This is a genomic window from Paenibacillus sp. NPDC058898, from assembly GCF_049316025.1.
GTDB lineage: Bacteria > Bacillota > Bacilli > Paenibacillales > Paenibacillaceae > Paenibacillus_AQ.
Window position 1 is genome coordinate 1 of sequence record NZ_JBMOSM010000015.1, and the last position, 57671, is coordinate 57671.

General features: G+C 49.3%; 55 protein-coding genes and 3 riboswitches. Of the genes, 39 read left to right on the top strand and 16 right to left on the bottom strand.

The genetic code is table 11. From position 1 onward, the window contains the following. The first annotated feature begins 392 nt into the window (after positions 1-392). From ACOZB4_RS28355 to ACOZB4_RS28395, 9 genes are all read left to right on the top strand, one after another. On the top strand, positions 393-767 hold the full coding sequence (locus ACOZB4_RS28355) for a hypothetical protein (protein ID WP_379405657.1): 375 nt from the start codon (positions 393-395) through the stop codon (positions 765-767). Then, positions 737-1153 carry a hypothetical protein gene (locus ACOZB4_RS28360; protein WP_379405659.1) on the top strand — a complete coding sequence of 139 codons (417 nt, stop codon included), beginning with the start codon at positions 737-739 and terminating at the stop codon, positions 1151-1153. The genes ACOZB4_RS28355 and ACOZB4_RS28360 overlap by 31 nt, the downstream gene beginning before the upstream one ends. A gap of 135 nt (positions 1154-1288) precedes the next feature. Beyond that, positions 1289-3154: a 3D-(3,5/4)-trihydroxycyclohexane-1,2-dione acylhydrolase (decyclizing) gene (iolD, locus tag ACOZB4_RS28365; RefSeq protein WP_379405661.1), complete on the top strand. Its 1866-nt coding sequence runs from the start codon at positions 1289-1291 to the stop codon at positions 3152-3154. A 137-nt stretch (positions 3155-3291) separates the two neighbouring features. After that, complete coding sequence (gene iolE, locus ACOZB4_RS28370) at positions 3292-4188, top strand: myo-inosose-2 dehydratase (protein WP_379405663.1); 897 nt, start codon at positions 3292-3294, stop codon at positions 4186-4188. A gap of 269 nt (positions 4189-4457) precedes the next feature. After that, a complete protein-coding gene (iolC, locus tag ACOZB4_RS28375) occupies positions 4458-5471 on the top strand; it encodes a 5-dehydro-2-deoxygluconokinase (RefSeq protein WP_379405665.1) in 1014 nt (337 codons plus the stop codon). A gap of 253 nt (positions 5472-5724) precedes the next feature. Continuing rightward, complete coding sequence (locus tag ACOZB4_RS28380; protein WP_379406145.1) at positions 5725-7170, top strand: CoA-acylating methylmalonate-semialdehyde dehydrogenase; 1446 nt, start codon at positions 5725-5727, stop codon at positions 7168-7170. 24 nt (positions 7171-7194) lie between these two features. Next, the gene (gene iolG / locus ACOZB4_RS28385; RefSeq protein WP_379405667.1) at positions 7195-8226 is read left to right on the top strand and encodes an inositol 2-dehydrogenase; all 1032 of its coding nucleotides are present in this window, start codon (positions 7195-7197) and stop codon (positions 8224-8226) included. Positions 8227-8439: 213 nt separating this feature from the next. Continuing rightward, on the top strand, positions 8440-9240 hold the full coding sequence (iolB, locus tag ACOZB4_RS28390; protein ID WP_379405669.1) for a 5-deoxy-glucuronate isomerase: 801 nt from the start codon (positions 8440-8442) through the stop codon (positions 9238-9240). Between the two features lie 150 nt (positions 9241-9390). After that, positions 9391-10401 (top strand): LacI family DNA-binding transcriptional regulator, encoded by a 1011-nt coding sequence (locus tag ACOZB4_RS28395; protein ID WP_339265559.1) that lies wholly within the window; start codon positions 9391-9393, stop codon positions 10399-10401. Between the two features lie 208 nt (positions 10402-10609). Here ACOZB4_RS28395 and ACOZB4_RS28400 read toward each other — a convergent pair whose 3' ends face one another. Continuing rightward, the gene (locus ACOZB4_RS28400; protein ID WP_379406146.1) at positions 10610-10759 is read right to left on the bottom strand and encodes a helix-turn-helix domain-containing protein; all 150 of its coding nucleotides are present in this window, start codon (positions 10757-10759) and stop codon (positions 10610-10612) included. A 98-nt stretch (positions 10760-10857) separates the two neighbouring features. Here ACOZB4_RS28400 and ACOZB4_RS28405 point away from each other — a divergent pair, with 98 nt between their 5' ends. The 3 genes from ACOZB4_RS28405 (at position 10858) to ACOZB4_RS28415 (ending at position 12493) form a co-directional block, all read left to right on the top strand. After that, on the top strand, positions 10858-11019 hold the full coding sequence (locus ACOZB4_RS28405) for a hypothetical protein (protein WP_422759709.1): 162 nt from the start codon (positions 10858-10860) through the stop codon (positions 11017-11019). Positions 11020-11090: 71 nt separating this feature from the next. Next, positions 11091-11681 (top strand): TetR/AcrR family transcriptional regulator, encoded by a 591-nt coding sequence (locus tag ACOZB4_RS28410; RefSeq protein WP_215162977.1) that lies wholly within the window; start codon positions 11091-11093, stop codon positions 11679-11681. A gap of 398 nt (positions 11682-12079) precedes the next feature. Further along, complete coding sequence (locus ACOZB4_RS28415) at positions 12080-12493, top strand: Lrp/AsnC family transcriptional regulator (RefSeq protein ID WP_379405672.1); 414 nt, start codon at positions 12080-12082, stop codon at positions 12491-12493. Positions 12494-12651: 158 nt separating this feature from the next. Here the strand turns inward: ACOZB4_RS28415 and ACOZB4_RS28420 are convergent, their stop codons facing one another. Further along, complete coding sequence (locus tag ACOZB4_RS28420) at positions 12652-13242, bottom strand: TetR/AcrR family transcriptional regulator (RefSeq protein WP_422759710.1); 591 nt, start codon at positions 13240-13242, stop codon at positions 12652-12654. A gap of 242 nt (positions 13243-13484) precedes the next feature. Here ACOZB4_RS28420 and ACOZB4_RS28425 point away from each other — a divergent pair, with 242 nt between their 5' ends. From ACOZB4_RS28425 to ACOZB4_RS28460, 8 genes are all read left to right on the top strand, one after another. Continuing rightward, entirely contained in the window at positions 13485-14243 is a 759-nt protein-coding gene (locus ACOZB4_RS28425; RefSeq protein ID WP_076321741.1) for an SDR family oxidoreductase, read from the top strand. A gap of 195 nt (positions 14244-14438) precedes the next feature. Continuing rightward, the gene (locus tag ACOZB4_RS28430) at positions 14439-16442 is read left to right on the top strand and encodes a Na+/H+ antiporter (RefSeq protein ID WP_379405677.1); all 2004 of its coding nucleotides are present in this window, start codon (positions 14439-14441) and stop codon (positions 16440-16442) included. A 132-nt stretch (positions 16443-16574) separates the two neighbouring features. After that, entirely contained in the window at positions 16575-17024 is a 450-nt protein-coding gene (locus ACOZB4_RS28435) for an RrF2 family transcriptional regulator (RefSeq protein WP_379405679.1), read from the top strand. Positions 17025-17147: 123 nt separating this feature from the next. Beyond that, positions 17148-17783: a nitroreductase family protein gene (locus tag ACOZB4_RS28440; RefSeq protein ID WP_379405681.1), complete on the top strand. Its 636-nt coding sequence runs from the start codon at positions 17148-17150 to the stop codon at positions 17781-17783. A gap of 444 nt (positions 17784-18227) precedes the next feature. Continuing rightward, positions 18228-18473: a hypothetical protein gene (locus tag ACOZB4_RS28445; protein ID WP_076321737.1), complete on the top strand. Its 246-nt coding sequence runs from the start codon at positions 18228-18230 to the stop codon at positions 18471-18473. Positions 18474-18710: 237 nt separating this feature from the next. Further along, positions 18711-20498, top strand: coding sequence for an ABC transporter ATP-binding protein (locus ACOZB4_RS28450; RefSeq protein ID WP_422759711.1), 1788 nt, complete (start codon positions 18711-18713; stop codon positions 20496-20498). Further along, on the top strand, positions 20495-22357 hold the full coding sequence (locus tag ACOZB4_RS28455; RefSeq protein ID WP_379405686.1) for an ABC transporter ATP-binding protein: 1863 nt from the start codon (positions 20495-20497) through the stop codon (positions 22355-22357). Before ACOZB4_RS28450 ends, ACOZB4_RS28455 begins: the two co-directional genes overlap by 4 nt. 75 nt (positions 22358-22432) lie before the next feature. Beyond that, on the top strand, positions 22433-22909 hold the full coding sequence (locus tag ACOZB4_RS28460) for a GNAT family N-acetyltransferase (protein WP_379405688.1): 477 nt from the start codon (positions 22433-22435) through the stop codon (positions 22907-22909). Between the two features lie 42 nt (positions 22910-22951). Here the strand turns inward: ACOZB4_RS28460 and ACOZB4_RS28465 are convergent, their stop codons facing one another. Continuing rightward, positions 22952-23797 (bottom strand): chemotaxis protein, encoded by an 846-nt coding sequence (locus ACOZB4_RS28465; protein ID WP_379405690.1) that lies wholly within the window; start codon positions 23795-23797, stop codon positions 22952-22954. A gap of 240 nt (positions 23798-24037) precedes the next feature. On the opposite strand from ACOZB4_RS28465, the gene ACOZB4_RS28470 reads away from it, so the two are divergent. Together ACOZB4_RS28470 and ACOZB4_RS28475 are read left to right on the top strand one after the other, a co-directional pair. Next, a complete protein-coding gene (locus ACOZB4_RS28470) occupies positions 24038-24865 on the top strand; it encodes a sensor histidine kinase (protein WP_379405692.1) in 828 nt (275 codons plus the stop codon). Then, positions 24862-25515 carry a response regulator gene (locus ACOZB4_RS28475; protein ID WP_379405694.1) on the top strand — a complete coding sequence of 218 codons (654 nt, stop codon included), beginning with the start codon at positions 24862-24864 and terminating at the stop codon, positions 25513-25515. Before ACOZB4_RS28470 ends, ACOZB4_RS28475 begins: the two co-directional genes overlap by 4 nt. A gap of 93 nt (positions 25516-25608) precedes the next feature. Here ACOZB4_RS28475 and ACOZB4_RS28480 read toward each other — a convergent pair whose 3' ends face one another. From ACOZB4_RS28480 to ACOZB4_RS28490, 3 genes are all read right to left on the bottom strand, one after another. Continuing rightward, on the bottom strand, positions 25609-25956 hold the full coding sequence (locus ACOZB4_RS28480; protein WP_071218526.1) for a hypothetical protein: 348 nt from the start codon (positions 25954-25956) through the stop codon (positions 25609-25611). Between the two features lie 260 nt (positions 25957-26216). Further along, complete coding sequence (locus tag ACOZB4_RS28485; RefSeq protein ID WP_379405697.1) at positions 26217-27923, bottom strand: ABC transporter ATP-binding protein; 1707 nt, start codon at positions 27921-27923, stop codon at positions 26217-26219. A gap of 63 nt (positions 27924-27986) precedes the next feature. Beyond that, positions 27987-28328: a hypothetical protein gene (locus ACOZB4_RS28490; protein WP_379405699.1), complete on the bottom strand. Its 342-nt coding sequence runs from the start codon at positions 28326-28328 to the stop codon at positions 27987-27989. A 206-nt stretch (positions 28329-28534) separates the two neighbouring features. On the opposite strand from ACOZB4_RS28490, the gene ACOZB4_RS28495 reads away from it, so the two are divergent. Further along, positions 28535-29035, top strand: coding sequence for a nucleoside deaminase (locus tag ACOZB4_RS28495; protein ID WP_076322171.1), 501 nt, complete (start codon positions 28535-28537; stop codon positions 29033-29035). 42 nt (positions 29036-29077) lie between these two features. On the opposite strand, the gene ACOZB4_RS28500 is transcribed toward ACOZB4_RS28495, so the two are convergent. The 4 genes from ACOZB4_RS28500 to gcvT all read right to left on the bottom strand — a co-directional run bounded on the left by ACOZB4_RS28500 (position 29078) and on the right by gcvT (position 34139). Next, positions 29078-29860: an arylamine N-acetyltransferase family protein gene (locus tag ACOZB4_RS28500; protein WP_379405701.1), complete on the bottom strand. Its 783-nt coding sequence runs from the start codon at positions 29858-29860 to the stop codon at positions 29078-29080. 366 nt (positions 29861-30226) lie between these two features. Beyond that, on the bottom strand, positions 30227-31684 hold the full coding sequence (gene gcvPB / locus ACOZB4_RS28505; RefSeq protein WP_379405703.1) for an aminomethyl-transferring glycine dehydrogenase subunit GcvPB: 1458 nt from the start codon (positions 31682-31684) through the stop codon (positions 30227-30229). Further along, on the bottom strand, positions 31681-33030 hold the full coding sequence (gene gcvPA / locus ACOZB4_RS28510; protein WP_379405705.1) for an aminomethyl-transferring glycine dehydrogenase subunit GcvPA: 1350 nt from the start codon (positions 33028-33030) through the stop codon (positions 31681-31683). The genes gcvPB and gcvPA overlap by 4 nt, the downstream gene beginning before the upstream one ends. Continuing rightward, complete coding sequence (gene gcvT / locus ACOZB4_RS28515; protein ID WP_379405707.1) at positions 33027-34139, bottom strand: glycine cleavage system aminomethyltransferase GcvT; 1113 nt, start codon at positions 34137-34139, stop codon at positions 33027-33029. Before gcvT ends, gcvPA begins: the two co-directional genes overlap by 4 nt. A gap of 110 nt (positions 34140-34249) precedes the next feature. Further along, positions 34250-34355: riboswitch (glycine riboswitch) on the bottom strand. 3 nt (positions 34356-34358) lie between these two features. Next, positions 34359-34460, bottom strand: a riboswitch (glycine riboswitch). A 186-nt stretch (positions 34461-34646) separates the two neighbouring features. Next, positions 34647-34768, top strand: a riboswitch (glycine riboswitch). A 176-nt stretch (positions 34769-34944) separates the two neighbouring features. On the opposite strand from gcvT, the gene gcvH reads away from it, so the two are divergent. Further along, complete coding sequence (gcvH, locus tag ACOZB4_RS28520; RefSeq protein ID WP_076321723.1) at positions 34945-35334, top strand: glycine cleavage system protein GcvH; 390 nt, start codon at positions 34945-34947, stop codon at positions 35332-35334. Between the two features lie 115 nt (positions 35335-35449). Here gcvH and ACOZB4_RS28525 read toward each other — a convergent pair whose 3' ends face one another. Further along, positions 35450-36364 carry a DMT family transporter gene (locus ACOZB4_RS28525; protein ID WP_076321722.1) on the bottom strand — a complete coding sequence of 305 codons (915 nt, stop codon included), beginning with the start codon at positions 36362-36364 and terminating at the stop codon, positions 35450-35452. A gap of 97 nt (positions 36365-36461) precedes the next feature. Between ACOZB4_RS28525 and ACOZB4_RS28530 the strand changes: the two genes are divergently transcribed. The 4 genes from ACOZB4_RS28530 (at position 36462) to ACOZB4_RS28545 (ending at position 43696) form a co-directional block, all read left to right on the top strand. Continuing rightward, entirely contained in the window at positions 36462-37943 is a 1482-nt protein-coding gene (locus tag ACOZB4_RS28530) for a PLP-dependent aminotransferase family protein (protein WP_379405710.1), read from the top strand. 236 nt (positions 37944-38179) lie between these two features. Next, positions 38180-40249 carry a catalase gene (locus tag ACOZB4_RS28535; protein WP_379405712.1) on the top strand — a complete coding sequence of 690 codons (2070 nt, stop codon included), beginning with the start codon at positions 38180-38182 and terminating at the stop codon, positions 40247-40249. Between the two features lie 258 nt (positions 40250-40507). Beyond that, complete coding sequence (locus ACOZB4_RS28540; RefSeq protein WP_379405714.1) at positions 40508-41794, top strand: histidine--tRNA ligase; 1287 nt, start codon at positions 40508-40510, stop codon at positions 41792-41794. A 114-nt stretch (positions 41795-41908) separates the two neighbouring features. Then, complete coding sequence (locus ACOZB4_RS28545) at positions 41909-43696, top strand: ABC transporter substrate-binding protein (protein WP_379405717.1); 1788 nt, start codon at positions 41909-41911, stop codon at positions 43694-43696. A gap of 51 nt (positions 43697-43747) precedes the next feature. Here ACOZB4_RS28545 and ACOZB4_RS28550 read toward each other — a convergent pair whose 3' ends face one another. Next, a complete protein-coding gene (locus ACOZB4_RS28550; RefSeq protein ID WP_076321717.1) occupies positions 43748-43954 on the bottom strand; it encodes a hypothetical protein in 207 nt (68 codons plus the stop codon). A gap of 155 nt (positions 43955-44109) precedes the next feature. After that, positions 44110-45033 (bottom strand): cation diffusion facilitator family transporter, encoded by a 924-nt coding sequence (locus ACOZB4_RS28555; RefSeq protein ID WP_379405720.1) that lies wholly within the window; start codon positions 45031-45033, stop codon positions 44110-44112. A 262-nt stretch (positions 45034-45295) separates the two neighbouring features. Here ACOZB4_RS28555 and ACOZB4_RS28560 point away from each other — a divergent pair, with 262 nt between their 5' ends. Next, a complete protein-coding gene (locus tag ACOZB4_RS28560) occupies positions 45296-46399 on the top strand; it encodes a threonine aldolase family protein (RefSeq protein ID WP_379405722.1) in 1104 nt (367 codons plus the stop codon). A 40-nt stretch (positions 46400-46439) separates the two neighbouring features. On the opposite strand, the gene ACOZB4_RS28565 is transcribed toward ACOZB4_RS28560, so the two are convergent. Both ACOZB4_RS28565 and ACOZB4_RS28570 read right to left on the bottom strand, forming a co-directional pair. Continuing rightward, positions 46440-46853 (bottom strand): hypothetical protein, encoded by a 414-nt coding sequence (locus ACOZB4_RS28565; RefSeq protein ID WP_379405724.1) that lies wholly within the window; start codon positions 46851-46853, stop codon positions 46440-46442. Between the two features lie 249 nt (positions 46854-47102). After that, the gene (locus ACOZB4_RS28570; protein WP_379405726.1) at positions 47103-48383 is read right to left on the bottom strand and encodes an XRE family transcriptional regulator; all 1281 of its coding nucleotides are present in this window, start codon (positions 48381-48383) and stop codon (positions 47103-47105) included. A 241-nt stretch (positions 48384-48624) separates the two neighbouring features. Between ACOZB4_RS28570 and ACOZB4_RS28575 the strand changes: the two genes are divergently transcribed. From ACOZB4_RS28575 to ACOZB4_RS28585, 3 genes are all read left to right on the top strand, one after another. Beyond that, complete coding sequence (locus ACOZB4_RS28575) at positions 48625-48945, top strand: serine hydrolase domain-containing protein (RefSeq protein WP_379405728.1); 321 nt, start codon at positions 48625-48627, stop codon at positions 48943-48945. 23 nt (positions 48946-48968) lie between these two features. Further along, complete coding sequence (locus ACOZB4_RS28580; RefSeq protein ID WP_379405730.1) at positions 48969-49334, top strand: hypothetical protein; 366 nt, start codon at positions 48969-48971, stop codon at positions 49332-49334. Between the two features lie 407 nt (positions 49335-49741). Then, the gene (locus tag ACOZB4_RS28585; RefSeq protein ID WP_379405732.1) at positions 49742-50014 is read left to right on the top strand and encodes a CD3324 family protein; all 273 of its coding nucleotides are present in this window, start codon (positions 49742-49744) and stop codon (positions 50012-50014) included. 77 nt (positions 50015-50091) lie between these two features. Here ACOZB4_RS28585 and ACOZB4_RS28590 read toward each other — a convergent pair whose 3' ends face one another. Continuing rightward, entirely contained in the window at positions 50092-51060 is a 969-nt protein-coding gene (locus tag ACOZB4_RS28590; RefSeq protein ID WP_379405734.1) for an S-layer homology domain-containing protein, read from the bottom strand. 178 nt (positions 51061-51238) lie between these two features. Between ACOZB4_RS28590 and ACOZB4_RS28595 the strand changes: the two genes are divergently transcribed. From ACOZB4_RS28595 to catA, 7 genes are all read left to right on the top strand, one after another. Continuing rightward, entirely contained in the window at positions 51239-52111 is an 873-nt protein-coding gene (locus ACOZB4_RS28595; RefSeq protein ID WP_379405736.1) for a phosphotransferase family protein, read from the top strand. Positions 52112-52165: 54 nt separating this feature from the next. Next, positions 52166-52678: a GNAT family N-acetyltransferase gene (locus tag ACOZB4_RS28600; RefSeq protein WP_339265483.1), complete on the top strand. Its 513-nt coding sequence runs from the start codon at positions 52166-52168 to the stop codon at positions 52676-52678. A gap of 247 nt (positions 52679-52925) precedes the next feature. Next, positions 52926-53075 carry a hypothetical protein gene (locus tag ACOZB4_RS28605; RefSeq protein ID WP_215163912.1) on the top strand — a complete coding sequence of 50 codons (150 nt, stop codon included), beginning with the start codon at positions 52926-52928 and terminating at the stop codon, positions 53073-53075. A gap of 144 nt (positions 53076-53219) precedes the next feature. Beyond that, complete coding sequence (locus ACOZB4_RS28610) at positions 53220-53594, top strand: VOC family protein (protein ID WP_379405739.1); 375 nt, start codon at positions 53220-53222, stop codon at positions 53592-53594. Between the two features lie 32 nt (positions 53595-53626). Next, positions 53627-54241, top strand: coding sequence for a histidine phosphatase family protein (locus tag ACOZB4_RS28615; protein ID WP_379405741.1), 615 nt, complete (start codon positions 53627-53629; stop codon positions 54239-54241). A 180-nt stretch (positions 54242-54421) separates the two neighbouring features. Then, positions 54422-56638: a stalk domain-containing protein gene (locus tag ACOZB4_RS28620; RefSeq protein ID WP_379405743.1), complete on the top strand. Its 2217-nt coding sequence runs from the start codon at positions 54422-54424 to the stop codon at positions 56636-56638. 229 nt (positions 56639-56867) lie between these two features. After that, the gene (gene catA, locus ACOZB4_RS28625; RefSeq protein ID WP_379405745.1) at positions 56868-57518 is read left to right on the top strand and encodes a type A chloramphenicol O-acetyltransferase; all 651 of its coding nucleotides are present in this window, start codon (positions 56868-56870) and stop codon (positions 57516-57518) included. Positions 57519-57671 lie beyond the last annotated feature (153 nt).

Sequence of the window (57671 nt, forward strand, 5' to 3'; positions counted from 1 at the left end):
AGATTTGTGGTCAGGCTAGCGTCTTTAGGCGCAGTTTGGCAACAGGGGGTTATACCCCAAGTGCAAACCACCCGTTGGACGGGTGGTCATGATTTTAAGTACCGTGTTGAGAAGATGATAGACTGTACCTGTTTTTTCGGTGCGAATGAGGCGTGAAGCAGGAAGAAACTGATTGCATTCAAGTGTTAGAGATGAAGAGGACAGTATTCGTAAAATCTTGCACTAATAACATCGTCTGAGTTGGTTTCCCGAATCAGAATGACCATGGTGTAAGGTAAAAGAAGATTTTCAGGAGTACTTCCATTGGAGTCATCGCTCTTCCATTGAGGGACAAAGCCGTGCTACAATATAGCACAAGCATAAGTAAAACGCTTAACCTGGAAGAGAAAGTAATGACCTCTTTGCAGCAAAACTGGTATCGCAAGCTGCTTCTTGCCTATTTCCCCATTTTCCTTATCACCATTACGCTTATCGTGTTTTTTTCTTTTATTATGTTTAACGAGGCCTCACGCGAAGAGGCGGCCAAGGCAAACGGTATATCCACCAGATTTATTATGGAAGACCTTGACCGCTCCATCCATGTGATTGAGATGAACGTGCTGAACGAAGTGGAGGCAAGTTCCCTATACTCAAGCTATCTGTTCAGTACCCCGTCATCCGACCAGAATCTGATGTACTCGCTGGTGAAACGACTTCGTGTGCTGCAGACGGACAGCGACTTGATTGATCAGTCTATTTGTACTGTCATTCGGATCAATCAGTTCTGACCACCAGCGGACAGAGTTCCCTCTCATCGTTTCCGGACCGTTCTTTTATCGAGCACGCCGCGAAGGAGCACGATTATCGGGGTTCGTCGGCCGTACGCTCCATGACGGGTCTGGGGGAGAACGAACCGAAGCAGGTCATCTCCATGTACAAAAATTTGCCGCTCCCCTTTGGAAGCCAGGGTCTGCTGGTGATAAACGTCAGTTTGTATCAGTTGGAGCAGATGATTAATCTGATAATAAATGACAGCGTTTCCTTTTTGGAAATTCCGGATTCCAGCGTTCGCCGATATCGCCATTCGGGCATGGTAGGGGCTGACCGGACCGGCATCATGATGCTGGCGGGCGTGGAAATCATAAAATTGAAAGGCATGCTGGGCGGCCAGTAAAGCATACACTTTCTGTAAAGCGCTTAACCCTTAGTTGATTAGGCGCCTCGATCCAACAGGTTAAGCGCTTAATTCGCATTAAGTTTTATCCATAGGATGCAACGACGATGAAAAGTTGAAAAGGAGATGAACCGGTTGACGACGACACGATTAACGATGGCGCAAGCACTGCTGAAGTTTTTGGATGCACAGTATATTTCTGTTGATGGAGTGGAGACGAAATTCGTGCACGGGGTGATGGGGATATTCGGACACGGGAATGTAACCGGTCTTGGCGAGGCCTTGGAACGAAGCTCGGGAGACCTGGTTTATGTTCAGGGCAAAAACGAACAGGGTATGGTGCATACCGCCGCGGCATACGCAAAGCAAAAAAACCGGCGGCAGATTTGGGCCTGCACCTCGTCCATCGGACCCGGTGCGCTCAATATGGTCACCGCCGCAGCTACGGCAACGGTGAACCGCATCCCGGTACTGCTGCTGCCTGGCGACAACTTTGCCTGCCGCCAGCCTGACCCGGTGCTGCAGCAGATTGAGGCCCCGTCGGATTACACCGTGTCCGCCGCAGATGCATTCAAGCCGGTGAGCCGGTATTGGGACCGGATTTCCCGGCCGGAGCAGCTTATCGCGGCCGCCCGGCAGGCGATCCGCGTGCTGACCGATCCGGCGGAGACAGGGGCGGTTACGCTGGCGCTGCCTCAGGACGTGCAGGCCGAGGCGTACGAATATCCGGATTCGCTGTTTGAGAAAACGGTACACGTCATCGACCGCCGCCCGCCGTCGGCGGAAGGACTGAAGCGTGCGGCGTTACGGATTGCAGCCAGCAAGCGTCCGCTCATCATTGCAGGAGGAGGCGTGCACTACAGCGATGCTGCCAAGGACCTGGCTGCATTTGCGGAAGCTTTCGGCATCCCGGTCGCTGAAACGCAGGCCGGCAAAAGTGCGCTTTCCTGGAAACACCCCCTGAACCTCGGCGCCATGGGCGTAACGGGCTCGCTGGCGGCGAATCGCATCGCGGCGTCTGCTGATCTGATTATCGGCGTCGGCACCCGGTATTCGGACTTTACAACGTCCTCCAAATGGGCGTTTCAAAGGGAGGACGTATCGTTCCTGAACCTGAATGTCAACAGCGCGGACGGCGCCAAGCTCGGCGGTGAAGCACTGATTGCCGATGCGAAGGAAGGGTTGAAAGCGCTGTATCAGAAGCTGTCTAGGGACGGCTATCAAGCGGGTTACGAAGAAAACGAGCTTGCCAGTTTGAAAGCAGAGTGGGACAGCGAGGTGGACCGCCTGTACGCTGCCGAGCATCCGGACGGCTTGTCGCAGACGAGAGCCCTTGGCGTCATCAATGAGGTCATCTCCCCATCTTCCGTCATCGTCTGTGCGGCAGGCAGTCTGCCGGGAGACCTGCACCGGTTATGGAGACCTTCCGAACCGAAGACGTACCACATGGAGTATGGCTTCTCCTGCATGGGGTACGAGGTGAGCGGCGCCTTAGGTACGGCCCTCGCGGAGCCGGACCGTGAAGTCTATGCGCTGGTCGGCGATGGCAGTTACCTGATGATGCATTCGGAGCTGGTCACCAGCTTGCAGGAAGGGCGGAAGATAACGATTGTGCTGTTCGACAACCACGGTTTCCAATGCATTCATAATCTGCAGCGGAGCAACGGCAGCGACGGGTTCGGCAATGAGTTCCGACGCCGAGAAGAGGGGACTGGCCGCTTGACCGGAGAGTACATCCCGATTGATTTTGCCGCGCACGCGCGTGCGCTCGGCGCTAAAGCCTACAAGGCCAACACGCCGGAGGCACTGCATGAAGCGCTGCTCCTGGCGCTGAAGGAAAACGTGACGACACTGATCGAGATTCCGGTCGTTCCGGGAACGAACACCGACGGTTATGAGTCCTGGTGGCGCGTAGAGGTGCCGGAGGTGTCGGCCTCAAGCAAGGTGGCCGAAGCGCAGCGCCAGATGGCGGCCCGAAGCAAGGAAGCAAGACCATACTAGCAGCTGGAGCAGGTGCCATACTATTTGGCTCGGAGCAAAGAAGGATAAACAAGTGCCTCTGGAAAGGAAGCCGGTCGAACTTAAGGGCCAGGAGGAAAGAAGCAAACCCCTGCTAAACAAGCAAAGGAGCGATGGTAATGAGTGACAGGCTGTTCAAGCTAGGGATTCATCCCATTAACTGGGTTGGCGAGGACGTTAGGGAGCATGGAGACGACACGACGTTTGAGATGATTGTGGATGATATTGCGGCTTTGGGTCTGACAGGCACGGAGATGGGAAGGAAATTCCCCAAGGATCGGGCAGTGCTGAAACGGGAGCTGGATGCGCGCGGCATTCAGTTGGTCTCCCAGTGGAAGTCGGTGCTGTTCTCCGATCCCGACTATCGCAGGCAGGAGCTGGAGGCTTACCGACGGCACGCAGAGTTTCTGGCCGGGTTCGGCAGCACGGTGATCAGCACGGCGGAGATAGGGGGATCACTTCACTTCGATCCCCGCCGGACGCCGAATGAGAGCATCGTTCTCCGTCTGGATGACGCCGGATGGGAGAGCCTGGCGGAAGGACTGAACCAGGCTGGAGAGATTGCGGCAAGCTACGGCATGAAGCTGGCTTATCATCATCATGGCGGCACGGTTGTGGAGCAGCCGTACGAGATCGACCGGCTGATGTCCATGACTGACCCTTCGCTGGTGTCTCTCCTGTACGACACCGGTCATGCCTATTACGGGGGAAACGACCCGCTGGAGCTGCTCCGCAAGCATTATGACCGGATCGCGTATATCCATCTGAAGGATATTCGGCTTGATGTGCTGGAACAGGCGCGCCTGGACAACTGCGATTTCGTAAGCTGCATCCGCAGGGGCGTGTTTACGGTTCCTGGCGACGGATGCATCGATTTTGCGCCGATTATCAAAGAGCTTGTTGAACGCGGCTATGACGGCTGGGCGATGCTGGAGGGTGAGCAGGATCCTGCGCTTCATCCGGCCAAGGAGTATGCTCAACGGGCGATTGAATACCTGGACGGCCTGGAGACCTGACGAAGATGCAGGGCTGAAGCCACGGCTCGAGGGTCGAGCCAGGCTCAAGGCGATGCGACTGAGTTCGAGGGTGGAATCGTAACATACTTATCGGACAAAAGTAAACTCATTCAAGTGCGGGCGGAGCGATCTGGGAGTGTCTACCGGTTGGAAGTATTTTTGAACTGTAAGTATTACGAGAGTTGCAAATGATTACGGCCATTAGCGAACGGAGTCATGCAGTCATATGAATGCTCAGCCGCGGCCGATCTGATCAAGGAGGTTTATCCATGAGTGAAATCACGTTCAATAACGCAAAACCGATGGATTTTGTGGCTGTAGGGAGGCTGTGCATCGACCTGAATGCCAATGAGATTAACCGGCCGATGGAGGAAACGACCACGTTTACCAAATATGTCGGAGGATCACCCGCCAATATCTGTATCGGGATGGCCCGCCTTGGCCTGAATACAGGCTTCATCGGCAAGGTGGCGGACGATCAGATGGGGCGTTTTATTACAAAGTACCTCGAAGATAACCGGATTACGACGAAGGGCGTGACAATCGATCGTACGGGAGCCGTAACGGGTCTGGCCTTTACCGAGATCAAGAGCCCGACCGACTGCAGCATTCTAATGTATCGCGACAACGCTGCGGATTTGCTGCTGGAAACAGGGGACGTGAGCGAGGAGCTGATCGCCTCCGCCAAAATGGTACTGATCTCCGGAACCGCGCTCGCGGCTAGTCCTTCCCGGGAAGCCGTGTTTCTGGCTCTGGGCTATGCCAAGCGCCACGGCGCCGTGATCGCGTTTGACCTCGATTACCGTCCGTACACATGGAAATCCCCGCAGGAGACGGCAACCTATTACAATTTAGCGGCGGAATCATGCGACATTATCCTCGGCACGCGCGAAGAGTTTGACATGATGGAGCAGTTCGGGGGTAATCCGGAGCGCAGCGATCGCATCACGGCGGCCAAATGGTTTGATTATAACGCCAAGATCGTGATTATCAAGCACGGCAAGGAAGGCTCCATCGCATATACCCCAGGCGGTGCCAGCCATACGGCTCGGAGCTTTCCGGCGAAAGTCATCAAGACGTTCGGGGCGGGGGATTCATACGCTGCCGGCTTTCTGTACGGCCTGATGCAGGGCTGGACCATCGAGCGCTGCATGGAATTCGGCAGCGCGGCGGCTAGCATCGTCATATCCAGCCACAGCTGCTCCGATGCGATGCCGACGAGCACGGCGGTTCACGATTATATCGAGCGCTGCAAGCGAGGCGAGATTACTGCCAATACCTGAGTTTAGTCCATGCTCAGGATCTTTATTGAGATCTATCAATACTGAGATTTTGCCCGTTCATAAGATTTCGTGTTTTTGAGATAAGGCCTGTTTTGTGATTACCCTTGTTCGTGAGATTACTCCTGTTCTTGAGAGTGTATTCTTTCTAGAAATTTCACCCCTACTTGTGATTTTGCTAATCTTCATTTCTTGTAGAGCAGAGCATTCATTTTTTTTTATCTTTACTGATCCAAACGAAAGGGGCATACCAGCCATGACGCAAACCCTGAGCAATTATATCGGCGGACAATTCGTTCCATCCCGATCCGAAACAACTGATCCCGTATACAATCCGGCAACGGAAGAGATTCTTGCTTACGTCCCGTTATCCACGAAAGGGGAAGTGGATCAGGCCGTACAGGCGGCCGCCAAAGCGGGACGTACCTGGGCCAAGACGGCCGTGCCTCGCCGCGCGCGCATTCTGTTTAAGTATCAACAGCTGCTCGTGGAGCACTGGGAGGAGCTGGCACGCCTGATTACGTCGGAGAACGGCAAAAGCTATGCCGAAGCCTACGGCGAGGTACAGCGCGGCATCGAGTGCGTGGAGTTTGCCGCCGGTGCGCCTACGCTGATGATGGGCAAGCAGCTTCCCGACATCGCCACCAACCTGGAGTCCGGCATGTACCGGTATCCGATCGGCGTAGTGGCGGGCATCACGCCGTTCAACTTCCCGATGATGGTGCCGTGCTGGATGTTCCCGCTCGCCATCGCTTGCGGCAATGCGTTCGTGCTGAAGCCGTCGGAGCGCACGCCGCTCTTGGCTCAGCGTCTGGCGGAGCTGTTCACAGAAGCCGGTCTGCCGGAGGGCGTTCTGAATATCGTTCACGGCGCTCATGATGTGGTCAACGGCATTCTGGAACATCCCGGCATCGCCGCCGTGTCCTTCGTGGGCTCCCAGCCGGTGGCGGAGTATGTGTACAAAACCGCTTCTTCCCACGGCAAGCGCGTGCAGGCTTTGGCTGGAGCGAAGAATCACAGCATCGTGACGCCGTCTGCCGACTTGGATGCTGCCGTGAGCCAGATCGTCAGCGCGGCCTTCGGTTCTGCCGGTGAGCGCTGTATGGCCTGCTCCGTCGTCGTGGCCGTGGGTGACGTGGCGGAACCGCTGCTGGAGAAGCTGAAGCAGGCGGCCGATGAGATTACCATCGGCAACGGAGCGGACGAAGGTGTCTTCCTCGGACCGGTCATCAGGCAAGCTCACAAGGAGCGCACGATCCGTTATATCGAGGCGGGCGAGCAAGAAGGCGCTAAGCTGGTGCGTGATGGTCGAAGCGACAAGGCCGTGAGCGGTGACGGATATTTTGTCGGACCGACGATTTTTGATGAGGTGACCAGCGAGATGAAGATTTGGAAGGACGAAATTTTCGCCCCGGTGCTGTCCGTCATGCGGGCGGAATCGCTGGAGGAAGCGATTGAAATCTCCAACCGCTCGGACTTCGCGAACGGGGCCTGCCTGTTCACGCAGGATGGCAGCGACGTGCGCCAGTTCCGTGAGCATATCGATGCCGGCATGCTTGGAGTCAACCTCGGCGTTCCAGCGCCGATGGCGTTCTTTCCGTTCTCCGGTTGGAAAAATTCTTTCTATGGGGATCTGCATGCGAATGGAACGGACGGCGTGGAGTTCTATACCCGCAAGAAAATGGTAACAGCGCGCTGGTAGCCCTTAAGCAGAGGAGACGTTCATATGAAAACTATTAATATCGGCATTATCGGTGTTGGACGAATCGGCAAAATCCATGCGGATCATCTGCTGCGCACGCCTGGTGCGAAAATTGCGGCCATCAGCGATTTGTTCGCCGACGACGAGCTGAGGGCCTGGGCCGCGGAACGCGGCATTCCTATGGTTACGACTAATAGTAACGATATCATGGAACATCCGGATATCGATGCCGTGTTGATCTGCTCCTCGACGGATACGCATGTCCCGCTGATCAAGCAGGCTGCGGCGAACGGCAAGCATATTTTCTGCGAGAAACCGGTCAGCATGAGCGTGGATCAGACCCGCGAGGCGCTGGCGGCCGTGGAAGCGGCCGGCGTAAGTCTGCAGATCGGCTTCAACCGCCGGTTTGACCATAACTTCAGCAGGGTTCAGGAGATTGTGTCAGAGGGAAGAATCGGGGAAACGCATCTGATTAAGATTACTTCGCGCGATCCTAGCCCGCCCCATCCGGATTACATTAAAGTGTCCGGCGGGCTGTTTATGGATATGGCCATTCATGATTTCGACATCGCCCGTTTTCTATCGGGCAGCGAGGTGATCGAAGTGTACGCCCAGGGAGCGGTACTGGTGGACCCTGCCATCGGAGAGCTGGGCGACATCGACACCGCCCTCACAACGCTGCGGTTTGAAAGCGGAGCGCTTGGCGTCATCGACAACAGCCGCAAGGCCGTCTACGGTTATGATCAGCGGATCGAGGTGTTTGGCTCCGGAGGCAGCGTATCCGCCGATAACGACTATCCAAGCACCGCTGTTATCAGCGGTCCGGACGGCGTCACCCGCGACAAACCGCTGTATTTCTTTCTGGAGCGGTACAAGGAAGCGTACATGAACGAGACGCGGCAATTTATCGAAAGCTTGCAGAACGGCACCCCGGTGCCGGTCAGCGGCCATGACGCCCTTCAAGCAGAGCTGATCGCCCTGGCGGCCAAGCGTTCGCTGCAGCAGGGCCGCCCGGTAAAGCTGGCCGAGCTCACCACCGGCATTTCGGCAGGCTAAATCTGGAGAGGCTGTAATTGGCAGCATGATGTAGGGAGATGCCTAAGCTGGCTGAACAAGAAGAAATAACCGTTTGTATTCGCTAAGTATCTGCTTGAAATCGGTATATGATAAGCTGTTGCCAAAGCGCCGGAATATCTTGCTCAAACGGGAGAGCGTATCTATTGAAACTACATCATTAACAGACCAAATCCATAAAAGAGGAGGAACACCATGCCGAACTTAATTGTACCCATAACGACGCCGGACCTGGACGGGCGCGTGCTGTCCATTACGCCGGAAAGCGCAGGCTGGGCATATGTGGGCTTTGAAGTATTTCGTTTAAGGGAAGGACAGACGCTGAGCCGAGCCACGGGAGATCAAGAAGCGGCTCTTGTTCTGTTAACCGGGCGAGCCGACGTGAAGGCAGGGGGAGAGAGCTGGGACAACATTGGCAAGCGCATGAGCGTGTTTGAAAAGACGCCTCCCTATACGGTTTATGTGCCATCACAGAAACAGTTCGAGGTCACGGCATTAACCGAAATGGAGCTGGCCGTGTGTCTTGCCCCGGGGAAAGGCACTCACCCGGCCCGTCTCATCGCGCCGGAAGATGTCGGCGTGGAGAACCGCGGGAGCGGGAGCATGTCGCGTCTGGTGCATAATATTTTGCCGGAGCAAAAGCCGGCGGATAGCCTATTGGTGGTCGAGGTGTTTACGGATGGGGGCAACTGGTCCAGCTACCCACCGCACAAGCATGATCGCGATGAGCTGCCGGAGGAATCGCTGCTGGAGGAAACCTACTACTACCGGGTTCAGCCGGAGTGCGGTTTTGCCGTTCAGCGGGTCTATACCGATGACCGTTCGCTGGACGAAACGATGGCGGTCAAAGACGGCGAGGCCGTAATGGTGCCCGAGGGCTACCATCCGGTATCCGCGCCTCCCGGGTATGATGTGTACTACCTGAACGTCATGGCGGGGCCGAAGCGAATATGGAAATTCCGGAATGATCCGGATCATGATTGGCTTATGAGATAAAGCAAGCTAAGTCAGGGAACGTGCTATGGACCAGGATCCTAGGTGTGCATGTCTGCAGGCAGTATTTACGACAAAACGGCCTTGCGTTAAACGAGATGAAAGCCCATAATAAATTGAAATAGCCAAAATTAAACAAATGGAGCACAAGGGATGATAAGAGCGACTATTTATGACGTTGCGCGCGAAGCCGGCGTTTCCATTGCTACCGTCTCTCATGTCATGAACGGCAAGGGCAAGATCAGTCGCGAACGTCGTGAGGAGATTCTGGATATCATGCAGCGCCTGAATTATCGGCCGAACGCGATTGCCTCAGCCCTCGCCGGCAAAAAAACCTATACCCTGGGATTGCTCGTCCCCGACATCTCCAACCCCTTTTTTGCCGAGATTGCACGCTCGGTCGAGGATCACGGGCATCAGCTTGGATACAGCGTGATCATCTGCAGCACGGACAACCAGGAAGAGAAGGTAAAACGCTATGTCAGCCTGCTGAGGCAAAAGCAGGTGGATGGCGTTATTATCGGTACGGGCGTATCCCATGGTGAGCTGCTCAAGCCGTTTCAGGAGCATTCGCTGGCTATAGCGCTTATCGCCCGGGACAATCCGGCACTTGGAGCCAGCAGCGTCCGGGTTCATGACTTGGAAGGGGGCCGTCTCGCTGCTGAGCATCTGCTTCGTCTCGGTCACCGCAGGCTGGCCGTACTTGCCGAGCATGAACGGGTGACGAGCAGCAATGAGCGGGTAAGGGGTTTTGTCGAAGCTGCCGCCTCGTTCGGTTTAGGGCTTTCCCCCGACTATATTGCGGCCTGTGACCATAAGATCGAGGACGGATTCAGACGAGCCAAAGTTATGTTGGAGCTGGAGGAACCGCCTACTGCGCTGTTTTGTTGCAACGACATGCTGGCGATCGGCGCCCTGCAGGCGATTCGCGAGCTCGGGCTGCGCGTTCCTGAGGACTGTTCGGTCGTCAGCTTTGACGATACGATTCTGGCCCGAGTAACAGATCCGCCGCTCACTGTTATTGCCCAGCCGATGGAACAGATGGGTCGCCTGGCGGTGGACCTTGTGGTCAGGAATCTGGCCAGCCAGGGAGAACCTGTACAGCGTATTGTGCTCCCCCCGGAGTTGATCATCCGCCGATCCACGGCCCCGCCACCGGGATGAAAAATCTTCTGGAGACAATAGGTTACAAAAAAGAATCATTTTCTAGTTAAAACGGACAACAGAGTCGTTATCATGGGCATTGGCAGTCGATTTACTGCTATCTGCTAAATAACGTCTCTAAAGTCCGTTTTTGGTTTAGAATTTTATTTCGATTACAAAAGGTTTTCTTAGATTCGAAAGTACACGCCGAGACACCAATTAGCAACCGTTACAGGGCTGAATGATCCGCATCTTTTGAGGTTTTGCGGAACTCCGCGGGTGCTATACCTTTGTACTTGTGAAATGCTTTATTGAAATGAAATTCATCATGAAATCCGCATGCGTTAGCGATAAACCTCAGGGGACGGGTTTTACGGATTCCGCAGTCCGAATCGGGAGAAAGGCTCTGAGGAACGGCAGGCCGATATTATCGCGAGCAATCTGAAGGCATACATGGAGCGCGAATACATATCCGGGATGTTTATATGGCAATTTAGCGATTGCCGAGTGACGGAAGGGCTTGGATGGCTGCTGAATCGTTCATGCACGCGGAACAACAAAGGTATTGTAGATGAATATCGTCGTCCGAAGTTGGCATATGAAACCGTTCGACGAATCTTTTCGGGGGAACCCGGGTAATATTTGACTGAGTGGTACATAAACCCTATACTTTTAGGTAACAAAGATCATGTTCAAAAAGGATGAGGGGAATGACCACGAACGGAAGACCGCGTGAGTTCAAGAAGGAAGCTGTCATAGATGCTGCCACGGACGTATTCTGGTCCAAGGGTTATGAAGCGAGTTCTACGCAAGAGCTCTGCGAGAAGACAGGGCTGGGTAAAGGGAGCCTGTACAATGCGTTCGGCAGCAAGAATGAGTTATTCGAGCAGGTGCTTCAACGTTACAATGATGAAGGCCTGGAGATATCCAGAGAGATTCTGGGCCGGTCCATCCCGGTTAAGGATAGGCTGCGCGCCTTGTTTGAATGGGCAATCGGCATGGATTTTTCGGACCCGAACCACCGCGGCTGCATGGCGGTTAATATCAGTATGGAACGGGCTGGGCGGGACCCGATGGTTGAACGGATATTCGGGCAATATATTTATGATCTTGAGGAAGACTTGATCAGCGTGATGGAAGAGGCGATACAATCGGGGGAAATTCCGGCTGAACGCTCTGCGAAGCAGCTGGCTAGCTTATTCTTAAGCAGCTACTATGGACTGCGGGTGATGAACTCCGCTACGATGAATCGCGAGCTGGCCGATCGAATCGTCGAAAGTACACTCGACGTTATTTTCTAGATTATAGATGGAATTGATCGATATTAAAGAAAAGGCCGTATCCAAGGGTGGTTCAAACCTACCTACCTTTGTGGATGCGGCCTTTGGCTTTCTTATTGAAGTGCGCAAATAAACGAATATATGTCACTTGAGATGGAGTATTAGGCTAAGGACAGCATTTTTTCACCGAAATTGGCATCCTCCAGCAATGGGCGGCCGATGGCTATCATATCTGCTATCTCATCTGCTAGAATATTCCTCCTTGAATGAATGCTTGTTAACCTAGCTCTATTGTATAAATCATAGCCCTATAGTTACAGATGAAACCCAAGGAATCCTTACCGTATTACTTTGAATTTATAAGCGTTTCGCACATCCAACTTTGAAATTGAATTTGGGTAAGACAGAGGAGTGTAATCATGGATCAGCTTGATCTTCAAATCTTGGAGCTGTTAAAAAATAATGCAAGAATCTCCTTCTCCGAATTGGGGAGAAAGGTCAATATGACGCAGCCTGCGGTATCCGAACGTGTGAAGCGTCTGGAGGAGAAGGGCGTAATTACGGGGTATCGTGCGGTTCTATCTCCTGACAAAATGGGGAAAGGCGTAACGGCCTTCATCCTGATTCAAGCCAGTCATTGTGACCGGCTGACGGCATTCGCCAAACAGTCGCAGGAGGTCACCCAGATTTATCAAGTCAGCGGACAATACAATTTTCTTATGAAAATCGAAACTGCTTCCATGAAGTCTCTCGAAGCCTTCATCTATGATTGCAGCGAGTATGGACATACAACGACCATGACGGTTCTCTCCACTCCTCTGGAACAAGAATAAGAATATCCGCGGGAGATAAGGCTGGTTCACGATCTGGACCGGATCGGCGGCAGGGGCTTTGTAAGAAAAACCGTTAATTCAGCAACCAAAACCATCAACCCGTTCAATTTGCGTTTTGAAAGGGTTGATGGTTCTTCTACGTTATCCGCTCATTGATTTCAAGTAAGGTCCGTGCGCTTAATCTGTGTTCTTACGCTTCTCGGCCTCCAGTTGATCATGAGAACCAGTTGATCTCTCATATAAGGGACGGGGTATTGGAAATTGTTCTCGATCCAGTGGAATACCAGGCCGAGTAAGGCGTGCATGTTGTAGATGATGAGTAGTTCATGGTTGAGTTCTCCCCTGGGGTAGTCCAAGTCCTCCATGGCGATTTGTTTTAATGCCGAGAACATTTTATCCCGGACAAGGGGTAGAACATCGCTTTTGAATAAGGCCGTATATACGTCTGCATTTTGGTGAATATAATCAAATATTTTTACCGCATTGGCAGGCAGCTCATCGATATGAAACACGTCGACTTCCCCGTAAGGAGCCCTGAAGGATGCGATCAGCTCCTCCATTAAAGGAGTCAGGATATCATCGAGAAGAGACTCTTTGTTGTCGTAGTGGGTATAGAAGGTTCCTCGATTGTAATTGGCTAACTCTACGATTTCCGTAATGGAAATGCTGGAAAAGCTCTTCTGCGAGAGGAGTGATAGAAGCGCTTGCTTTAAAGCTTCTTTGCTGCGGACGATGCGACGATCGGTCATTTTATTGCTTGTTTGCATAGATTCGATTCCTTTCGGTTAAAAATATAACGAATTTAATAGTTAAAATATAAACAATTTTATGATTTTTGTTCGGTATCGTACATTTCCACGTTTTTTAATGATTGTGACCTAAATCATACTACGATTATACTAGAATTGACATATGTCGTGTATTGTACAGTTGTTGATTGTTGTCCCTAATTTCCAAAATGATATTCCAACCAATAATGGGGGTATGGAACATGAGATTATCTGGTAAAGTTGCGATTGTTACAGGTGCTGCTTCCGGTATGGGAAAAGCGACAGCAGAACTGTTTGCTGCCGAAGGCGCAAAAGTTGTCGTGTCTGACCTGCGTCTTGAGGCGGCGCAAGCCGTTGTTGACGAAATTACAGCAAAAGGCGGCACGGCCCTGGCACTGGTAGCGAATGTGGCCAAGGAAGAAGATGTGCAGCAGTTGGTTGATGCTACTGTTAATGCATATGGAACGCTTGATATTTTGATCAACAATGCCGGCATTATGGACAACTTCGTACCGGCTGCGGATCTAACGGATGAGTTGTGGGATCGCGTATTTGCCATCAATACAACAGGACCAATGAGAACTATTCGTAAATCATTGCCAATCTTCCTGGAGAAAAAGAGCGGGGTCATTGTCAACATTGCTTCTGCCGGAGGGCTTATGGGGTCCAGAGCAGGTGCAGCGTATACGGCCGCTAAGCATGCTGTTGTCGGATTAACCAAAAATGTCGGTTTTCAATATGCAACGCAGGGAATCCGGTGTAATGCGGTTGCTCCAGGCGGCGTCAGCACGAATATCGGCACCACTCTAAACGCGCCGAATTCGTTTGGTATGGAAAGAGCTATGGCTGGTATCAACCTGAACCCACGGGCAGGGGAACCGGAAGAGATCGCAAAAGTGGTATTGTTCCTGGCTTCAGATGAAGCCAGCTTTGTAAACGGTACTGTTGTTACAGCCGATGCAGGCTGGACTGCCTATTAATAAGCATTTGCAAGCACTAGGGTTTTCTAAAGGACATCTCCTTTAGAAAGCCTTGTTTTTTTGTGGCGGCATGAAGGTTGAAACTTTTCCAGCTCATAAATAAACCTTTACTATTCTACACAACCTAAATCAGTCTATTGAGAGACATGCCCATGTTACATAAGTTATTCTTCTCGAGGAAGGAGCAGATGCTCTGTGGAAATATTTCTTATGGTACTTATTTTTCTGGTTCTTATCGGTATTTCCAACATCATCAATCGATTTCTGCCATTCATTCCTGTCCCGTTGATTCAAATTGCGCTTGGGATCGGGGCCGCCTATATCCGCGGGTTCCATCACGTGCCACTGAATCCGGAATTGTTCATGGTCCTGTTTATCGCACCGCTCTTGTTTAATGATGGGAAGCTGACCCCACGGAGCGAGTTGTGGAAGCTCAGGTCCAATATTCTGCTGTTGGCGCTAGGTCTCGTATTTGCAACCGTTCTGATCGCGGGACCTTTCATTCATTGGCTTATTCCGACCATACCGTTATCAGCTGCCTTTGCGTTGGCTGCGATACTCTCGCCTACCGATGCGGTTGCGGTGGGCTCCCTGTCAGGCAGAGTGAAGCTGCCGGGGAAAATCATGCATTTACTTGAAGGCGAAGCGCTTATGAATGATGCGTCCGGTCTCGTTGCGTTTAATTTTGCGATTGCAGCTACAGTGACGGGTTATTTTTCTTTAACGAAAGCCATCGGCAGTTTTTTTGTCATTGCAATTGGAGGCATCGTTGTCGGGGCGCTTCTAGGGTTTCTTGTGATTTGGTTCAGAATGCTGCTGCGCCGGCTCGGTATGGAGGACGTCACGCTTCATATGCTGATCATCATTCTGACGCCATTCATCATCTACCTTATAGCCGAGGAATTTCATCTGTCCGGGATTCTGGCTGTCGTTGCGGCGGGTGTCACCCACGCCGTGGAGAGGGATCGTATGCGATCAGCATCCATTAAACTTAGAGTTGTATCGGACAGCACCTGGTCTGTAATCCTGTTCACGTTAAACGGGCTGGTGTTCATTCTGCTCGGGCATGAAATCCCGGGGGTCGTCAATCAAATATGGAGTGATCCTGCCTATAATAATGGACAAGTCCTCGGTTATATATTACTAATAACGGCTGTTCTGATATTGCTGCGTTTCATATGGGTATGGGCTTCAACGAACCGCCAGTTCAAGTCTTCCCTGCTGACTGCACTGTCGGGCGTACGGGGGGCATTAACGCTGGCTGCGGCTTTCTCCATCCCGCTCACCCTTGCGGACCATCGTTCATTTCCAGAGCGAAGCTTAATGTTATTCATCTGCGCGGGTGTCATCCTGTTAACTCTGGTCATTGCGAGCGTGCTGCTTCCCCTGCTGACACGTGAGAAACCTGTGAATACGGCCGCGGTGATTGATCGTGAGAAAGAAGCACGGCTTCATATGCTGCAAGCGGGAATACGTACCGTGCGGGAAGAAATGACGGATGAAAACAGGGAGGAGGCGGTTCAGCTTATTTATGCGTATACCAAACGGCTTCAGCAATCTCAAATAACGGATAAGAGCGACATGCGAGAGTTCTGGGAAGCCACGATCACCGTTAGAAAAATCGGACTTACTGCGGAACGGACCGTTACAGAAACATGGCTTAAGGAACATAAAGCTTCTGCAAGGGTCGCGGAGCAATTCCTGTCCTCGCTGAACAAAGTTGAGATGCTGCTGACCAGCCGATATAAGTTCAGGCTGCTCACGAAGAATTTATGGCGGAATTTAAAGCGCTTGTTGAAAAAAAATGAGTCCAAAGAAATGCCCATGTCTCCGGATCACCCGGATTGGGAGATGTATAAGGCATTGAAGCTGGAGGCCATTCGTGCAGCAATCCATGAGATCCAAACGGTGAAGCCGGCGCAGAGGCAGGAAGTCCTGCAAGCGGTTATTGCAGACTATCGTGCAATGGAGCATTTTCTTCAGAATGATCGTGTATGGAGCCGAAGAAAGCAGAAGCTTAGCAGTGAACGCAGGGAACTGGAACTTAAAGCCATTCAGTCAGAGCGTAACGAGATTCAAAGCATGTTCGAACATGGCGATATTGACCGGGCACTTGCGAGCCATCTGAGAATGGATGTGAATTACCGAGAGGCGAATTTGTATGAGTCCCAAGCACTGGTTGAAGACGAGGGCCATTAGATGATGGTCCTTGTAGTGCTTGATGGAGTGTCAGGTTTACGTTACAATAATGAAAAGCTAAGATGGGAACATCTGCTTCTGCTGTAGAACACCTATTAAAGGCAATCTCATTCTTAAAAAGGGGGTAGGAACATGAGCGTAAATAAAGAAGTGGCCTCCAAGAAATCAGCAATGGCCTGCCCGTCCACCTATAAAACCTTCAGTCTCGCCGTGCAGGCGCTTGTGACGCTTGAACGTCATTCCGGCAAATGCTCAAGCGGCGATATCGCCTCGTATCTGCATTCGGAATCGACGTTGATTCGACGCATACTGAAAACACTCGCGCAAGCCGATATGATTGAATCGCGTGAAGGAAGAGATGGTGGTTACCGGCTGAAGAAGAACGCCTGCGATATTACTTTGGCTGAAGTGTACTCGATTCTCCAGGTCCACAGCTCAATCAGCGACAGTATGCTGGACGCAGCTTCCGGTCATTGTTTTGCTGAGGAAATCAAGGAATCCTTTGTTGGCATTTTATCCGAGATTGAGGACAGTACCTTAAAAATACTGGAATCGCGCACGATTGCGGACATCGCTCAGTGAACCTTTCAAAATGTTGTTGACAAAGAATTTCAGTCTGCTATATACTGTGCATTAAATAACACAGTTAACGCGCGATCTAAACTGTGCAAAAAAATGCACAATATAATTTTGGAGGGATAAACCATGTCTACCATAACAAAACCCGATTTTCAAACCGTGATTCAGGAGCGCCACTCGGTTCGTCAATACGACCCGTCGGTAAAGATTCCAAGAGAAGAGATGGAAGCGATCCTGATGGACGCTACACTGGCACCTTCTTCAAGCAACCTGCAGCCATGGCGCTTTCTTGTGATCGATGATGCTGAGCTCTTGAAAAAGCTGCATCCCATTGCCAATAATCAGGAGCAGGTACTTCAAGCCTCAGCCGTCATTGCTGTGCTGGGAGATATGAAGTGGTATGAGAAGGGCGAGAAGATATATTCCATGTCTGAAGAAGCCGGTTATATGACCGAAGAGATCAAGCAGCGCTTTATCTATACGGCCGAAAATCTTTATGCGAATATGGATCAATCTTTAAAAGAAAGCATCGTGGATGTGGATGCCGGATTGATCTCCATGCAGCTGATGCTGAGTGCACGTGCCAGAGGGTATGATACCGTACCGATGGGCGGATATAACAAAGTTCAGTTCGTGGAAGAGTTCAATATTCCTTCCCATTACCGCAGCGTCATGTTGATTGCCATCGGCAAAGCAGCCGCTCCAGGTCGGCCAACGGTAAGATTGCCGCTTGAAGACGTTGCTTTCTGGAATGAATTCTAAAACCTAAATAGTAACGAAATAAGGAATTCTTGTGACAACCGCCTCATCTTGAGGTTATGTAAGAGATGAGGGCGGTTGTTGCCGATTTTGACGAGCATGAACAGAGTCTGGTAATATAAGGGAGAGGGATCACTTCCGGACTGAAGGATCCCGAGCGATGCGCCGCATTGCTTGGACGTGGAAGTACGATTCCTTTCTATTCGGATAAGCTCGATCAAATTTGGAAGTATTCCACATTGAATATCACATAATTTATATTATGTAAACCGAGGATTGGCGTCTGTCAATAAAAAAATATAGTTCGTTTTACAAAGGTGTTGGAATTTCATGGATATGATCATATCCTCACTTTACTTAACTGGATTTTAGGTTGCCTTCATCTCTCGTTAAGGTTTGGACCTTATACTAAGTATGTCACTACAAGTGATGGAAGGAGCAACGCAGATGAACAAGAAAAACAAAATGAGTATGTGGTCGTTAGGACTTGGAAGTGCTTTTCTGATGATGATGTTAGCTAACCATGACAATGTGCATGATGGACAAGCCCGATCCGGTATCGCTTCAAGTGCAGCTAGATCCAATGTGGCCATCCAATCCGTTAATAAGAGCTCGGCAGTCAAAATGCCCGAGAACCAGGAAATCACCCCCGAAATGATTAATCAATTCTTAAAATTAGTGGCAGAGACATAAGATGTTGATTCTCTATACGTAAACGGTTTTGAAGACCAGTCCCATGCTCAGGGGGCTGGTCTTTTTGGCGCGGGGCTCAAAAGAGTTCTTAATCAGAGTGATTTTGCGGCAGCAGATGGTTTCTGGTCAATCGACTGTAAATTTTTTTGAAAACAGGAACCCATGTTCTTGTCATATCTTCCCAGGAAGCTTATTATTATCAAGAGGGTTAACCTGAAGCGGGGGGATTATAGACGAATGCAAAGCGATCACACGTTAAACAGCAAGCGAAGGACCACGGGGATTGGCATGTACCGGGAGATGCTATTCCGATACGTATTCCCGCATAAGAAACTGCTGGCAGCCCTAACGGTGCTGCTATTATTTTCAATCGGGCTGCAACTGATTAATCCGCAGATCATCCGGTATTTTATCGATACGGCTCAAGGAGAGGGAAATCTGACATCCCTTTATTATGCGGCAGGTTTTTTTATCGTATTTTCATTGCTCCAACAAGGCGTATCCATTGCGGCTGCTTACTATAGCGAGAATCTGGGCTGGACGACAACCAACAAGCTTCGCGCTGAATTGGCGGAGCACTGCCTGTCGCTGGATATGAGCTTCCACAAAACGCAAACGTCCGGCTCTTTAATCGAACGGGTCGATGGCGATGTGAATGCGCTTGCTAATTTCTTCTCCAGCTTTATTATCCATCTGTTCGGCAATCTGCTCCTTATGATCGGGATCCTGGCTCTTCTGTATCGGGAGAACTTCTGGATTGGTTTTGTCATGACAGTGTTTGTTATCGGCAGCATCTACGTCATTCAGCATATTCGGCGGTTTGCGATACCGATATGGAAGCGATGGCGCGAGCTGAATGCGGATTTCTACGGATTCATTGGCGAGCACCTCGAAGGCACTGAAGATACGCGTGCCAACGGGGCGGCTGGATATGTCATGAATCGATTCTACGAGATGGCCAGACGCATGCTGCCGGTTCGAGTTCGTGCATTCATCGGATTTTTCCTTATGTGGAGCACAACAATATTGGTGTTTGCGCTGGGCAATGCGGCCGCATTTATCGTCTGCGCCATACTGTGGAAGAATGGACATGGCGGTTTGACGATCGGCTCTATCTATTTAGTATTTTATTATACCGAGCTGTTAGCCAAGCCGATTGAGAAGATCCGTACCCAATTAGAGGACTTACAAAAGGCAGATGCCAGCTTGATGCGGGTCCGGGAATTGCTGGCAACCGAGCCCCAGATCAAAGACGGACCTGGAGCTCCGCTTCCATCAGGTCCGTTGTCGGTGGAATTCCGCAACCTAAACTTCTCATATGAAGAGGGCGGGCAGGTTACGCTCGAAAATTTGCAGCTGCGGCTCGAACCAGGCCAGACTCTAGGGCTGCTCGGGCGTACAGGAAGCGGCAAAACGACGATCGCCCGCCTGCTGCTGCGTTTCTATGATCCCCAAGAGGGAAGGATCGAGCTGGCAGGAACGGATATCCGGGCCTTCAAGCTTCATGAACTGAGGCGCAAAGTCGCCATGGTTACGCAGAATATTGAGATTTTGGAAGGGACTGTTCGTGATAATCTGACCTTGTTTGATGAAGGTATCGCGGATAGCCGAATCATATCCGTGCTCGAGGAGCTTGGGCTTGGGGACTGGTATGCTTCGCTTCAGGAAGGGCTCGATACGAACCTGGCCTCAGGCGGGGGGAGCCTGTCGGCTGGTGAGGCCCAGCTGTTGGCATTTGCCCGTGTCTTTCTGACGGATCCGGGTCTCGTCATCCTTGATGAAGCATCATCCCGCCTCGACCCGTTAACGGAATACCGGATTGAAGCAGCCATTACGCGTCTGCTGCAGGAGAAGACGTGTATTATCATTGCCCACCGCTTGGCTACGGTTCAACGTGCAGACCGGATTCTTATTCTGGAGAATGGTCGCATGCTCGAAAGTGGTCACCGGGAAGAGCTTGCCTCAGACCCGCAATCACGGTTTAGCCGCATGCTGGCCGTTGGAATGGAGGAGGTGCTGGCATGAAAACAAGACATTTTTTCTGGCGGTTGATTCTGTACCGGCCTGGCTTGTATCTGATCAACCTGCTGGCATGGTCCCTTATCCATATGGCACCACTGATTCCCGGACTGTTAACCAAGGCTTTCTTTGACCATCTGGAAGGTACATATGCTTTTCCCTACGGCGTTTGGGCGATTGCCGTGCTGCTCATTGGCGCTGCTTTAGCCCGGATTGCGCTGATCTTCGGCGGTTTCATGACAGACGTGCATTTTCGCTTCCGGATCAGCACCTTGCTTCGCCGCAATATGCTGTCCCATGTCATGAAGGAGCCTGGAGCTCGGGCGATACCTTGCTCCCCAGGTGAAGCCATCAGCAATTTTCGGGATGACGTCGATCAGGCCGAAGAAGCGACAAGCTGGTCGGTGGATACTTTAGGACTGGTCGGATTCGTTATCGTTGCCAGCTGGATTCTTATATCCATTGATCTGCAGCTGACGATTCTCGTGTTCGTTCCTTTGATCCTAGTGGTCACTGCGGCCCAGATTGCGACAGCTCGCATCCAGAAATACAGGGCGGCAAGCCGGGAATCGACGGCCAAGGTAACCGGGGCGATCAGTGAAATGTTTGCCAACGTACAGGCCATCCAAGTCGCAGGGGCTGAGAAACGTGTAGTGGAACGGTTTGTAAGCCTTAGTGAGAAACGGCGCCAATCCATGGTGAAGGATAAGCTGTTAACGGAGACCTTATCTTCCGTATTCACCAACTCCGTCAACCTCGGCACAGGATTGATCCTCGTGCTTGCGAGTCTTAAGATGCGAAGTGGCGATTTTACGGTTGGGGACTTGTCGCTCTTTGTATATTATTTAACTTTTGTCACACAGCTTATATCGAACGTAGGCAACTTCATGACCTATTACAAGCAGATGGGCGTCAGCTTTCAGCGGATCCAATCCATGCTGCAAGGGGCACCGGCTTCGCTGCTTACAGCAGCCAATTATATCGGTATCGGTAAGGTTAAGAACAAACAGAATAAAGAGAAGGAAGCTAATCCTAGTCGTAGGAGACAGAAAGATTTGTTGACCAATGAAAGATTCCATCCTTCCACCATTTCTGCAGCCGAAGACGGCGTGGAAACGGCTTATATCGAGGCGCCACCTCTTTCACTGCTTGAAGCGCAAGGGCTGTCGTATCAATATCCCGAAACCGGACGCGGTATATCGAATATCAATCTGACCCTGAAGCGTGGTACCTTTACTGTCGTTACAGGGATGATCGGCAGCGGTAAAACGACGCTGGTTCGCACCCTGCTGGGCTTACTGCCAGCTGAAAAGGGTGAGATCCGGTGGAACGGTGAGAGGATAACAGAACCCGCTGATTTCTTTATACCTCCACAAAGTGCGTATACTGCGCAGATCCCCAGACTGTACAGTGATAAACTGCGTAACAACATACTGTTAGGTATAATCGAGGAGCCGGGCAGTCTGGACCGCGCACTACATGCGGCTGTAATGGAAGAAGATATCAAGCATCTGCAGCATGGCCTGGAGACGATGGTAGGACCACGAGGAGTCAAGCTGTCCGGCGGTCAAGCTCAGCGGACAGCGGCCGCAAGGATGCTGGTACGGGACGCGGAGCTGTATGTATTTGACGATTTATCCAGCGCATTGGATGTTGAGACCGAGCGTAAGTTATGGGAGCGGCTGTTCAGCGAGCGCGGCGGGGCGACTTGCCTTGTCGTATCACATCGAAAAGCAGCACTTCACCATGCGGACCATATCATCGTGTTGAATGGCGGAGAGATTGAGGCTGAAGGCACGGCAGAACAGCTGCTGGCTTCAAGCGAAAGTTTCCGGCAGCTGTGGTATGGCGAAGAAACAGGATAATAAGTAAGATCAAGATTGCAATCGATAGAGTAAAAGATGTATCCATTTCACCATAGACAGAGGAGATATCCCCCCATGCAAAAAGCGGAACAAATTCAGCTGGAATTCCGTTCGGCAGAACACCTGCCTGTCTTGAATGAATTCGAGCTTCCGGATGATCAAGTCCAATTTACCGCTCATCCGAAAGAAGCATTAAACCTAGTGGAAGGTCAGTTTCCCATCGTCATTTTAGCTGATGATCATCCTGTCGGCTTCTTTATCCTGCACGCCACGGAGCGCGTCAAGGAGTATACAAGCAATTCTCATGCCATGCTGCTTACTACCTTATCCATTGACCATCGTCAGCAGCGTAAGGGGTATGCCAGCAGAGGGATGCTTGCGCTGCCATCGTTCATTCGAAGTCAGTTTCCTTCCTGCGATGAAGTGGTGTTGGTCGTGAACCATAAGAATGTTCCGGCTCAGCAGCTGTATGAACGGGTTGGTTTCGAAGATACGGGCAGAAGAAGGATCGGGCCTACGGGAGAACAATGGGTTATGAATATAGCCATCTGATATAAAAATGCCGCAAAGACACCTGGTCTTTGCGGCATTGCTTTATTTTACTTGGTTGACGCTCCGCCAGGTAGCTTCCAAATTTGAAGCAATATACTCCAGAATCGGTTTGCTGTAGAAATAACCGCTGTGGGACAGGGGATTCCAGCAGGTCAACCAGTTTCCCACGTTAACGGATACATCGTTTCGTACCGTGCGGTCATATGCTTCATTTATACTCTTAAGGGGATAAGCAAGGATATCGTCTTTATCATAGAAATTGACCCATTCCCCCAGCAGTTGATCATGATAGTGCTTCAGATGCCCGGAAGGGACGTTGATCGGCTTGTCAAAATCGCGGTACCGCATGCTCCACAATGGCAAGGTGGTTCCCAGCGTATAGAATAAGGTCAGGAGTTCTCCGCGCTCCAGCGGAGCTTTCGGGTCGACGACTAGACGATGCCCGCGGGAGGAGAATTGCAGATCATAGAAGAAATTGCTGGCGATTACAGATCCCAGGCTATGTGAGATCACGCATAATGGAGCCTCGGGGCCGGCAGAGAGGGCAAGTCGGTGGAGCGCCTCACTGATCGTCCGATGAACGGCCTCATAGTTCTGATCTTCGGATTCTACGGGCTGATAAGCCACGGCATCCGCCAGATTGTGGATCACGTACTGCCGAAGGTGCTGATAACGTAAACGGTAAGGTTTAATGCTGCTGTTGATTAACTCAGACTCGCGTGCCGCGAATACATCGGCCCAATGCACAGCCTCCATGGCCAGTTGCTCATGCGGAATACCGGAGGTTTGAGAGAAGGTTTCTCTCAATTTTTTCATAAATTTATCCGCATAGTCTTTCTTTTGTGTTCCCAATCCGTGTACAATGATCACTGCAATTTTTTGCTTCATCTAACTGCAGCTCCCTTCATCGGAAATGGAATGAATGGATATCTTTTACTCTTTATACGCGATTTATACTTGAATTGTAAATAGGTTATTACAGTACGGGTGAAACTTGGTAAGGTTAGTAGCTCTTTAGAGTCATTCCGTTCATGGCCAAATTTGATTACAATGAAGGGATATCTAGTGGTAACATGATAGGTAAAGAGGCGGTACATTCAAGTTTTAGATTGAAATAGGAGGAAAGGTATGTCCTATAAACAAATGAAATGGTTGATTCTGATCATTCCTACGTTGACGATTGGCATTTGGGAGTATGTTCGGCATGAGTTCCTGCTGCCTTATATATCGATGGATCTTGGCAACCTGCTGGCACCTGTTATCGTGTTCTTGGTTTCCATACTGTTTCTTACTCAATTGTTCGCATTGATTGAACGCAATCAGGAGGAACTGAACCAATCTAGGGCATTGCAAGCGGCCATGCATGAACGGGAGAAGATTGGCCGGGAGCTTCATGACGGAATCGCCCAATCCTTATTCTTGCTGAACGCACAAATTGATCGAATTGAGAAATCGGGAGTAACCGGAGACATTCCATACCAGGAAATTAAGGAAAGTGTCCACCGAACCAATACCTACGTTAGAGAAGCCATTGCTAATCTCCGATATCCGGCAGATCCGCAAGCCATTCCGTGGATGCATAGCATGAACAGTTTAATTGAGGAAATCAAGCAGGAGACCAATCTGCATTTCGACGTTCAATGGGAAATCCCGGATGCCTTGCTGTCCGCCAAAGAAAAGGTGGAACTGCTGGCTTCGATCAGGGAATCCTTGTTGAATATTCATAAACATGCCGAAGCGAACCATGTGAAGATAACTGCGACAGCGGCCGATTCAAGCTGGCACTGCTCCATCAGCGATGATGGCAAAGGTTTTGAGTTGGACAAGCCGCTCGGCAGCAACCGGTATGGAATCAAAATCATGAAGGACCGGGCCGAGGCCATGGGCTGGAAGTTCATGGTAGAAAGACATAACAACAAGACGATAATCAGCATTCGGAAGGAGAATACCGCATGAACGAGCAGCCTTTTCGCGTGTTAATCATCGATGACAGCGATCTTGCGAGAGAAGGAATTCGCACCATTCTAAGCAGCGACCCGACCTTTGAGGTTGTGGCTGAAGGAAAAGGCGGAGAGGAAGCGCTGGAACTGACCGAAATATGGATGCCTGATATTATCCTGATGGATATTCAGATGCCTGGGATGGACGGATTGGAAGCGACCAAGCGAGTGAAGGACAAATTCCCTTATGTTAAAATTGTCATGGTTACAGTATCCGACGATATCGCTCATTTGTTTGACGCCCTGAAACGTGGAGCGCAAGGCTATCTGCTGAAGAATCTGAATCCCGAATCATGGCACGAGTACCTCAAAGCCATTGCCGTGGACGAAGCACCGATGAGCAGGGAACTTGCTTTTCGTATCCTGAAGGAGTTTTCGCAGCATGACAAGCCGAATCTAAGCAATAGTCCATTAACGGCGCGGGAAAAAGAAATTTTGGGACTCGTAGCCGAGGGGTTGTCCAACCGCGATATTTCGGTTGCCTTGTGTATATCCGAGAATACGGTCAAGAACCATCTGAAGAACATTTTGCAAAAGCTCCATTTGGAGAATCGGGTACAGCTGACCCGTTATGCCTTTGAACAAGGGTGGATGGGGAAGAGGTAACGGTCACGCCCGCGTCCGCGTCTATTTTTCCGCTAAGATAACTCAAAGGATGACTTTAAGCGAGCGAGAGAGACGTCCAAGGAGTGTACGCGTTCATTTCTGTTTAACAAGGAATATGCCCAGCGCAATGATCCCGATGCCGGCCCAATTTTTCCATGTTGGAACTTCCTTCAGGAACAAGTAAGCCACTCCTAACGAAATCAGGATTTCCAGGCATTTGGAGAAGATCAACGTATAGCCTAACTGGTCGGTGGCTTTATATCCATAACGGATTCCGTATCCGATGCACATGTTAGCAATGAGAAACAGAGGAAGCATGAATAACTGAAACTGCAGCGTTGGCCAGAACAAATGCTGGATATGCTTGGTTTGGTACGAGAAGACAAGGTTGATGATCGACAGCCCGCCAAAAAGTAGACCGACACTGTAGATATAAAACATAAAGCGCCTCCTGAAACGATGTCATTGTAGTACGCCATTAATGTTTCCGCGTGGCAACTTTTTTATCCAAGGACAATGCGACAGAAGTTCTCTTGCGTGATATCATGACAGCTTGTCAGAAGGATTAGATTCTTAAGCCGTCTCGAAAAAAAGGATGACTCCCTTCCGTGCGGAGTCATCCTTTTACATATTTGTTGCGGAATTTCATGACTTTCAGTTTAATATCCATGTCATGTATAACATTGGATTGTTGGCTTCGTTTAGTGAGCTTGATGAAGTCTGCTGTACACACCACCGGAATGAATCAATTCATGGTGCGTTCCCTGCTCGGCAATACCATCGGAATTGACGACGATAATTCGGTCCGAGCTTTGAATGGTAGTCAGTCGGTGAGCGATTACCAGCGTTGTTCTGCCGACGGACAGCTCAGCCAGGGACTTCTGGATTTGCGCTTCCGTCTCTGTGTCGAGTGCCGACGTGGCCTCGTCCAGGATCAGGATTGGCGGGTTCTTAAGGAACATTCTCGCGATGGACAAGCGCTGCTTCTGACCGCCAGACAGCTTAACCCCACGTTCCCCGATCACCGTTTCCATACCGTCCGGCAAGCTTCGGATCAGTTCATCCAGCGAAGCACGCCGTGCGGCTTCCCAGATTTGCTGGTCCGTTGCATGTAAATCGCCATAAGCGATGTTGTCGCGAATCGTACCTGAGAACAGGAACACATCCTGCTGCACGATGCCGATATGCTTGCGGAGGTTTTGCAGTTTGATATTCCGGATATCAATTCCATCCACTGTGATCTTGCCTTGATCCACATCATAGAAGCGGGGGAGAAGGCTGCAGATGGTTGTCTTTCCCGCACCGGACGGTCCGACAAACGCGACCGTTTCTCCAGCACGGATCGTGAGATGTATGTTATTCAGTATCGTCCGGGAAGGTTCGTATCCGAAGGTAACGCCTTCAAAGCGGATATCTCCTCGCACGGAGGACAGGGATACGGCGTCAGGCACGTCGGCGATTTCTGGATCGGTATCCATAATCTCCAGGTAGCGTTTAAAGCCGGCAATGCCTTTGGGATAGCTCTCAATGACGGCATTGATCTTCTCGATCGGACGGAAGAAGATGTTGGAGAGCAGCAGGAAGGCCATGAATTCACCCATTTCAATTTTGCCTTGAATGAAGAACCACGCGCCGCAGATCATGACAAATACCGTGATCAAACGCATCAGCATGTAGCTGATGGATGAGCTTTTTGCCATCGTTTTATAAGCCAGCAGTTTGGTGGCCCGGAATTGCTTGTTCTCTTCCTGAAACAATTTATTCTCATGCTCTTCGTTTGCAAACGATTGGACCACACGGATACCGCCAACATTGTCTTCGATGCGGGCATTGAAATTCCCTACATTACGGAACAGTTGACGATAGGTCGTGGTCATTCTGCTGCCGAATTTAATGATCAGCCATGCCATCAGCGGCACGATGATAAAGGTGAGCAAAGCTAGCTCCAGGTTGATGTAAGCCATTAAGGAGAAGGAACCGAGCAGCGTCATAACAGCGATGAACACATCTTCCGGTCCATGGTGGGCTACTTCTCCGACATCATTAAGATCATTCGTGATGCGCCCCATAAGATGTCCAGTTTTGTTATTATCAAAGAAACGGAAGGATAACTTCTGAATGTGGGAGAACATTTTCTCTCGCATATCTGTCTCAATATTAATGCCGAGCATATGCCCCCAGTAAGTTACGATGTACTGCAGCGCGGTATTCAGCGCATAGATGGAGAGAAGGACGATGCAGGCAATCAGGATAAGCGGCCAATCCTGGCTTGGCAGCAGATCGTCAATGAATTTGCTGACGGCAAGCGGGAAAGCAAGCTCCAGCAGTCCGGCAATAACGGCACATGTAAAATCCAAAATAAACAATCCCTTGTACGGCCGATAGTACGAAAAAAACTTTCTGATCAAGAATTATCACACTCCAGGTTCTACCTCTGTCAGGGTTATTGGGTTAAGATTAGCGGACAGCCATTAGGGGCTGTCTTGCGATGGTTTCGTATCATACAGCTCAAAAGCTTGAATGTACTCCTGAATAATCTGGTCCACTGCTTTCAACTCTCCGCTGACCACTTCTCTGATGGCTTCAAAGTCCGGGTCATTGACTTGCTTCTTCAAGGTCTCTCGTTTCACAACCAAATTGTCGAGAAAAGAAAGCGCGCGCCCCCGGCGGAACGTCTGCGCCATCTTGCCGCCTTCCCTGCCGCCGTGGCCTTCCTCACGCCGTCTTCCGTGTCTTCCGCTGTGCCGATGGTTATCCCGGTCCCGAGGCTCCGACCGTTCTTGACTCGATGTATCCTGTTCCTCTTGGCGCATAATATCAACCTCCTCAACGATAATAACGTATACGTTTGTATACCATTTAAAGTGATTGTATACATTTGTATACGATTCGTCAATCTGTTTTTCTCCATTGGATTGGAAAAATTGAGGAGATCGATGGAAGATATGCTATGATGATAATTAGCTGTTCCAGGAGATTGTCATGGATGATGAATACGCACACCGGGATCAGAATGAACATGGGAAGGGAGCTGTACACTGTGAGTGAACATCATCATGAGTACTGGATGCGTCAAGCGATTGCAGAGGCCCATCGAAACGTTCAACTTGTGGAGGGTGGTCCTTTTGGAGCGATTGTGGTGAAGGAGGGTCAAGTGATTGGCAGGGGCCGGAATCTGGTTACCGCGCTGAACGACCCGACGGCTCATGCCGAGGTGCAAGCCATAAGGGAAGCATGTCTGCACCTGGAGGATTTCCAATTAAAAGGCTGTACGATTTATACCAGCTGCGAGCCTTGTCCGATGTGTCTGGGGGCCATCTACTGGTCCAGGCCCGATGCCGTTTATTATGCAAGCACGAAGAAGGATGCGGCTGAGATCGGATTCGATGATCATTTTATATACGATGAAATTGCGATGCCATTGGACCAGCGCTCCATCCCTATGAAGCAGGTTCAAACAGAGGATTATTTACTGCCATTTCAAGCGTGGAGCTCTGCTGAGCGCAAAATCGAATATTAATAATAAAACCGGGCTCCCTGCATGGGAAAGCCCGGTTTATTCTTATTTATGGATAGGGATGCCGAAATATGTATAGAGCGCTTCGGCATATTCCTGTGCATTGCCCGGTTTAAAGGTGTGGACGCCGCCGGCCTTGTAAATTCTGAATTCGTCATCATCCACGGTGTTTCTGCCTTCCGCTGTACGTATGGATACCCGAGCCGTTTTATTAAAGGGTGAATCGGGGGCATACTCGCACCAGAATGAAGTGGTGATGAAATCTCTCGGTAAGTTAGGTTCCTCCGTGAAGGAGAAGACGGGATCCCAGGCTTCTTTTTTCCACTCTTCGAGCATCCAGCCATACGCTTCGGTTTGGACGAGCCGGTAGGTCTCGTTCCCCTGAGTCTGCACAAGGCCATCAACCAATTCCAGAGGGTGGCGCGGTCCGGCTCCTCCGACACCGACGTCGGCAATATATCGCTGTTCTTCGATATCCACCTGCAGAATATGATGCCGACGCTTGGCAGGCGTATCGGTTTCATCACGCCAGAAGCGTCCGAAATAATGAGTGACCTTAAATCCTAGTTCCTGCAGCAGCCAGCCAAATAGCGCATTGAGCTCGAAGCAGTAGCCGCCGCGATGCCGGGTTACGATTTTATCGTAAAGATTGGGGATATTCAGGGAAAGTGGAATTCGATCAAGGATATCGAGATTTTCATAGGGTACGGTATGCACATGCTGTTCCTGCAATCTGGCGAGCATATAAGCGCTGTTTACAATCGGGCCCGTGTATCCAATACGCTCAAGATATTGGTTTGCGTCCAGGCCATGTATCGGGTTACTCATTCGATCACCGCATCTTTCGTCTTTGGTCAGCTTGGTAGAAGTAAGCCGTATATAATTATATACTTTATATCATATATTTGGGCTTTCTAATAGAGAACAAGAAGGAGGCGGAAGGGACTCTGCTAATGGATAGCATGGATAGTTTGTGGAATGACCGTAGGTTTATTGGGCTGGAATGGGAATGCCCCCCCCAATTTTATCCGGGGAGTTAGTCCCATCGTAAGAGGGGAAGTTGGCTGCTGCTGAAATAGTCATTAAACAGGTGACTAAATCCCTATATTGTCCAGCACAAAAAAAGGGTGTCTCTTACCGCCGATCCTACGGCGAGGGGACACCCTTTCTTAAGGAGTATAGATTAACTCAATATTAACCGCAGGTGCAGTTCAGAACCGGTTTACGTGCCGCCGTCGTTTCGTCGAGTCGCTTCACGACCGTGGTATAAGGGGCGCCTATGACAACCTCCGGCGTGGTTTCGGCTTCTTTGGCAATCTGGATCATCGTGTCGATGAAACCGTCCAGCGTTTCTTTGCTCTCGGTCTCGGTCGGCTCAATCATGATGCATTCCTCTACGTTGAGCGGGAAGTAGATGGTTGGCGGATGATAACCAAAATCAAGCAGCCGCTTGGCAACATCGAGGGTGCGCACGCCGTACTCCTTCAGTTTTTTGCCGGACAGCACAAATTCATGCTTGCACAGCCCTGGGTAGGCTACTTCGTAGTATGGAGCCAGACGATGCATCATGTAGTTGGCATTCAGCACGGCGAGCTCCGAGACGCGGCGCAGTCCATCCGGTCCATAGGTGCGAATATACGTGTAGGCCCGGACCAGGATGCCAAAGTTGCCATAGAACGCCTTCACGCGGCCGATCGACTGTGGACGGTCGTAATCCCAATAGAAGGTGCCGTCCTCACGTTTGGACACGATCGGTTTTGGCAGGAACGGGATCAGCAGGCTCTTCACGCCAACTGGGCCTGCACCGGGACCGCCGCCGCCATGCGGCGTGCTCATCGTTTTGTGCAGGTTGAGATGGACTACGTCGAAGCCCATGTCGCCGGGGCGGGTAATGCCCATGATGGCGTTGGAATTGGCACCATCATAGTACAGCAGGCCACCAGCTTCGTGCACGATTTCCGCAATTTCCACGATTTGCTCTTCGAACAGCCCCAGTGTGCTAGGGTTTGTCAGCATTAAAGCCGCCGTATCGTCACCGACAACTGCGCGAAGGGCATCGAGATCCACCATGCCGCGCTCATTGGACTTAATTGTAATCGTGTCGTAACCGGCTACCGTTGCACTGGCAGGGTTGGTACCGTGCGAGGAGTCGGGAACAATGACCTTGGTGCGCTTCTCGCCACGGCTTTCATGGTAAGCACGAATCAGCATCAGCCCTGTCCATTCCCCATGGGCTCCCGCAGCGGGCTGAAGCGTTACTTGATCCATGCCGGTCAGTGCTGCGAGATCATTCTGCAGGGTATAGAGCAGCTCCAGAGCGCCTTGAATGCTTTCTTCAGGCTGGTACGGATGAATCTTGGCAAAGCCGGCAAAACGGGCAACATCCTCGTTGATCTTCGGGTTGTATTTCATCGTGCATGAGCCGAGCGGATAGAAGCCGTTATCGATACCAAAGTTCCGTCTCGACAGCTCGGTATAGTGACGAATGACATCAACTTCATAGACCTCAGGCAGTTCCGCCGGTTTGCTGCGAAGCAGGCTTTCCGGAATCAATGAAGCGGCGTCGGTCTCCGGGACGTCGCATTCGGGCAGGGAATAGGCGACACGGCCGGGCTTGCTGAGTTCAAATATCAAGGCTTTTTCCGGTTTCATACGATCGCCTCCAATTCACCAATAAATTGGTCGATTTCTTCCTTCGTCCGCCGTTCGGTCACGGCGATCAGCATGTTTCCTTGAAGCTCAGGGTACACAGCGCCAAGATCATAACCTCCGATATAACCTGCACCCAGAAGCTTCGAGTTGATCTCCTTCACATTCGTTCCTTCGGGCAGTTTCACCACAAATTCATTAAAGAACGGCGAGCTGAACGGGAGGGAGAGGGAGCCGTTTGCGACACGGTCGGCAGCGTAATGGGATTTGCGCACATTCAGCAGCGCTGCTTCCTGCATGCCGGCTTTACCTAGGGTAGACATATATACGGACGCACACAGCGCGAGCAGCGCCTGGTTCGAGCAGATGTTCGACGTTGCCTTTTCACGGCGAATATGTTGTTCTCGCGCCTGCAGTGTCAGTACAAATCCGCGTTTGCCGTCCTGATCGACGGTTTGACCCACGATACGACCAGGAATGCGGCGCATCAGCGGTTCGGATACCGCGAAGAATCCGCAGGTTGGTCCGCCGAGAGATGCCGGAATGCCAAGCGGCTGGGCATCGCCGACAACGATGTCGGCTCCAAGCACGCCAGGGGATTCCAGTAAACCGAGGGACAGCGGGTTTACGCTCAGCACAAGCAGTGCTTTTTTCTCATGAACCAGCGGCTCGATTGATTTCACATCTTCGATGCAGCCGAAGAAATTTGGTGATTGCAGCAGCACGGCGGCGGTATCATCCGTTATGGCAGCAGCGAGTGCATCCTGGTCGGTAACGCCATTGACGATGCCGACTTCCACGACGTCCAGATCGAGTCCGCGGGCCGAAGTCAGAACGATTTCCCGGGCTTCGGGATGGACAGCACGCGAAATGACGATTTTCTTCCGTTTGGTTGCCCCGCTGGCGAGCGCCGCAGCCTCGGCAAGTGCCGTGGAACCGTCATACATGCTGGCATTGGCAACTTTCATGCCGGTCAATTCACAGATATAGGATTGAAATTCAAAAATCGCTTGCAGCTCGCCTTGGCTGATCTCCGGTTGGTACGGTGTATACGCGGTGTAGAATTCAGAGCGGGAGATCACATGATTGAGCACGACCGGAATATGGTGGTCGTACAAACCAGCCCCCAGAAAGCTTGTATAACGGTCGAAATCGGCATTGCGGTCTGACAGGCGGCGCATATGCTTGAGAAGCTCAGGCTCACCCAGCCGTTTTGACATGGGGAGGACGCCGTTGTAACGGACTGCTTTGGGGATATCGGCAAACAGATCTTCGATCGTTTCCGCGCCGACCGCAGCAAGCATATCGGCTTGATCCTGATCCGTCATAGGCAAGTAACGATGCTTCATGTTAAGGTAGCTCCTCTTTTGTAGAATGGTGTCTTTACCACTTTGGCTTTTAACTTCTTACCGCGGATCTCGACCCATACCTCGGTATCGAGACCCGTATATGAGGTTTCGATCAGGGCTAATCCGAGATTTCGCTTGAGTGAAGGGGATTGGGTACCGCTGGTCACTTCACCGATGGGTTCTCCTTCATCGTTGTATACAGGATAGTGGGAGCGCGGAATTCCGCGATCGATGAGTTCAATGCCGACCAGCTTACGCGGTACACCGTCTTGCTTCTGCTGTTGAAGCGCTTCCCGACCGATGAAATCGCCGCTGTCCAGCTTCACGAAGAAACCGAGACTGGCTTCAAGCGGAGAAATCGTGCTCGAAAGCTCTTGCCCGTACAAGGGCAGTTTCGCTTCGAAACGGAGTGTATCGCGGGCGCCGAGTCCGGTTGGAACAAGACCATGTGGTTCTCCGGCAGCTAATAGTTCTCTCCAAATTGCGGGAGCATCCCCAGCGGAGCAGTAGATTTCAAAGCCGTCTTCTCCGGTATAACCGGTGCGGGAGAGCAGGGCGGTGCAGCCGCATACCTGTGCGTTCTGAATAAAATGGAAGGAAGGGAGTTCGCTTGGCGCCTCATTGGTTACCTGTGACATGATGTTCACGGCGGCAGGTCCCTGAAGTGCAATGAGAGCCGTCTCAGCGGACACATTACGGATGGTGACATCACCTGCAAGATGATCTTGAAGCCACTGGAGGTCTTTGTCGATGTTGGATGCGTTTACAACCAGCATGAATTGATCTGCCGACAGTTTATACACAAGCAGGTCATCTACAGTACCGCCGTTGTCGTAACACATTAACGTGTATTGGGCCTGGCCAATCGATATGCGGGTTACATCATTTGTGGTCATCTTCTGGATAAAAGCTTCAGCGTCTTGTCCGGTGACGATAAATTCACCCATATGGGAGACGTCGAACAGGCCGGCTTGCTTTCGTACGGCTTCATGCTCTTGCACAATGCCGGAAAATTGCACGGGCAGCTCCCAACCGCCGAAGTCGATGCAGCGGACAGAAGGAAATTCGGAATAAAGCGGGTAAAGCGGTGTACGTTGTAATGAACTCATCTCTTCACCTCTTCTAATTGGCATGATCAATCGGGTAAACACCAAAAAAGGACAGACAGAAGGATAACAAGCCGTGCTAAAAAAAGCCCGCTCGTTGCGTAATCCTTCTGCTCTGTCCTTTGTACCTGAGAGTTACCCCACATGTCATGTAAGTATAATGTCAAGCGTGTGTGAGTTTCCCCGTGGGTGATTCTACATTCAGAATTCTCTCCAGAGGTGCGTCCGGTAAAGGTCCTTTTGCCTGAGAGATTCACCGTGTTACGGCTTACTCCTTCGGCGCTACCTGTCAATCTTGTCGGTAATCTCTCCCGCTACCATCATCCGCGTGAAAATTATTGAGTTGTCAGATCTTTCTACGTTCTTGTGATTATTATAAACGCGCCTCTCCATAAAGTGTCAACCTTTATTTCACCAAAATATTTTCATTCTTAAAATTTTTGTCAGATATCTTGACATCACTGCATCCCTGTTTTATTCTGTGGGAGAATAAGCCAACCGAATATGCGGATGATGATGGATGGGAGAGACCGCCACGAGAAGGTTCAAACCTTGGCGGCACCGAAGGAGCAAACCGTTAAGCCTGCCAGGCTGACGAGTAATCTCTCAGGTAAACGAACCGCCATCTGACGCAGCTCTGGAGAGTGCGCAAGCCACCCAAGGGGAAAGGTCGAACCGAAAACAAGAAGCGGTCGATCATAAACTCTCAGGTACCGAGGACAGAGAGAAGGCGAATGCCTTTTTTCGCGTCCTTTTTTTCATTTATCCACCTTAATTTCATTTCTTTAAGAAAAGAGGAGTATCCGTAATGAGTGAAATCAGAGAGAATTTGGTGTACAGCGACGATCATGAGTGGGCGTTGAAGGTAGATGGAAATGTGGTGCGCGTCGGTATTTCTGATCATGCGCAATGCCAGCTGGGAGATATCGTATTCGTAGAACTCCCCGAGGCGGGCGCTGTCGTTGCTGCAGGTGACAGCATCGGTACGATTGAGTCGGTCAAAACCGTATCGGAACTGTATTCCCCTGTATCCGGTACCATCACGAAAGTGAATACTTCCCTGGAAGATCAGCCGGAGCTTGTGAACGGAGAGCCGTACGAAGGCGGATGGATCATTGAGGTTGAGGTGGAAGGTGACCTGGAGGAGGCACTCGGAAAGCTGCTCACCGCAGAGGCATATCGTGCCAAAGTGGATTAAGTATTGAATCATAACCTTGAATAATGAAACATAACGGCTGCTACTCGTGATGAGGTTTACGAGTTGCAGCCGTTTTAATTTTTGCGTTAATCCTTGGAGCCTTGCAGGTTCGATATCAAGTGCTTGAAGCCACACGGCGCGCGGTCCGGCGTGCTCGAAGCTCAGGCAGATTCACGATCAGAATCCCGCCGATGATGAGCATGCTGCCAATGATGGAATAGGAAGAAATTGCTTCGTCGTACAGAAATGCGCCCAGTCCCAACGCGATGATTGGAGAAACAAAGAGCCAGGTGGACGGGAAAAAGGCATTCGTTGCTTTTAGCAGCCAGGCATATAGACTATGGCCCAGCATCGAGCCAACCATCGTCAAATACAAGACAGATCCGATGGCTGGCAACGTTAGAATACCATTCCATTGTACCTGTTCACTGAACAGGGATAACAGCAATAGGGCTGCGCCGCCATACATCATCTGTACCGCATTGATCGTAATCGGTGAGACATTCGGCATGTCAAAGGACAACTTCCGGGTAGCCAGGGAGCCCACACTATAACCGATTTCGCCTATAAGAATTGCGATACAGCTCAGAATCCAGATGAGATCGCTCCCCATCGCTAGCTCGGGCATAATGAGCAAACATACCCCCGCAAAACCGACCGCGCACCCCCAATAATCACTGCGCCGGGCATTTTTCCGCATCACAACCGATTGAATCATCAGAATCATCATGGGGCCTGTTGCCGATAGGATGGCGGCGATCCCTGAGGACACGTGCTGCTCGGCCCAATACAGCGTTGCAAACGTCAAGAATGTGCTGGTCATCCCAATTAAAAGGAATTCCTTTCGCAGGAGAAGGCTCGGTTTTGCCTTCCGCTGCCATATCATCCATAGGAAGATGAAGGCGCCCGCCAGAAGAAATCGAAGCCCCGCTGAGAGAAACGGCGGCAGTCCTGCTTCAACGCCAATCTTGATGGCGAGAAACGTCGTACTGAAAATGGCGCACATAAGCAAGTAGTTAAAAATAATCATGTAGCATCCTCCTTTTTCTATACTATAATAGGTAGTTAATAGAACAGATTGGCGATAGGTAGAACAGATATGATTTATGTGGATTGGGGAGGAGCAGATGGAATTATCAACGCTGGACGACAAAAATCATGGTAAGCGAACATTACAGCAGTCGGTCTATGACACGATACTGGAAGGAATAGCTCGGGGAGAGTGGAAGGAGACTGACAAAATCCCATCCGTGAGGGCGATGGCGGAGCGTTTGAACGTTCACCGATTAACGGTGCTGAAGGCTTATCAGCTGCTGCTTGAGGACGGGATCGTGGAAGTGAAATATAAATCAGGGTACTTCGTAGCGGGTAAGACGGAAGACACATTACCGGAATCCCTTACAACCAGCCCGCGATGGGCATATCAGGCCAAATCGGTGTATGTCAATCGCAGCCGCTTGTCCGACATTCACAGGCATCAGGTCGAATACCAGATGTCAGAAGCGCTGATTGATCCTAGGCTGCTGCCAAATGCATTCTTGTCCAATCACGTGAAACAAGTGTTTGACATGTATCCGAAAGTATTAAGCACGTATTCTTCCGTGACCGGAGATTTGGAGCTGCGCGAGGAGATGGCTCGCTATTTTATGGACAAACAAGGCATAACGGTCCATCCGGAAGAGCTGCTCATTACAACGGGATCCCAGCAAGCGATCGACCTGATCTCGCGTTCGCTCGTCAAAAGCGGAGACTGTGTATTGATCGAACGGCCGACGTATAGTCCGGCGATCGATGTTTTTGTGCAGCAAAATGTCAAACTGCTTCCAATTGAGATTACACCGCAAGGGTACGACCTTGAACGAATTGAAGGTCTTATGCGAGCGGAGAAACCGAAGCTGTTCTATATGAACCCAACGTTTCAGAATCCGACGGGATATACGGTGCCGATCACACAGCGCAAGGCGCTGGTGGAACTGGCGGAGCGATATCAGTGCATTCTGGTGGAGGATGAGGTGTATCACGACATTTATTTTGGAGATCCGCCGCCGCTGCCCTTTTTTTACTACGACACCGAAGGCTATGTCATTCACATTCGAAGCTTCAGCAAATATGTGGCCCCCGGCTTGCGGATATCGGTGCTGGCTGCCCGTCCGGAACTGATGAATGTCATCCTTCCGATCAAGGCGTTGTCGGACAACGGGACGCCGCTGCTGACGCAAAAGATTTTCCAGCACTATTTCTTCTCGAGCAGACTTCAGGAGCATGTGGCCAAGCTGCGGATTGCGCTGGAGCTTCGTAAAGAGAGGATGGAGAAGCTGCTTGAGCCTACAGAATGGCGATGGAACAGCCCCGGCGGCGGTTTGAATTTGTGGATACAGCTGCCGGAAAACGTCAACGTGGATGCGTTGCTGCAGCAATGCCTGGCGGAATCGGTAGCGTTTGTGCCGGGGCGTATCTGCGACCCGCTGGATCAGATGGACTCATGGATCAGGCTGAGTTATTCGTATATCAGCGAGATTCAGCTGGAAGAAGGGATCCGTCGTCTCATCGAGATATCGGAGCGGGTGTGTTATGTGCAAAATCGCAGCATATGTTTGGACAATCATTGAATTACAATCAAAGCAGTCCGCCTCCAGGGAGGAGGGCTGTTTTTTGCTGGAGACAGGAGATGTAGGCGCGAAACCCAATCGAACGGTTTGATGAGCTTTTCATGAAGGAAGTTTGAAGCTGGATTCGTATTCCATTTTGCAGGGTAATTACATTTCGGGTTCGCAAGCGGATCTATTACCAAGTGCAACTTCGTCAGACACTCATCTACTACCTACATACCAGGAGGTTCCGACAAATGGACAATTCAAACGCCAATTCGAATGCTAACAGCAGTTACAACAAGACGAGCAAGGACCAACAGCTGGAACAGTTCACGGTAGACAATGACGCTAAGGAACTGACAACCAATCAGGGACTTAAGGTCTCTGAGGATGAACATTCGCTTAAAGCGGGAGAGCGCGGTCCGACCTTGATGGAGGACTTCCATTTCAGAGAGAAGATGACGCATTTCGACCATGAGCGGATTCCGGAACGGATTGTGCATGCCCGCGGTTTTGGGGCTCACGGTTATTTTCAGCTATATGAATCCATGAAAGATTATACAAAAGCCAAATTTCTGCAGGACCCTTCCGTCGTCACCCCAGTGTTTGTCCGATTCTCCACGGTTGCGGGCTCCAGGGGATCAGCGGACACTGTCAGGGACGTACGCGGTTTCGCAACCAAGTTTTATACGGAAGAAGGGAATTATGATCTGGTTGGCAACAATATGCCGGTTTTTTTCATACAGGATGCCATGAAGTTTCCTGATTTTATTCACGCTGTTAAACCTGAGCCTCATAACGAGATTCCGCAGGCGCAATCCGCCCATGATACGTTCTGGGATTTTGTCGCAAACAATTCGGAAAGCGCGCACATGATTATGTGGGCGATGTCCGACCGCTCACTTCCGCGAAGCTTCCGAATGATGGAGGGCTTCGGCGTCCATACCTTCCGTTTCGTGAACGAAGAAGGACAAGCGCATTTCGTGAAATTTCACTGGAAGCCCGTGCTCGGCACGCATTCCCTCGTATGGGATGAAACGCAGAAGCTGGCAGGCAAGGATCCTGACTTTAACCGCCGCGATCTGTGGGATGCGATCGAATCAGGGAATTATCCGGAATTTGAGTTTGGTGTTCAAATGATTCGGGAGGATGAGGAATTCAATTTTGGTTTTGACATCCTTGATCCGACCAAGATTTGGCCCGAAGAACTCATTCCCGTCAAAATCATCGGTAAGATGACGCTCAATCGCAATACGGATAATTTTTTTGCGGAGACGGAACAGATTGCATTCCATCCGGGACATGTCGTACCTGGAATCGATTTTACCAATGATCCGCTTCTGCAAGGCCGCTTGTTCTCCTATACCGATACCCAGCTTTCACGGCTTGGTGGACCCAATTTCCACGAAATTCCGATCAACCGCCCGATTGCACCGGTTCATAACAATCAGCGTGACGGGATGCACCGTATGACCATTAATAAGGGACCCGTCAGCTACCACAAGAACGGCATTGCCGGTAACACGCCGAAGCCGGTTCCAGTGGAGCGCGGCGGTTACGAGCATTATACCGAGAAGGTGGAAGGACGTAAGGTGCAGGCACGCAGTGACAGTTTTAAGGATCATTTCAGCCAAGCAGCCCTGTTCTGGAACAGCATGTCTGAGGTCGAGAAGCAGCATATCGTAGCCGCATTCCAGTTCGAGCTTGGTAAAGTGCAGCGAAAGGAAATTCGCCAGCAGGTCGTCGACCTGTTCGCGAACGTTGATAGCGAACTTGCCACCCGAATTTCGGAGGGGATTGGAACCATGCCTCCGCAAACCAGTGGATCCGCTTCCAGCGAGTCTTCTCCGGCACTGAGCATGATGAATACCGTGAAGCTCCCGTTAACCCGTAAAGTGGCGGTACTGGCAGGCAACGGATTCACGGATGAACTCCCGTTTGTGCTTACGCAGCTGCAGCAAGCCGGCATCATCACCGAAGTGGTTAGCGCCAAGCTCGGCGCAATTCAAGGCAAGGCCGGCGCGGAATTGGAAGTGAACCATTCGCTGCTGGGGGCGGATTCAGTCTTGTTCGATGCGGTGCTTGTCGCAGGCGGCGCGTTAAGTGTATCGGAGCTCCTGGCGGAGCAGAAGGTGCTGGATTTCGTCAAGGAAGCGTATCAGCATTTCAAACCGATCGCAGCCATCGCCGAAGGGGCTAATTTACTTCCTTCATCCAGCGGCGAAGGGATCGTTGTTGCTCAGGAGAATGTGGATCTGAAGCCGTTTGGCGAAGCCTTCATTGAGGCGATCGCGGCGCATCGCCATTGGTCGCGCACCATCTAAGAATGGATTGCCCTTGAATTAATAAATGGATTGCGCTATAATCCCCCTTAATCACTAGCTAAAAAAGGTGAAGGGGATACTAATATGATAAACATTAAATTCAATCAACTTCATCATCACAAGCAGCGTTAGCACGCCTGTCATTCTACAGGGTGGGCTAACGCTGTTCGCGTTGGCCTCCCTGCCGCATATCAAGCGCGCGGGACCATGAGGTCCGGCGCGTTTTTTATTTTCATTAGAACGAAAGGATGAGTAGCGATGCAGAACGTAAAAGGAACGTATGATTATTTTGGCCAAGAGCAAGCGGTCCGAAGAAAGGTGCAATCGACGCTGCGTGAAGTGTTTGAATGCTATGACTATGCTGAAATGGAGACAACCATTCTGAATGAATCGGACCTGTTGTCTTCCAAATACGCAGGAGGGGAAGAAATTCTGAAGGAAATGTACCAGCTGACGGATCAAGGCACGCGACGTCTGGGGCTCCGGTACGATCTGACGATTCCATTCGCTAAGGTGATCGCGCTGAATCCCGTCATCAGCCAGCCATTCAAGCGTTATGAGATGGGGAAGGTATTCCGGGATGGTCCCGTGAAACGGGGAAGATTGCGGGAGTTTCTGCAGTGCGACGTTGATGTGGTGGGGATCTCGGGACCAGAAGCGGAAGTTGAGCTAATGCAGCTTGCAGTAGAAGTGTTTCGGAGACTTGAGATTCCGATCATTCTCAGGTGGAACAATCGAAGCTTTCTGGGTGAAGTTCTTGGCGCTATGGGCGTACCGGAAGAGATGAAACCATCCGTCATGCTGACGCTGGATAAGCTCGATAAGATTGGCAAAGAGGGGGTTCGGCAAGAACTTTCGGCGAAGGTACTCGAACCGGAGATTTGTCATCAAATTCTCGATTTTGTTGATCTCAAGGAGCCGACATTTGAGCAGATAACGAGCAAATACAGCCTGGACAACGAGCGCGGAGCACAAGAAGTCCAGATCCTGCAAAATATGCTGCAGCGCGTCGGGTTGCAAGACATCTGCGTATTTGATCCGTTTCTGTCAAGAGGCTTGTCATTCTACACGGGAACCGTTTACGAAATTTTTGACGCATTGCACGATTTCCGTTCAAGCTTGGGCGGAGGCGGCAGATATGATGCGATTATCGGGCAGCTCGTTGGACGCGAGGATATTGCCTATCCTACGGTAGGTCTTTCGTTTGGCATGGAATCCATCATGGAGATGATCCGGAACCGTCCGATTGAAACGAACAAGCCGCTCGTTATGGTTATCCCGATAGGAGAAACCGTTCCGGAAGGATTGACGGTTGCAGCAGTACTTCGGAATCGCGGGATTCATACTCGATTGGCGGACAACCGGCGCAAATTAAAAAAAGTATTAGCATCCGTTTCAGCTGAAAGCATCCCTTATGCTATCCTGATTGGCGAAGATGAAGCGGCTTCGGGCATGGTCCGACTGAAGAAAATGACCGAGGGCACGGAGCTTACACTGACTCTGCAGGAAGCGGGAGAGCTCATTATTCAATCCTGTGAAGGATGAATGCCTTTGTTCTTTTTTGAATATAATGGTTTTCTACCGAAAAGGTACTCGCGCTCGAAACGATCTCCAAGTAGAATAAAGCGTATAGATTTTACCAGGGGGGAGCGGATTGCAATGCTGTACGAACAATTCTTCATGCTGCACCAGAAGCTTGCTGTTAACGCTCCAGCCAATACGGCTACGGAAGTGACGCTTGAGCAGATCGCCGATACGCTGTATTGCACAACGCGGAATGCCAAACTCGTTATACGCAAGCTCGAGGAGAAGAGTTGGATTATATGGAAGGCAGGACGTGGGCGAGGAATCCGTTCCAAGCTTACCTTTGTAGCCGATCAAGCAGATCTGCTTAAGGAAGCAGCGCAGCAGCTCGCGATAAGAGGGGAATATAAGCAAGCCTTCGAACTGCTGCGTACCTATGGTCAGGGTATGCACACCAATGATTCTTATGTGGAATGGATGAACGGGCATTTTGGCTTTAGCAAGGAGATGAACGAAGGGGAAGAAGAAGCAATGGATTCTCTGCGGCTTCCGGTTTACCGCCTGATTGAAACGTTGGATCCCGCCGAATGCTACTACAGTTTTCAAGCTCACATGATCCAGCAGATATTTGACCGGTTGGTGATATACGATAATGCAAATGATCAATACCTCCCCGTTATCGCGCATTATTGGAAGAGCAATGAGGATGGAACGATCTGGACCTTTCATCTGCGTAAAGGAATACGGTTCCATGACGGTAAAGAATTGTCGGCGGAGGACGTGAAATTCTCGGTGGAACGCCTGGGACGGGATAAACGAAATGCTTGGATCGTGCGTGAACTGCAGCGGGTAGAGGTGGTGTCCCCCCGTGAGGTTCGTTTTATTCTTAACAAGCCGAATCGAATTTTCATTCGGTTTCTTAGCTCCATTTGCATGTCCATCGTGCCTAAACATTTGGTAAGCGTCCATGAAGAACAGTTCTGGAAGCAACCTGTTGGAACGGGCCCCTTTCGGGTAGAGGAATGGACCGATGATCGGCTCACCATTCATGCTAACCCCCATTATTATCATGGGAGACCGCATTTGGACAACATCCACATTATCTTGATGCCGGAAGATGCGGAGCATTGCGAGGTCAGCTGGGAGCGGCTGCTGCGGAATCCGGAGCATATCGATCATAACGGTGAGAAGCATGCTGTTGATGTCATCGAATCCTCCGAAGGCTGCACGACGTTGATTACATGGAATATGAAAAAGCCGGGGCCTTATCAGTCCATCGAATTTCGCCGGGCATTCAACCTCATTCTGAACCGTGCGGAGATGATACGCGAACTTGGTGACAATCGGCTTTATCCAGCCAAAGGGTTCATCATGGATGAGCAAGCGCCTTATCGTAAAGACCGATATGATCCCGAACTCGCAAAGTCACTGCTGAAACAGTCGGGTTATGACGGCTCTCCCATTACGATGGCTACGCTCGCTAAGCATATTAAAGATGCCGAATGGGTTCAGAATCAATGCGCTTCCATCGGGATTCCATTGATCATCCGAGAGGAGAGGATGGATACCATGCACCAACTGGATGTGATGCACAGCATGGATTGTATCTTGCACGGCCTTGTTCTTCCAGGTGAAGAAGTATGTTTAATCGAGAACTACGTGCAGAAGGGAAGCGTAGTTAAAGAGTTCATGGATCCTTCGCTGCATCATTGGGTGAAAGAATGCATAGATGATGCGCTTGCCAGCGAATGGTATGAGGAGCGTTTGAGTATTTTATCCCATATTGAAGAGAGGCTTCGGGAGGAAGCGCATGTTTCATTCTTGACTCACACGAGATTTTACGCAAGCTTGGATCCTTCTTATAAAGGGGTTGTCATCAATAATCTGGGATGGCTGGACTTCAAGCAGATTTGGCGAGAATGATTTCTTCCCATAAAAAGAGCAAGCGCGGTTATTCGCGCTTGCTCTTTTTACTTATAAGGATTTCGTACGGCTTCTTCGGGATCTCCGCTTTCGAAAGAAGCCATGAAGTTTATCGAGAATTCGAATATGGGTTGAGGTATGCTGCGATTCACACGCGATCTCGTCATGAATAATGAATCTTCCTTGACGATCAAGTTCGTCCCATTTTGCTTGCTGGTATTCGTTCAGCTTTTCCAGTGTATATACATCGTTGATCATGTTAACCTCCCTATCAGACATTCAGATTTCGCTGTAACGCCAGTAGAATGCCTTGATACTCTCATTATGGAGGTCAACCGAATTTGTAAAAAGTGTAAACCTCGGCAGCTCTTTTTCCCCTTTTCATGAACTAAAGGATTACCGCAGAGAAGAGATTAGACTTTATGATCACGATGGGTGATGGTGGAATTCTCAATCTGGATCGTGGCATGCTCGATGTGGAATCGACTGTCCAGAAGATCAATCGCTTGTTGCAGGATCTCATAAGTGTTCGCGTCATCTTGGGCGACGAGATGGCAGCTCAAGGAGTCGAAATTGGACGTAATCGTCCAAATATGAAGATCATGGATGCCGGTGACCCCAGGAATAGACAGGAGGGACTTCGTTACCTCTTCAGAGTTAATCGTTTCCGGTGCGCCCTCCATCAGAATATGAACGGTATTCTGTATGATTCTCCAGGCGCTCTTCAGAATCAAGATCGACACCAGGATGGATATGATCGGGTCCGCAATGTACCATCCGAAGGCAATCATCACGATCCCGGCGATGATTGCGCCGACTGAGCCGAGTGCATCACCGATAACATGGAGGTATGCGCTGCGGAGATTCACATTGTTCTTCACATCCCCCGTCCGCATCAAGAACCAGGCACTGAGAAGGTTAGCCAACAGCCCGATGGCCGCAATGAGCATCATGCTTCCGCTGGCGACGGTCGGCGGGTTATCAAAGCGCTGAATCGCTTCCCATACGATAAAACCGGCGATGACAAACAAGGCGACTCCATTTAATAGTGCTGCCAATATTTCAAAACGGTAAAAGCCGTAGGTTTTATTCGGCGATGCTGGCTTCGTAGCAAACCATAATGCGACCAGACTGAGCAGCAATGCGCTGGCATCACTTAACATATGTCCGGAATCGGATAACAGAGCTAAACTGTTGGTTAGCAAGCCCCCTATAAACTCTAGAATCATGATGCCAATTGTGATGATGAGGGCAATGGCAAGGCCTTTTTTGTTTCCTGAGCGGGCATGATCATGGTGGCTGTGGTCATGTCCATGATGGTGGTTATGATGATGCATAATCGAAAACTCCCTTCGGATCCATCTGTTGATTGTAATCAAAGATCATAAAACATTTTGTGTTATATATAATATGAGCATATGCTCATATATAATGTAATCCTACCGTTTGTTTTTGTCAAGTTTTTCCGAGGGTTTTGTGGAAGTGAAAATGATTTCTCACTTATTCATTTATCTAGTATGCTTGATAAGTGAGGAAATTAAATTTTTTTTGTGATGATTTGTTCTTATTATCGGTTGAAGAGAAGGAGTGGTATGCGACATGGGAGAACAACGTAAATCGATTAGTGAAGCTTATGGCGAAACAGCCTATCCATTGATTGGACATAGCCGCAGGAATCTCGAGGTGCTGCTTGAAGCATTTCGGGATGTGGATGGGTCGCAGATGGGGGATACATACGGCAAAGGGGCCATCATTGAGGAGTTTCAGGCGCGCATGGCAGACGTTCTGGGCAAAGAATCAGCTGTCTTTTTCCCAAGCGGAACCATGGCGCAGCAGATTGCTTTGCGGATCTGGTGCGATGATGCTGGGCTGAAACGAGTGGCCTATCATCCCCTCTGTCATCTGGAGATTCACGAAGAGGACGGGCTTAAGGAGCTGCATCAGATCGAACCGATTCTTCTTGCCGATAAAGAGCGTTTGATCACGCTTGAAGACGTGCAGAGCCTGGATCGTGACATTGCATGTTTGCTGCTGGAGTTGCCGCAGCGTGAAATTGGAGGGCAGCTGCCCGAATACGAAGAGTTGGAAGCGATATCGGCGTATTGCCGTTCGCAAGGCATTAAGCTGCATCTGGACGGGGCAAGATTGTTCGAGATCACCCCTTATTATCAAAAAACCGCGGCAGAAATCTGTGCACTGTTTGACAGTGTATATGTGTCCTTTTATAAAGGTATAGGTGGGATTGCCGGCGCCATTCTGGCTGGCGGCACCGATTTCGTGGCGCAGTCTAAGGTATGGAAAAGGCGTCATGGCGGTGATCTGGTCAGCCTATACCCGTATATCATTAGTTCAAGTTATTATTACACGGAAAGAATAGGTAACATGGGCCGATATTACCAGGAGGCTAAAGAGCTTGCAGCTTTGTTTAATTCGTGCGAGGGCGTGAATACGAAGCCTGCGGTGCCCGTATCGAATATGTTTCATGTCCATTTTGAATTGAACAAAGAACAGCTTGAACCCATTCTTATCGAGGTTTTCCGTGTCACGGGCATCGGATTGATCAGTTATCTGAACGAAGCAGGGGAAAGTCAATGTTATACGGAGGTTCACATTGGGGAACGGTACGGTAAAACACCGAGAGAAAGCATTCAAGAAGCTTTCCAATTGTTGAATGAGAAATTGCAGGAAGCTATGAGCACATGACAAAAGGACCTGAATGAGGTCCTTTTTATTTTGCCTATATTCATCCAATCGGTCCCATATAGACAAGCTCTGACGAATTGGCCGGATGCTGGGCAAGACCAATGATATCACCGGCTCTAGGAATTTGTAGTTTCGATACGAGGGTCTCCAGCGTTTTGGTATATTGGCTCCCATCGTTCTCGGTTACATCCAATTCCAGGATGACAACCGGGTCGAAATTGATCAGCTTTCCGGTATCCCGTACGGTTCGTACTTTAGCGGTGGCCGTTAATGCCAGGGCTCCGGTGGCTGCCATCTGCGCTTGCTTCGCCTGCTCCAAACTTTGATTGATGGCATTGCGATGCTCTTTCGGAACAAAACCTTTCATCATCATGCCGGTTAAACCTTTGTTCATCATTTTATCTGCTTTTTCCAGCGCGTCCTGCGGATTTTTCTTTTTTCCAAACCATCCCATAAGCTTAGCACCTCACTAGTAGAATTATTTATAATTCCATGTTACCCGTGGGGGTCTGAGGAGACAATGGTTTGGCAAGGATACAAAACTTCCGGCATTAGGAGTAAATCAACACGATACTTCTGCACAAACTTTTGCCGTATTCAAAGGTTTGTGCACTCTTTATCCTGTCGTACAGCGATTAAAATGAAGGGAACAACAAAAGTTTTGCGGGTGGAACATGCTTTTGTAACCTTTTAAGCTCATGAATTATTTACTTCGAAGCAGATAGACCAGCTTTTTGTAGTAAGATGCTGACTCTTTGTATTTCCTTAATTCCTCCGATACCGCGGCCAATGCTTCATATAAGGATTCAAGTCGCAATGTAAGATGATTGGATTCGTAGTATGGTAGACAAGACAGGGCATGCCCCATAAATTCATCATGATGACCGTGTGCCAAGGCTAGCTGACATTGGTAGTAGGCAACCGACATCTCTTGATCCGTTGTAAGCTCGATCGCTTTCAGCTCCTGAATATACTGGGTTAAAAGCCCCCATTGCTTTTGTGCTAAGACCAATTCACACCGGTAAATCAATACGACTGGACGGAATTGCTGCCGTACTTCCGCCACTTCCCGCGCGAGTAGTCCTTCGAAACGGTTGATTTCTTCTTCCGCTTTTTCATGATCTCCCTGCATCGTCAGCATGATGATCCGATTGTTCAGGATGGTTGACACCATGTTCCCCTGGTTTACCGCATAGACCAAATGGGCTTCTGCCATAGAGAGGGAGACCAGCGCCTCCTGATACAGTCCCATGGAATAACAGTAGCCGCTGTACGCGATGTACAGATCGGATAAGCGGTGAAACAAGCGGTCTTCATAAACCTGTCTCATCGTTCCTTCAAACACCTGCTTGGCCTGGTCATATTGCTTCAAAAATATACAGGCTTCCATTTTGAAGTTTTGAGTGGTCAGCCATAAATCGGTGCCGATCTGAACATGTTCGCTTAATCGGTTCACTTGGCTTAAAGCCTCATGATAGCGGTTCTTGGATCGATAGAATTGGATTTTATAGAACAGCATCGCTTTTTTCGCGGGCAGCGGGAGTTCTGCGTCATCGGGACGGCCGTATTTTTCCAGATAAAAATTGAGGTAATTCTGGTGCAGATATTCATGGGACACCGCATCGTTCACTTGTTGATAATAGACCGCCTTCATTAAGGCCGTTGTGAGTTCTATCGTAAGACTGTCATGTCGATCCGGTAGATCGTATATGCGCTCCTCCGTAACGTGAGAGACCGATTGGGATAATTCTTCAAAGATGCGTTCCGCGGTCTCGAGTGTATCCTTATCGGAATTAGCTGCATTGACTAAGTAGGAGGGGGTCACTTGCAAACGCTGTGCCAGATGCTCGGCAAGGTCCTCGGCCAGTGGATAACGATCGGCAAGGATGTTCGCAAAATGGGTGGTTGTCACTAATCCCTCTACCAGCTCTTTGCGAGCTATTCCTTTTTTCTTGCACAAGAAATCAATGCGCTCTTTTAACACGAAAGGAGACTCCTTCTATAACTGGATTTTGGGAAAAGTATACCATGCCGAGCGAGTCCAATCCGGACTGATGGTTAAAAGGGGAACAAGGACCTAGTCACTTGGGAGTGGAGTGTCGGGTTAGCAAGGAAATGTATCTTGGAGTGTCGAATGATGTATGATGCATGGGATGTCGGTCAATATATTTTGTTTCATAAAATTGCATAGTTGAAGGAAAGGGGATCATATGGGAGAGATTTTAATGACAATGGAATCGTTAAAGGGCATCCATACATATATCGAGGAGCAGATGAAGGCATGGAAGGTTCCGGGGTTGTCCGTTGCGGTGGTCAAGGATCAGGAGATCGTCATGATGGAAGGTTACGGGTATCGAAATATCGCCCAAAGCCTGCCTGTGACAAGTGAGACGCTGTTCGCGATCGGTTCCTCCACCAAAGCTTTTACTGCACTGGCAGCCGGAATTCTGGCGGGTGAAAAAATCTTGGATTTGGATATACCTGTGAAGGAGTATCTTCCTGATTTCAAAATGTTTGATGCTTTTGCAACGGAGCGGATTGGCTGATCGAACCTTATCGAGGCTTACGGATGGTGAGTCACGGAGGCAATATTGACGGCTTCACCGCACATGTTGCCTTTATTCCTACGGAGAAGATTGGCGTCGTGGTGTTGTCGAATCTCAATGGTACTCCGCTTCCTGTATTTATAGCCAATTACATTTTCGATTCTTTGCTCGGTGGCGAGGTCGAGGACTGGAGTGGACAAGCGTTGGGACAAAAGAAGGAAGCAACCGTTGCGAACGAGCCGGCCACAAACCGTGAGGCAACTTCAGGTGCGAAAGAACCCATTGTTCCATTGTCCAGTTCCTTATTAGATTTAACAGGGACGTATGTTCATGCAGCGTATGGAGAAATGATGGTTGAACTTACAGATGGAGAGCTTCGGGCACAATGAAGTTCCCCCTCACCCATCAAAATGGGAATCAGTTTGAACTCCATGTTACGGAGTTTGATATTAAAACCAAAGCGACTTTTCTTACGGACTCGAACGGGAATGTGGATCGCTTATCCGTTATTTTGTTATTCGAGCCTGGTGCAAAGGAAATTGAATTTGTTAGAATAGAGAGTAGAAGCGAGTGAACTTTGAATTATTATTCAAATTTGGCGAGGTGAAAATCATGATGGCTCACATTAGAAGCACAACCGTTCAAGTCGTTAAATCAGGCTCCGGGCAAAGCAGCACGGAAATATCGAGCAGAGAATTTGTTCGGAGCCTTCTTCAACATTAATTAGAGCTGCAATATTTCATGTGTTGGCTTTGCTCACTATTTACAAGATTCTATGTAGATAGGAGCAGGGAGAATGAAATACGAGAATGCACTAGATATTTTGCCTGAACACATAGTCAAAACCATTCAACAATATATTGATGGAAGTTATATTTATATTCCGAGAAAGTCGGAGAATCGGAAGTCCTGGGGAGAGCAAACCGGGGTAAAGAAGGATCTGGATATTCGGAATCAGAACATTTTCAAATGTTATATGCATGGCGACTCCATCCGTACATTGTCAGAACGATATTATTTAACAGAGCAATCGATCCGTAGAATTATTCGGGCAGAACGAATGAAATAATAGGCGTGATCGGGTTAGTTATCAGAAGGAAAGAGCGGCTAGGACACTTGTCCTGGCCGCTTTTAAATTAAGAAAAGTTACTTATCAGAAATTTGGAACGACCTTTTGATATTTTGTACGTCTAAAAACATGCCTTGATACTCGTTCTTGGCGTTATCATCCGATGGATCGTATTGGACATCAGTAGGCGTGTGGAATACATACACCTGATTACCTCGTTCCCCGAGCTGTACAGCTGGTATTTGTCCCTTGATTTCTTCCTCCTGCTCAGCCCAGTCACTCTTGGACCAGACGGAGATGGTGAACAGTGTGCCCTGGGTCATTGTATTGACGAAGTTCAGATGATGGCCGTTTCCGCTGGATTGATCACGGACTTCATAGCGCGTGTCCCAGCTCTTGGGAATCTCGAGTCGAAAGTGATAGGTGCTGTTTGTATACTCGTGGAATAAATCAGCGTGAGAGTAAATCTCCAAGCTTGGTGATACGTTATGCAGCTCATTGTATTTCATGGAGAACCGCTCGATTAGGGCCACGGCCTCAGCACGTGTGATTTCTTGATTTGCTTGATAGCTCCCAATGTTATTTCCTGATATTCCTTGTGCAAGGCCCAAGTCAAGCATGTATTGGATGGAATCCTTTAGATCGTAATTTTTGCCGGTGGCGTTCGCCAACAACTGAGCTGCCAATCCGCGCGTAAGCTTCTTCTTCGGTGACGCAGCCTTCCAGCCTAAGTTCCGGGCATACGTGATATAGGGTTCTTCCCATGGTGTCGCTGAGGAGTCGTCAGGGATAACCTTCGGGTAGGCAGCTCGAATGAGCATCGTCAAAAATTCGCTTTGTGTCACGGCCCGTTTCGGCTTGAATGTTCCATCCGGATACCCATCAACCACGTCTTGCTCCACGGCCCATTGAATGTGAGAGTAACCCCAATGATTCAATGGTACATCCTTGAACGGAGTCTCATCTGCAAGCGCAACTCCGCTATTCGTCCCTATGTAACAGATCGTAAGCAGAGTTAAAGCCAGCACTTTCCCTAAATTTTTCATTTCCGGATTCTCTCCTCATCGCGACAGATTTCTTACGTGGAATATAATGTCATCATTGGGCTTGTCATGCAAGAGTGATTCCAACGAAATTGCAAAATTGCTCTATAATGATTTACCAAGTTAAGGAAAAGCATTAAAATAGAGGTTAATGACATTCGCAAGTAGAAGGAGTTTATACATGAATCCATCATATACCCAGCGCATACAAGAAGTTTATCCACATTTACATATTCAAGACGTTGAGATTGACAGCATCGGTCAGAACAACGATGTGTTGATTGTGAATCAAACGCTTGTCTTCAGATTTCCTAAGTACGCAGCAAGTCTCAAAGCCATGATCAGAGAAACACAGTTATTGAATGGGATCAAGACCAAGGTAACGCTGCCTATACCGAATCCGATGTATGTTTCATTTGACGATATGCAGGTGGGCAAAATGTTCATGGGCTATCCGTTAATCGAAGGTCAACCGTTATGGACAGAAGATCTGCTTCCACACCGGAATTCGAACATCGAGGATAGGGTAGCGGAACAGTTGGTCGAATTTCTCGTTCAACTTCATGCTGTGGAGATCAATGAATGGATTGCTGACGATACGAATATCGTAAATGTCCACGAAGAGATGTCCGGATTGTACACTCAAATTCAAGACCATTTGTTTCGTTATATCAGGCCTGATGCACAAGAGGAAATCTCAAGCAACTTCACCAGGTTTCTGAACAACCCTGCGAATCATGACATTCGTCCAACCTGCATTCATGGTGATTTTGGCACGTCCAACATCCTCTGGAGTCCGGAGAAAGGCCGAATTACGGGTATTATAGATTTTGGAGGCTCTGGGATTGGAGATCCGGCTTATGATCTAGCGGGAATTCTGTCGGGGTACGGTCAAGAGTTCTTCGAAAAGTGCATCGCCATGTATCCGAATGGAGACCAAATTGCGGAGCGTGTACATTTTTATAGAAGCACATTTGCCTTGCAAGAGGCGCTGCATGGAGTTATTCATCAAGACGCTGAGGCGTTTGAGGCAGGCATACGAGATTTTAGATGAGACAATATCAGTGTTGAATCCTACCATTAAAATACATAACAGCGAGGTAAACCAATGGACGTTACATTAAAGGTGTTAGATAACACGGAGCTGAAAAGCATCTGGAAAGAAGCGTTTCAACAGCAAAATATAAATCGCCCGGATGAGTATTATGATTATTGCGAATATGAGAACCAAATCGGCAAGCGTGTCACCTTGTTGGCTTTTGTTCATGAGGAGCTGACTGGTGTTTCCCACTTGAAATACGAATCGAGTTATCCATATTTTCGAGATCAGAATATTCCGGAAATCAATGATCTGAATGTGTTCCCAGCGTACCAGAGAAACGGCATAGCTAACAGCATCCTAGAAGAATTCGAGAACATCGTCCGCCAAAAAATGCCGCGTATCGGTATCGGCGTGGGATTGTACAGAGACTATGGTGCGGCACAAAGAATCTATGTCCGTCGCGGTTATATTCCTGATGGCAACGGGATTATGTACAGCAATGAACCTGTGGTGCCCGGTGACATGGTATGTGCGGATGACGATTTGAATCTGTATCTGATTAAAGAGCTGGTTAAATAAAACATTAAAGCACCATGCCAACAATTTGCTACAGTTATATAAGTTTCAGGAGAGTGAACATGAGCTTCCTCATTCGATTAAATATATCGAGTTTTTTGTATGCATGGTTCCCTATTATGAATCCGGCAGACAAACCGAATCCTGTAACAGGACTCATTGCCATTGCAGTTTTGGGGTTGTACCCATTCTACCTGGCGATCGTTCATCTGTTTGGAACTGGTGTATCAGGTTCAGAAAGGAGCGGGCTATGATCATCGGCGTTCTTATCGTGGTGCTTATTATTGAACTCATTGTGATTGAGGTCAGACTCAAAAAGAAGTTGGATAATGACGAGAGAATCATTGAGAGACTCGATCTCATGATCAAAGATATACGTGAATTAAAGAATAAACCGTAGAATTACGATCTAGAGGAGTATGAAAAGATGGGCAATGTGAATAAATTCAATCGACTGAGCCCAACTAATTATGGCTAAAGTGATCGGGAATTTAAGCGTGGTAATGAGAAGGATCATAAATAAGCTCGAACAGGAGATCGAAAGATGAGTAAAGGGTTTTCCCACTGCTTGCAAATTTTCCCGACGTCTAACTTCGAGAAAACCAGCGAGTTTTATGAGCGAATCGGGTTCCGTGCTGTGAACTATTTTGATGCAGCAGAACCACATGTGTGCCTATACAAGGACGCTGTTGAGATTGTATTAACGAAGACTGATATTGAGGTTGTTCCGAATCGAATTCGTTACGGATATGGGTATGATGCTTATTTTATTACTTATGGACAACGGGAAATCCAGCAAAAGCTTATCGATTTGGACGTGAAGATTGTCAGAGCCTTATCGACGACGGATTATAACAATCATGAGTTTGTATTTGAGGATGTGGACGGGCGCTGGATTGCGGTTGGTAATAAGCTATAGAGCCGTAAGCGTGAAAAAAGGGGGGATAAGACATGGTTGAGATTCTGGTCGTCAGGCATGGACAATCGGAAGCGGATATTTTGAATCGGTGTGAAGGACGGGCTGACTATGCACTAACGGATCTTGGCCAGCAGCAGGCGCGGCTCCTAGCGGAGTGGATTCATCGTGAATACACCGTGGATGCCATTTTCTCCAGCACGTTAAACCGGGCCAAGCAGACCGCGGCAGCAATAGCTGAAACGACAAAAGTCCCCGTTACCTATGACGATGATTTAATGGAGCAAAATAATGGAGTCATAGCCGGTATGTTAAGAGAAGAGGCTTTACTTAAATATCCCTTGCCTGTTGGAGGAAGAAAGCGGCATGATGCGATTGAAGGTGGAGAATCTGAAGTGCAGTTCAGAGCAAGAGCCGAACAATTCATATCCAAGCTGTTTACTACAATCCATTGCGAGCCTGACTTGAAAAGAGTATGCATTGTCTCCCATGGCGGGATGATCTCGATGTTATTCCGAAGCTTCTTGAATCTTCCTTATCATACGGACATTCATATCCCGACTGGCGACACAGGTGTTCATCTATGGAGATATGATCGGAGCGGGAAAAAGATGATTGCGGCTACGAATTTGCAGGAGCATCTATCGTGAAATAATATATATTTAACTCCCGCTACGGCCATCGTGCTGTTGCGGGAGTTTTCATAGGTTTTACAATGTTCCATATCATCGTAAATATTATTAACAGATCAGAGAAACTTTTTTACCAAAATTTGCGTCTAATAGTATGACCTCAATAAATATCAAAAAAGGATTAGAAGGAGTTATGGAATGAAACTGAAGAAACGATCATTGCTAACCGTATTGGCTGTTGCCCAATTAGCTGCAGCTTATCCGGCGAGCGCGGATGCAAATACCGCAGACAAGCCACAACAGTCAGTCACCCAGGAAGTGTACGAGCAAAACGCTGCGGCAACCAAAGCATTAAAATCCGGGGGTACAGACGCTGCTCAAGAAACAACCGATACTACAGAGACAACCACTCAGACAGAGACAGTGACTGAAGGGTCTCAAGTGCCGAATGAAGAAGGAACAACCGAAGTACCGGTTGAGGAAACTGGCGAAGTGAAAGATCCGGCAACAACTACGGAAGAGCCGAGCAACCAGAATAACCAACAAACCGTAACAGGTAAAGAACTTATTCTATATTTTAATAGTACAAAAATGGTACAAGACGGCGTTACCTACAATGCACCACAGCCGATGCAAGTCAAAAAGGGAGTATCCTATGTTCCCATTCGTGCCCTTGTGGACCGTGTAGGTTTCAAGGTCACTTACGATAAGAAGACCAAAGAAACCGTCATTACCAAAGGAACCACTGAGCTTCGTTTCAAAACAGACAGCAGCAAGTATACCGTGAATGGCGTGACGAAAGAGATGAAGGGAACCTCCTACCAGACGAATAGCACCTTCATGGTTCCGCTGACAGCTATAACCCAAGCGCTGGATATTAAATATAAAGCGGATAATGTAGGCAAACGTGTCATCATGAATCTGGAAACCAAGCCCGTAGCCAAGTTTACGGTGGGACCTAAAGAGATTTTTGCAGGAGAAACAACAGTGACTTATACACCGCAGCTGGAGAATGTACAAGGTGAGATCATCGACGAGCGCTGGGAAGGCAAACAGGATATTTTCGATGCACCAGGCGAATACATAGTCACTTACTCGGTTCAGGATTCTACAGGAGCGTGGAGCGAGCCTTATAGCCAAAAGATTACGGTCATTCAGCCGAATCTACCTCCCGTTGCCATGTTCGAGACCGATAAGTCCGAGTATAAAATGGGTGAGTTGATTACCTATACGAACCTAAGTACTGATGACCAGGACAAGCCTGAGGATCTGACGTACAAGTGGGAGAATAAACAGTATGCTTTCTTCACACCGGGTGTTTATACGATCAAGTTAACGGCCACCGATAAGAAGGGACTTAGTTCCACCTACGAGACGACGATTAACGTGACAAACGAAACGTTATATAAAGAAGAGGATTTCAATATGCTCTTTATCCCGGAAGGGGAGAAATTCACGTTCCTTGGTAATGTAACTTCACGTGCGAAGATCAATTATGAATTTTACGACGAGCCAAGCACCTTGATTCGTAGTAACAGTCCCGAAACCGTCAACACCGAAGGCATTGTGTACCAAGAGACGGCAGTTGGCGATATGCGCTTTATGATTCACCATGTGAACAATTTGAATAAAAATGTGAAAATGTACGTTATTGCAACAAACAAGAACAGCACTCCGGTAACGCTCAGACAAGATTACTTGGGATTTGCAGGCCCGTCGCCGATCGCAACGGCAGCAGGCAAGAAGTCTGTGCTGAACTACTTCCAATCCATGCAGGACGATTCGAAGCGAACTTCAGTAACGCTTGCACCAGGTGAACAGAAGCTGGTCATGACGGAACTGAGCGATGTTAGAATGAAGCAAGGACATGTCATCTCCCTATACTCGGATATGTACAGCGACCTGCCGATTCAGTTCGATGTTGTGATGATTGATGAGAAATCCGATCCATTGAAGGTTCTGAGCACGCTGCCGATCCTGAATCGTGATGGTGTTCACAACCGGGGAACCTATCCGGATTCGACGCGGGTCATCCGTTATTCCGAACTGGTAGGTGCAGATTCCGAACGTCTTGTACTTGGAGACAATCAGGATGACCCTAACCTGGAAGGTATGGACCCTATGGTTGGAGACATTACGCACAACACGGGTAACTTTGGTGTCTTGTATAAAATCACTTTGGATCGCGTAGCGCCGGATACCCTGATCTCGTTTAACCCACGGGGCGGTAAGTACTCGGGATATGCCATGATAAATGGAACGATTGTACCGATCTATTCCCTTGGACAGGTAGCTCCCGGCGAGCAAGCAGTCCTCTACCGTACAGGCGATTACGAACAGAAGGTTGAAATCATGCTGACGGCTGCGCCGGGAAGCAATTTGCCAGTAAACCTGCTGTTTACCCAAATGCCTTAAGTTCTTCATTAAGATTGGATGACATAGAGGCTTTACGACTTAAGCAGCTGCTTGAGGAGTGAAGCCTCTTGCTGTATCATTTATAATAATGAAACTGGGCAGAATCAGTTAAACTCGAAGGTGTAACAGAAATCTGCTAATACGGAAACTTTGGAGTGATGGCGTGTGATTAGATCAGTGGATATTCCCTCCTGAAATAGAACGATTTTATTTTAGGAGGGCATAAACGATGAAATTTCATATTATAGATGTTGAACAGTGGACGAGAAAACCTTATTACGAGCATTATCGATCGAATAAGTGTACCTTTAGCATTACCGTGGATATCGACATTACTCGCTTGCTGTATTCGTTAAAAGCTAATGGATTCAAGCTTTATCCTGCTTTTATTTATATGGTTACCAGGGTTGTCAATAACCGGGTCGAATTCAAAACGTCCTATAGTCCCGAAGGGGAATTGGGTTACTGGGATAGGATGACGCCAAGCTATACTTTCTTCCATAATGATGACCATACCTTCTCCTGTTTATGGACAGCATGTTCGAATGATTTCTATCGATTTCACGATCATTACGAGCAGGACATGGAGCGTTATCGGGATGCAAAAGGGATTTTCGTTAAAGAGAATCCACCGCTGAACACGTTTCCCATATCCATGATACCCTGGGCAAGCTTTAGCGGATTTAATCTAAACATTGTCAATGAAGCAGACTATCTTCTTCCTATCATAACCGGAGGAAAATATATCGAGCAGGGTGGCCGTATTCTGCTCCCAGTCTCATTGCAGGTGCACCATGCTGTGTGTGATGGTTACCATGCCGGCATGTTCTTTCAAGATTTGCAGAGTTTGGCGGATTCATGTGAAGGCTGGTTAACTTAATTCATCTCCTATAAATGTTCAACTCGACCGTATATTTACGGGTAATGTTCCATTCATGGCAATCATGAAAAATAAGAGACGACTGCTGCGCAGTCGTCTTTTCTATTCGCACCAATGATCTCGACTCTATAAAATATCCTCATATTATCTTCA

What these genes read in the sequence shown, in the direction of transcription:
- iolB (WP_379405669.1), top strand. Translation starts at nt 8,440, where the DNA reads ATGCCGAACTTAATTGTACCCATAACGACGCCGGACCTGGACGGGCGC.
- iolG (WP_379405667.1), top strand. Translation starts at nt 7,195, where the DNA reads ATGAAAACTATTAATATCGGCATTATCGGTGTTGGACGAATCGGCAAA.
- ACOZB4_RS28410 (WP_215162977.1), top strand. Translation starts at nt 11,091, where the DNA reads ATGACCACGAACGGAAGACCGCGTGAGTTCAAGAAGGAAGCTGTCATA.
- iolE (WP_379405663.1), top strand. Translation starts at nt 3,292, where the DNA reads ATGAGTGACAGGCTGTTCAAGCTAGGGATTCATCCCATTAACTGGGTT.
- ACOZB4_RS28550 (WP_076321717.1), bottom strand. Translation starts at nt 43,954, where the DNA reads ATGATCAACGATGTATATACACTGGAAAAGCTGAACGAATACCAGCAA.
- ACOZB4_RS28540 (WP_379405714.1), top strand. Translation starts at nt 40,508, where the DNA reads ATGCAGAACGTAAAAGGAACGTATGATTATTTTGGCCAAGAGCAAGCG.
- ACOZB4_RS28355 (WP_379405657.1), top strand. Translation starts at nt 393, where the DNA reads ATGACCTCTTTGCAGCAAAACTGGTATCGCAAGCTGCTTCTTGCCTAT.
- ACOZB4_RS28475 (WP_379405694.1), top strand. Translation starts at nt 24,862, where the DNA reads ATGAACGAGCAGCCTTTTCGCGTGTTAATCATCGATGACAGCGATCTT.
- ACOZB4_RS28615 (WP_379405741.1), top strand. Translation starts at nt 53,627, where the DNA reads ATGGTTGAGATTCTGGTCGTCAGGCATGGACAATCGGAAGCGGATATT.
- ACOZB4_RS28395 (WP_339265559.1), top strand. Translation starts at nt 9,391, where the DNA reads ATGATAAGAGCGACTATTTATGACGTTGCGCGCGAAGCCGGCGTTTCC.
- ACOZB4_RS28610 (WP_379405739.1), top strand. Translation starts at nt 53,220, where the DNA reads ATGAGTAAAGGGTTTTCCCACTGCTTGCAAATTTTCCCGACGTCTAAC.
- ACOZB4_RS28425 (WP_076321741.1), top strand. Translation starts at nt 13,485, where the DNA reads ATGAGATTATCTGGTAAAGTTGCGATTGTTACAGGTGCTGCTTCCGGT.
- ACOZB4_RS28545 (WP_379405717.1), top strand. Translation starts at nt 41,909, where the DNA reads ATGCTGTACGAACAATTCTTCATGCTGCACCAGAAGCTTGCTGTTAAC.
- ACOZB4_RS28445 (WP_076321737.1), top strand. Translation starts at nt 18,228, where the DNA reads ATGAACAAGAAAAACAAAATGAGTATGTGGTCGTTAGGACTTGGAAGT.
- catA (WP_379405745.1), top strand. Translation starts at nt 56,868, where the DNA reads ATGAAATTTCATATTATAGATGTTGAACAGTGGACGAGAAAACCTTAT.
- ACOZB4_RS28605 (WP_215163912.1), top strand. Translation starts at nt 52,926, where the DNA reads ATGATCATCGGCGTTCTTATCGTGGTGCTTATTATTGAACTCATTGTG.
- ACOZB4_RS28460 (WP_379405688.1), top strand. Translation starts at nt 22,433, where the DNA reads ATGCAAAAAGCGGAACAAATTCAGCTGGAATTCCGTTCGGCAGAACAC.
- ACOZB4_RS28470 (WP_379405692.1), top strand. Translation starts at nt 24,038, where the DNA reads ATGTCCTATAAACAAATGAAATGGTTGATTCTGATCATTCCTACGTTG.
- ACOZB4_RS28620 (WP_379405743.1), top strand. Translation starts at nt 54,422, where the DNA reads ATGAAACTGAAGAAACGATCATTGCTAACCGTATTGGCTGTTGCCCAA.
- iolC (WP_379405665.1), top strand. Translation starts at nt 4,458, where the DNA reads ATGAGTGAAATCACGTTCAATAACGCAAAACCGATGGATTTTGTGGCT.
- ACOZB4_RS28530 (WP_379405710.1), top strand. Translation starts at nt 36,462, where the DNA reads ATGGAATTATCAACGCTGGACGACAAAAATCATGGTAAGCGAACATTA.
- ACOZB4_RS28440 (WP_379405681.1), top strand. Translation starts at nt 17,148, where the DNA reads ATGTCTACCATAACAAAACCCGATTTTCAAACCGTGATTCAGGAGCGC.
- ACOZB4_RS28405 (WP_422759709.1), top strand. Translation starts at nt 10,858, where the DNA reads ATGTTTATATGGCAATTTAGCGATTGCCGAGTGACGGAAGGGCTTGGA.
- ACOZB4_RS28500 (WP_379405701.1), bottom strand. Translation starts at nt 29,860, where the DNA reads ATGAGTAACCCGATACATGGCCTGGACGCAAACCAATATCTTGAGCGT.
- ACOZB4_RS28435 (WP_379405679.1), top strand. Translation starts at nt 16,575, where the DNA reads ATGAGCGTAAATAAAGAAGTGGCCTCCAAGAAATCAGCAATGGCCTGC.
- ACOZB4_RS28600 (WP_339265483.1), top strand. Translation starts at nt 52,166, where the DNA reads ATGGACGTTACATTAAAGGTGTTAGATAACACGGAGCTGAAAAGCATC.
- gcvH (WP_076321723.1), top strand. Translation starts at nt 34,945, where the DNA reads ATGAGTGAAATCAGAGAGAATTTGGTGTACAGCGACGATCATGAGTGG.
- ACOZB4_RS28560 (WP_379405722.1), top strand. Translation starts at nt 45,296, where the DNA reads ATGGGAGAACAACGTAAATCGATTAGTGAAGCTTATGGCGAAACAGCC.
- ACOZB4_RS28565 (WP_379405724.1), bottom strand. Translation starts at nt 46,853, where the DNA reads ATGGGATGGTTTGGAAAAAAGAAAAATCCGCAGGACGCGCTGGAAAAA.
- ACOZB4_RS28575 (WP_379405728.1), top strand. Translation starts at nt 48,625, where the DNA reads ATGACAATGGAATCGTTAAAGGGCATCCATACATATATCGAGGAGCAG.
- ACOZB4_RS28420 (WP_422759710.1), bottom strand. Translation starts at nt 13,242, where the DNA reads ATGACCGATCGTCGCATCGTCCGCAGCAAAGAAGCTTTAAAGCAAGCG.
- ACOZB4_RS28585 (WP_379405732.1), top strand. Translation starts at nt 49,742, where the DNA reads ATGAAATACGAGAATGCACTAGATATTTTGCCTGAACACATAGTCAAA.
- ACOZB4_RS28595 (WP_379405736.1), top strand. Translation starts at nt 51,239, where the DNA reads ATGAATCCATCATATACCCAGCGCATACAAGAAGTTTATCCACATTTA.
- ACOZB4_RS28450 (WP_422759711.1), top strand. Translation starts at nt 18,711, where the DNA reads ATGCAAAGCGATCACACGTTAAACAGCAAGCGAAGGACCACGGGGATT.
- ACOZB4_RS28480 (WP_071218526.1), bottom strand. Translation starts at nt 25,956, where the DNA reads ATGTTTTATATCTACAGTGTCGGTCTACTTTTTGGCGGGCTGTCGATC.
- gcvT (WP_379405707.1), bottom strand. Translation starts at nt 34,139, where the DNA reads ATGAGTTCATTACAACGTACACCGCTTTACCCGCTTTATTCCGAATTT.
- ACOZB4_RS28555 (WP_379405720.1), bottom strand. Translation starts at nt 45,033, where the DNA reads ATGCATCATCATAACCACCATCATGGACATGACCACAGCCACCATGAT.
- ACOZB4_RS28590 (WP_379405734.1), bottom strand. Translation starts at nt 51,060, where the DNA reads ATGAAAAATTTAGGGAAAGTGCTGGCTTTAACTCTGCTTACGATCTGT.
- gcvPB (WP_379405703.1), bottom strand. Translation starts at nt 31,684, where the DNA reads ATGAAACCGGAAAAAGCCTTGATATTTGAACTCAGCAAGCCCGGCCGT.
- ACOZB4_RS28535 (WP_379405712.1), top strand. Translation starts at nt 38,180, where the DNA reads ATGGACAATTCAAACGCCAATTCGAATGCTAACAGCAGTTACAACAAG.
- ACOZB4_RS28495 (WP_076322171.1), top strand. Translation starts at nt 28,535, where the DNA reads ATGGGAAGGGAGCTGTACACTGTGAGTGAACATCATCATGAGTACTGG.
- ACOZB4_RS28525 (WP_076321722.1), bottom strand. Translation starts at nt 36,364, where the DNA reads ATGATTATTTTTAACTACTTGCTTATGTGCGCCATTTTCAGTACGACG.
- ACOZB4_RS28490 (WP_379405699.1), bottom strand. Translation starts at nt 28,328, where the DNA reads ATGCGCCAAGAGGAACAGGATACATCGAGTCAAGAACGGTCGGAGCCT.
- ACOZB4_RS28380 (WP_379406145.1), top strand. Translation starts at nt 5,725, where the DNA reads ATGACGCAAACCCTGAGCAATTATATCGGCGGACAATTCGTTCCATCC.
- gcvPA (WP_379405705.1), bottom strand. Translation starts at nt 33,030, where the DNA reads ATGAAGCATCGTTACTTGCCTATGACGGATCAGGATCAAGCCGATATG.
- ACOZB4_RS28580 (WP_379405730.1), top strand. Translation starts at nt 48,969, where the DNA reads ATGGTGAGTCACGGAGGCAATATTGACGGCTTCACCGCACATGTTGCC.
- ACOZB4_RS28455 (WP_379405686.1), top strand. Translation starts at nt 20,495, where the DNA reads ATGAAAACAAGACATTTTTTCTGGCGGTTGATTCTGTACCGGCCTGGC.
- ACOZB4_RS28465 (WP_379405690.1), bottom strand. Translation starts at nt 23,797, where the DNA reads ATGAAGCAAAAAATTGCAGTGATCATTGTACACGGATTGGGAACACAA.
- ACOZB4_RS28415 (WP_379405672.1), top strand. Translation starts at nt 12,080, where the DNA reads ATGGATCAGCTTGATCTTCAAATCTTGGAGCTGTTAAAAAATAATGCA.